Origin of the sequence: Rhodovulum strictum, from assembly GCF_009649175.1 — a bacterium.
Taxonomy (GTDB): Bacteria; Pseudomonadota; Alphaproteobacteria; order Rhodobacterales; family Rhodobacteraceae; genus Rhodovulum; species Rhodovulum strictum.
Map to the genome: position 1 here is coordinate 57,672 of NZ_WJPO01000008.1, position 54,584 is coordinate 112,255.

Sequence of the window (54,584 nt, forward strand, 5' to 3'; positions counted from 1 at the left end):
GCGCGCAGAAGGTGACCAGTTCGGCAAGGATCGTGATCCTGGGCGCGGGCGCGGCGGGCACCGCCATCGCCAGCCGCCTTGTCCAGCGCCTTGACGGCGCGACGATCACCATCGTCGACGCGCGCAAGCGCCACCTTTACCAGCCCGGCTTCACGCTGATCGCGGCGGGGCTGAAACCGGCGGCATACTCGGTGTCCTCCACCGCCGAATGGCTGCCGCGCGGCGTCGAGTGGGTCGATGAAGCGGCGGCCGAGATCGACCCCGAGGCGAACCGGATCGTCACCACCGGCGGCAAGAGCATCGGCTATGACTTCCTGATCCTGGCCACGGGGCTGAAACTCGACTGGGACGCGGTCGAGGGCTTTGACATGAACCTGGTCGGCACCAATGGCATCGGCGCGGTCTATGCCGGCCCCGAACAGGCCGAAGCGACCTGGGGCGCGCTGAACCGCTTTACCGACGAGGGCGGCAAGGCGGTGCTGTTCCGCCCGGCCACCGAAATGAAATGCGCCGGGGCGCCGCTGAAATACGCCTTTCTCACCGACGATTACGCACGGCGCAAGGGCAGCCGCGGCCGGGTCGAGGTTCACTATCACGCCCATGGCGGTGCGCTGTTCTCGGTGCCCATCGTGAACGAGAAGGTGCGGATGCTGTTCGACGACCGGGGCATCCGGGTGCAGTACAACCATGTGATGAAGGCCATCGACCCGGGCAAGAGGATCCTTACCTTCGCCACGCCCGATGGCGATATCGAGACCGATTACGACTTTACCAACGTGATCCCGCCGATGATCGCGCCCGACGTGATCCGCAATTCGCCCCTGCCCTGGCAGGAGGGTGCCTGGGGGGCGCAGGGCTGGGCCGAGGTCGACAAGGCGACCATGCGCCATGTGCGCTATCGCAACGTGTTCGCCATCGGCGACATCGCCGGGGTGCCCAAGGGCAAGACCGCGGCCTCGGTCAAGTGGCAGGTGCCGGTGGTCGAGGATCACCTGCTGGCCGATATCGAGGGCAGGCTGAGCCCGGCGGCCTTCAACGGCTATACCTCCTGCCCGATGATCACCCGGGTCGGCCGCGCGATGCTGATCGAATTCGACTACAAGGACAATCTGGTGCCCTCGTTCCCCGGCGTGATCGCGCCGCTGGAAGAGCTGTGGATTTCCTGGCTGATGAAGGAGGTGGCGCTGAAGGCCACCTATAACGCGATGCTGCGCGGCAAGGCCTGAGGAGGACGGACCATGAAGGAACTGACGCTTGAAACCCTGATCGCCGTGTTCGAGGAGATGTATGGCCCCTGGCTGTTCTGGGCCATGGTCGTGGTCGCGGCGCTGATCACGGTGGCCTTTCTGTATGTGCTGATCCGCGACCGCACGATCGAGGGCCGCTACCTGGCCCGCGCCGAACTGACCGCGCCGATCGGGGCGATCGCGGCGATCCTGTTCGTGCAATACATCACCAGTTCGGGCTTTTCCGATATCGGCGGGCCGATCGATGTGATCGTCGTTCTGATGATCGGGGTTGCGGGGGCGGGTGGCCTGACATTTCTGGTCTATGTGGCCCAGGCGTTCATGCGCCAGCCCGGCAAGAACCGAAACTGATCACAGGGGATCGCGACCGCGATGAACGCATCCGTCGAAACCGGGGCGGGCCAGCCCGAAAGCCGACTGGCCCATTACCCGATCACCTTCTTTGCCACGGTCATGGGGATGCTGGGGCTGACGCTGGCGCTGCATGCCGGGGAACGGGCCTTCGGGCTGAGCGGGGCGCTGTCGGGCGCTGCGCTGATCGCCTCGGTGCTGCTGCTGGTGGCGGTGGCCACGGGCTATGGGCTGAAACTTGCGCTTCATTTCCGGAGCGCGGTGGCGGAATGGCACCATCCGGTCAGGCTGGCCTTCTTTCCGACGGTCTCGATCTCGCTGATCCTGCTGGCGACCGCGCTGCTGGCCGAACACCCGGCGCTGGCCGAACCGATCTGGATCGTCGGCACCGCGCTTCAGGGCGGGCTGGCGCTGCTGGTGATCGCGGACTGGATCGGGCATCGCGATTTCAAGCCGGGGCAGATGAACGCGGCCTGGTTCATTCCCGCGGTCGGCAACATCCTGGTGCCGATTGCGGGCGCGCCGCTGGGATACCTGGAAATCTCGTGGCTGTTCTTTTCGGGCGGGCTGCTGTTCTGGGTGGTGCTGCTGACGCTGGTGATGAACCGGCTGACCTTTCACGAACCGCTGCCGAGCCGCCTGCAACCGACGCTGGTGATCCTGATCGCGCCGCCTGCGGTCGGCTTCATCGCCTGGATGCGGCTGAATGGCGAACTTGACCAGCTGGCGATGTTCCTGATCCACGCGGCCTATGTCTTTGGGCTGATCGTGACGACGCAACTGCCCCGGATCCTGCGGCTGCCCTTTGCGCTGTCCTTCTGGGCGCTGTCCTTTCCGCTGGCGGCGCTGACCGTGGCGACCTTCGTCTATGCCGAGGCGATGGGTTCGGCATTCCACAAGGGGCTGGGCGGCGGGTTGCTGGTGCTGCTGGTGGCGGTGATCGCGGCTCTGGTCGGGCGCACCGGGCTGGCGATTGCGCGCGGCGAGATCTGCCGGCCGGAATAGGGGATGGCGGTTCGGGGCCTCTCCCGCCCCCGGCCTGCGCGGGGCTGACGCCCCGCTTGTCCGGCGTTGGGCGTGGCCGCGCGCTGACGCGCGCGGCGCCTCCGGCGGGGGTATTTGAGGCCAGAAGAAGGGCCCGGGTCAGGCGCGGCGGGGGGCGAGGCGGCTGAGCGCGAACAGCGCGGTCGCGGCGACCACGATGCTGGGGCCCGCGGGCGTGTCGAAGCGGAGCGAGCCCCAGAGCCCGCCCAGCGCGGCGAGCCCCGCGAAGAGCGTGGCGAGAATGGCCATCGTTTCGGGCGAGCGGGAGAGCGGGCGGGCGGCCGCGGCGGGGATGATCAGCATCGCCACGATCAGCAGCGCGCCGACGACCTGGAGCGCGACAGCGACGACAAGCGCAAGGGCAACGGTCAGCGCCAGCCGTTCGCGGCCGGGATCGAGCCCGGCGGCCTTGGCCAGTTCCTCGCTGACGGTGACGGTCAGCAGCGCGTTCCAGCGCCAGAGCAGAAGCGCCAGAACGCCGAGCGCGCCCGCCCAGATCACCGCAAGCTGGCTGCGTCCCACGGCGAGGATGTCACCGAAGAGATAGGCCGAGAGATCGACCCGCACCGCGGGCAGGAAGGAAACCGCCACAAGCCCGATGGCAAGCGCGCCATGGGCCAGCACGCCAAGCGCCGTGTCGATCGCAAGGCCGCGGCCCGCCAGCGCGGTCACGGTCAGCGCCATTGCCAGCGCCGTGGCCAGCGTGCCCGCGAAAAGCGAAATCTGGAAGGCCAGCGCCAGCGCCACGCCCAGGATCGCGGCATGGGCCGTCGCCTCGCCGAAATAGGCCATCCGGCGCCAGACCACGAAGCTGCCCAGGGGGCCGGCGGCGATGGCCACCGCCAGACCCGCAAGCCCGGCGCGGACCAGGAAATCATCCAGCATGGGCGGGCTCCTTTTCCGCGGCATGCGCGTGGGCGTCGCCATGGGTATGGTCGCAGGCGTCGTGGTCGTGATCATGCGCGTGCTGGTAAAGCGCCATGGTCCCCAGCGTGCCCAGCCCGAACAGCGCGCGGTATTCCGGCGCGGCGGTGACCACATGGGGCTGGCCCTGGCAGCAGATATGGCCGTTCAGGCATATCACCCGGTCAGAGGCCGCCATCACCACATGCAGGTCATGGCTGACCATCAGGATGCCCGCGCCGGTCTGGTGCCGGACATCCTCGACCAGTTGATAGAAGGATGCGGTGCCGGGCTGGTCGAGGCCCTGCGTCGCCTCGTCCAGGATCAGCAGTTCCGGCTCGGCCAGCAAGGCGCGCGCCAGCAGCACCCGCTGGAACTGCCCGCCCGAAAGCGCTGTCATCTGGCGGCCCTCGAGCCCCGGCACCCCGACATGGGCCAGCATCGCCGCGATCTCGGCCCGGCCGCGGCGGTCAGGCAGCGACAGGAAGCGCGCCACGCTCAGCGGCATGCGGTCGTCCACCGCCAGCCGCTGCGGCACATAGCCGATGCGCAGCCCGGCGCGGCGCGTCACCTGCCCCTCGGACGGACGGACCACGCCGAGCAGCGCGCGCACCAGCGAGGATTTGCCCGATCCGTTCGGGCCGACCAATGTCACGATCTCTCCGGGCTCGATCGCGAAGGCGACATCGCGCAGGGCCGTCACCCCGCCATAGCGCACCGCGAGCCCGCGCGCGGCGATCAGCGTCATTCGCTGGCCCCCTGGCAGGCGGGGCAGAGGCCGACCGCCTCGATGCTCATCCGCTCGACCCGGAAGCCGAGTGGGCCGGCGGCCTGCCGAAGGGACGCGGCCACCGCGGCCCCCGGCGCCTCGGCCAGACCGTTGCAGGCCGAGCAGATCAGAAAGACCGGCACATGCGCCTCGCCCGGGTGCATGCAGGCGGCAAAGGCGTTCAGCCGCCGGATGCGATGGGCGAAGCCATGCTCGACCAGGAATTCCAGCGCGCGATAGGCCACGGGCGGCTGGCGGCCGAACCCCTCTTCGGCCAGCCGGTCGAGCACATCATAGGCGCCCAGCGCCTGATGCGACTCGAGCAGGATTTCCAGCGCACGGCGGCGCACGGGGGTCAGGCGCAGGCCCTTTGCCTCGGCCACGGCTTCGGCATGGGCCATCGCCCCGTCGCGGCAGGCGGCGTGGTCATGGCTGGCAAAGGCCAGCGTGCCGTCGGGGTCCATCCGATTCCCTCTTGACTAGTTATCTTATAACATATTCCTTGCCAACCAAGCCGCACAACCCGGAAATGACGGAGCCCCCATGCGTTCGCTGACCGCCCTCGCCCTTGTCCTGACCGCCGCCCCGGCACTGGCCGCGCCGCCCAAGGTAATGACAGACATCCCCGCCGTCCATGCACTGACCGCCGCGGTCATGGGGGAGCTTGGCACGCCCGACATCCTGCTCGACAAGGGGGCCGACCCGCATCACTTCCAGCTGCGCCCGTCCCAGGCCAGGGCCTTGTCCGAGGCCGATCTGGTGCTGTGGATCGGGCCGCGCATGACGCCCTGGCTGGAACGCGCCATCGCGGGCGTCGGGCTTTCGGGCGAAAGCGTTGCGCTCCTGGACCTGCCGGGCACGTTCCGGCGCGATTTCGGCGACACGGGCGGGCATGATCACGACCATGATCACGCTCACGATCACGGCCATGGCCATGACCACGCGCATGAGGCGGCCGACACACATGACCATACCGGGCTCGACCCCCATGCCTGGCTCGACCCCGAGAACGGGCGGGTCTGGACCCGGGCCATCGCCGCGCGTCTGGCCGCGCTCGACCCCGACAACGCTGCCGCCTATGCCGCCAATGCCGAGGCGACACTGGCGATGATCGACGCGGCCGAGGCCGAGACGCGCAGCCTGCTGGCGCCGGTGGGCGATGCCCCGATCATGGTGTTTCACGATGCCTATGGCTATTTCGCTGATCATTTCGGCATCACGGTCGCCGGTTCCATCGCGCTGGGCGATGCCGCCTCTCCGGGTGCCGGGCGGCTGGCGGACCTGCGCGGCCAGCTGCGTGAGGGCGGGATCGCCTGCATCTTCCCCGAGGCCCAGCACGATCCGGCCCATGTCACCGCCATCGTCGAGGGCACGGACACCCGCATCGGCGGGCTGCTGGACCCGTCGGGCAGCACGATGGAATTCGGCCCCGACCTTTACCCCGCACTCCTGACCGGACTTGCCCGGACCATCGCCGATTGCGTCGCGGGCGCGGGGGGCTGAGCCCCCCGCCACCCGGCCCGATCAGAAGTCGATCTCGACTGCGACGCCGCGCGCCCGCGCGATCTCGACCGCCCGGGCCGCGACCGCCAGATCCTGCAAGCCCACGCCGGTCCCGTCGAACAGCGTGATCTCGTCGGCCGATTGCCGCCCCGGCGCCAGCCCCGCGATCACCGCGCCGATCTGGGTGATGTCGCCCGCGCCGATCAGCCCCGCCGCCACCGCATGCTGCGCCTCGCCGATGCTGACCGATTGCGCGACCTCGTCGGTGAACACCCGCGCGCGCGCCAGAATCGCCGGATCGACCTCCTGCTTGCCCTTTGTGTCGGTCCCCATGCAGGCCAGATGCGTGCCGGGCCGGATATGGGCCTCCTTCAGTTGCGCCTCGAAACTCGACGTGATGGTGACGATCACATCCGCCTGCGCGCCCAGTTCCTCCAGCGACACCGCCTCGAAGGGCAGGCCCAGTTCCTCGGCGGTCTCGGCCAGCCGGGGCAGCATCTCGGGGTGATAGTTCCAGCCCACCACCTTCTCGAACTCCCGCTCGCGCACCGCCGCCCGCAACTGAAAGGCCGACTGATGCCCCGCGCCGACCATGCCCAGGACCCTCGCATCCTTGCGCGCCAGATGCCGGATCGACACCGCACTCGCCGCCGCCGTCCTGAGCGCCGTCAACAGGTTGCCGCCCACCAGCGCCCTGGCCTGCCCGGTATCGGGATCGAACAGCACCACGGTCGATTGATGGTTGGTCAGCCCCCTTGCCATGTTGCCCGGCCAGTAGCCCCCCGATTTCAACCCCAGCACCAGCCCCGCCCGGTCAAAGCCCGACTTGAAACCATATAGCGCATCCGCATGGCCGATCGCCTCGCGCACCACGGGAAAGTTCCACGCCTCCCCCCGCGCCATCGCGGCAAACACCGCCTCGACCGCCTCGAAACACTCCTCGGCCGAGATCAGCCCGGCGATCTCCTTCTCGGGAACGATGATCATCCCTGCCCCTCCTTGTGACACCGAAACAGGCGCCGGGACCGCGTCCCCGCGCCCTGTCTTCTTCTGGCCATAAATATCCCCGCCGGAGGCGCGCGGCCGTCAGGCCGCGCCACGCCCAACCCCGGACAAGCGGGGCGCATGCGTCCCGTGCCGGCCGGGGGCGGGAGCGCCCCGTCAGTATGCCTTGCCGCGCGCCGAAACCGGCCAGACCACCTCGACCTTGTCGCCGCGCACGCCCACATACCAGTCATGGACATTGCAGGTCGGGTCGCAATGGCCGGGCACCAGTTTCAGCTTCTCGCCGACCTTCAGCACGCCCTTCGGATCCGAAATCACGCCATGCTCGTCCGAGCATTTGATGTATTCCACATCGTCGCGGCCAAAGATGAAGGGCAGCCCGCTATCGACCGATTGCGCCTTGAGCCCGGCATCGCAGATCGCGCGATCCGCCTTCACATGGCTCATCACGCTGGTCAGGATGAACAGCGCATTCTCCCATTCGCCCTGGTCGATCCGCTTGCCGTCCTTGTCGAGGATCCGCCCGTAATCGGCATCCATGAAGGCGTAGGAGCCGCATTGCAGCTCGTTATAGACCCCCGAATTGCCCTCGAAATAATAGCTGCCCGTCCCGCCGCCGCCGACGATGTCGCAGTCCAGCCCCGTGGCCTTCAGCCCCTCGACCGCATCGCGCACCATCGCCACCGCGATGTCGATCTTGGCCTTGCGGTCCTCGTAAAGGTCCATGTGCTGCATCGCGCCCTGATAGGCCTGGATACCGGCGAATTTCAGCCCCGGTGCCGCGTCGATCGCCCTGGCGATCTCGACCACGGCTTGCGTACTCGTCACCCCGCAGCGCCCGGCGCCGCAGTCGATTTCCACAAGGCATTCGATCTGGGTGCCGTGCTTGACCGCGGCCGCCGACAGGTCGGCCACGTTGGCCAGGTCATCGACACAGACGATGGTGCGCGCGCCAAGCTTCGGGATACGCGCCAGGCGGTCGATCTTGGCCTTGTCGCGCACCTGGTTCGAGACCAGCACATCCTTGATGCCGCCGCGGGCAAAGACCTCGGCCTCGCTGACCTTCTGGCAGCAGACGCCGCAGGATCCGCCAAGGCGTTCCTGCAACAGTGCCACATCCACCGACTTGTGCATCTTGCCATGCACCCGGTGGCGCATGCCATGCGCTTTGGCCCAGTCGCCCATCTTCCTGATGTTGCGCTCCAGCGCGTCGAGATCCAGCACCAGGCACGGGGTCTGGATGTCCGCCGCGTCCATCCCCGGCAGGGCGGGGATGTCATAGCCCACTTCGAGCCCTTGAAAATCCGTCACGTCCTTCATGGCGTTTCTCCCTGTTCAGCCCTTGATCCAGGGCAGCTTGTCCAGATCGACATTGCCGCCCGTGATGATGACGCCCACGCGTCTGCCCGCAAAGACGTCGCGGTTCTTCAGGATGGTGGCCAGCGGCACGGCGCAGCTTGCCTCCATCACGATCTTCATCCGCTGCCAGGTCAGCTTCATCGCGTCGATGATCTCCTGCTCGGATGCGGTCAGGATGTCGGTCACGTGGTTCGACACGAAATGCCAGGTGAGTTCCTTCAGCGGCACTTTCAACCCGTCGGCCACCGTCTCGGGGGCGTCGTCGGCAATGATGTGACCGGCCTTGAAGCTGCGACAGGCATCGTCGGCCTGTTCCGGCTCGGCGGCATAGATCCTGATCCCCGGCGCGATGGTGGACAGCGTCAGGCAGGTGCCCGACACCATGCCGCCGCCGCCGATCGGCGCGATCACCGCGTCCAGCCCCGGCACCTGTTCGTTCAACTCGCGCGCGCATGTCCCCTGCCCCGCGATCACCCGCCAGTCATTATAGGGATGCACGAATTCGGCGCCCGTGCGGGCCTGCACCTCGGCGAACACCGCCTCGCGGCTGGAGGTGGACGGTTCGCATTCGGTGATCGAGCCGCCATAGCCCCGCACGGCGTCCTTCTTGGCCTGCGGCGCGGTGCGCGGCATCACCACATGACAGGGAATGCCACGGCGCCCGGCCGCGTAGGACAGCGACAGCGCATGGTTGCCCGAACTGTGCGTCGCCACGCCCTTCTGCGCCGTCTCGTCGTCCAGACCGAAGACCGCGTTGCAGGCGCCGCGCACCTTGAAGGCGCCAGCCTTCTGGAAATTCTCGCATTTGAAGAACAGCTCGGCGCCGGTCAGCTCGTTGAAATAGCTCGAGGTCAGGACCGGCGTGCGGTGGATATGGGGCGCGATCCGCGCATGCGCCGCCACCACGTCGTCATAGGTCGGGATATACATCTGGCTCTGATCCTTCATCGCACCCTCACGCTGCCGCCCGCACCGGGGCTGCCCTGGTTGCCCGGTAATGCGCCTGTGCCGCCGCCACGCCGCTGCCCAGCGTGACCGGAACGCCCATATCCGCCATCGCCATCTCGGCCGTCGCGATCCCCGACAGCGCCAGAACATCGGTCAGCATCCCCAGATGGCCGATGCGGAACACCTTGCCCGCGACCTCGCCCAGTCCGGCGCCATAGGCCACGCCATAGGCATCGGCCGCGTGCCGACAGAGCGCGTTGCCGTCGATCCCCTCGGGCAGGACGATGGCCGTCACCGAATTGGAATAGAGCGCAGGCGCCACCGCGCAAGGCCGCAGCCCCCAGGCCGCAACCGCCTTGCGCACGCCCTCGGCGATGCGGTGATGACGGGCAAAGACGTTTTCAAGCCCCTCTTCCAGCAGCATGTCGCAGGCCACGCCCAGCCCGTTCAACAGCCCCACCGCAGGGGTATAGGGCGTGCCGAGTTTCAGCATGTCGCGGAAATCGAAGAAGCAGCGCGACAGCCTGGCCCCCTCCATCGCCGCCAGCGCCCTGGGGCTGACGCCGACAATGGCCAGGCCCACCGGCAGCATGAAGCCCTTTTGCGAGCCCGCGACCGCCAGATCGACGCCCCATTCCGTCATCCGGAAATCCATCGACCCGATGGAACTGACGCCATCGACCATCAGAAGCGCAGGGTGCTGCGCCGCATCCAGCGCCCGGCGCACCCCCGCCACATCCGAGACGACACCCGTCGCCGTTTCGTTATGGGTGACCAGAACCGCCTTGATCTCGTGCGCGGTATCGGCGGCCAGGATCTGGGCGAAGCGCTCGACCGGGGCACCCTCGCCCCAGGGGCAGGTCACGATCTCGACATCCAGGCGATGGCGCTGGCACAGGTCGATCCATTTCATCGAGAACATGCCATGCCGCGCGGCCAGAACCTTGTCGCCGGGGCTCAGCGTGTTGGTGACGGCGGCCTCCCAGCCGCCGGTGCCCGAGGCCGGGAACAGGATCACCTCGCCCTCGTCCATCCTGAGCACCCGCTTCACGCCCGCCTTGGCGCGGTCGAACAGCGGCGGAAAGGCGGCCGAGCGGTGGTCCATCGTGGGAATGTCGCAGGCCCGGCGCAGTGCCTCGGGGATGTTGGTCGGGCCGGGGATGAAGACGGGGTTCTGGCTGGACATGCGGTCGATCCTCCCTGTGTCGCGGCTTGTGGATAGCGCGGGCGGGGTGGGGCGGGCAATTTTTTTGAAAAATTCATCCGCCTGACGAAAAAACACCCAACCCGCTATAATTCATGCGATTTTTACCTTCCCGAAAATGAAAAAACATTTCATTTTGCAGCGCAGCACGCGAAAGGACCGATTCGCATGACCCAGCCCCGGCCCCGCGGCCGCCCCCGCGCCTTTCATGACAAGACCGACCAGAACACCATCCAGTCGCTAGACCGGGCGATGTCGCTGTTGCGTGCGCTGGCCAAGACCAACGGCCTGACGCTGAGCGAACTGGCCGACCGCACCGGGCAAAGCGCGGCCACGGTCTACCGCGTTCTGGTCACGCTTCAGGGCCATGAGATCGTCGAGTTCGAGGAGGGCGCCCAGCGCTGGCATGTGGGCGCAGGCGCGTTCCGCATCGGCTCGGGCTTCCTGCGCCGGGCCAATGTCGCGGAACGCTCGCGCGGGGCGATGCAGGCGCTGATGCGCGCGACCGGCGAGACGGCAAATCTGGGCATCGAGAACCGCGACGAGGTGCTGTTTTTGACCCAGGTCGAGACGCATGAGGCGATCCGCGCCTTCTTTCCGCCCGGCACCCGCAGCCCGATGCATGTCTCGGGGATCGGCAAGGCGCTGCTGGCCTATTACCCCGAGGCGCGGGTGGCGGCCATCGTTGCGGAAAAGGGGCTGACGGGCTTCACCTCGCTGTCGATCACCTCCGAGGCAAGCCTTGGGCGCGACCTTGCCCGCACGCGGGAACGCGGCTTCGCCATCGACGACCAGGAACGCGCCGAGGGCATGCGCTGCGTCGCCGCGCCGGTCTTCAACGCTTATGGCGAGCCGGTCGCGGGGCTTTCCGTCTCGGGACCGGCCTTTCGCATGACCCTGTCCGAGGCCACCCGGATCGGCCAGGAGGTGCGCCGCGCCGCAGATAGCGTGACGGCGGCCATCGGGGGCACGCCGCCGGGCTGATTCCGGCCCGCCCGTGGCCTAGGGCGTGCCCCAGCCACCGCCGCCGGGGGTGTTGATCTCGAACAGCGCCCCGGCCGGAAGGTCGATCCGGTCATTGCCCCTCAACTCGACCCGCTGGCCGCCGGGCAGTTCGGCGCGGTTCTCGCCCACCGCACCCGGATCGCCGCCGCCCACCCCGAAGGGCGGGATCTCCCGGTGCGAACACAGCGTCGTCACCGTCACGGGTTCAAGGAATCTGAGCCGCCGGATCACCCCGTCCCCGCCGCGCCAGCGCCCGCCCCCGCCCGAGCCGCGCCGGATCGCGAACGCCTCCAGCCGCACGGGAAAGCGCCGTTCCAGCACTTCCGGGTCGGTCATCCGGGTGTTGGTCATGTGGCTTTGCACCGCGTCGCAGCCCGGAAAGCCCGGCCCGGCCCCGGTGCCGCCCGCGATGGTTTCGTAGTTCTGGAACCGCGCATTGCCCCAGGCGAAATTGTTCATCGTGCCCTGGCTGCACGCGATCACGCCCAGCGCGCCGTATAGCGCGTTGCAGGCGGCCTGGCTGACCTCGGTATTGCCGGCGATAACGGCCGCCGGGTAGCGCGGGTTCAGCATCGAGCCTTCGGGCACGATGATCTTCAGCGGTTTCAGGCAGCCCTCGTTCAGCGGGATCTCGGCGCCGACCATGGTGCGGAAGACATAGAGCACCACCGCCCGGCAGATCGCCAGGGGCGCGTTGTAATTGCCCGCATCCTGCGGCGAGGTGCCGGTGAAGTCGATCACCGCCTCGCGGCGGTCGCGATCCACGCGCAACGCCACCTTGATGACCGCGCCGTGATCCATCGGGTAGGAAAAGCTGCCATCGCGCAGCGTGCCGATCACCCGGCGCACGCTTTCCTCGGCATTGTCCTGCACATGGCCCATATAGGCCATCACCACGTCGCGGCCGTATTGCTCGACCACCTTCAGCAATTCCCGCCGCCCGGTCTCGTTCGCGGCGACCTGCGCCTTGAGATCGGCCATGTTCTGCGCGACGTTGCGGCAGGGCCAGCGCCCCGAGGCCAGCAGCGCAGCGGTTTCCTGCTCCATCAATCGGCCCTGATCCACCAGCCGGACATTGTCGATCAGCACGCCCTCGTCCTCGATCACGGTCGAGTCGGGCGGCGCCGATCCCGGCGTGCGCCCGCCGATATCGGCATGATGCCCGCGCGAGCCCAGCCAGAACAGGATCTCGTCGCCGACAAAGACCGGCGTCACCACCGTCACGTCGGGCAGATGCGTGCCGCCATTATAGGGCGAGTTCAGCATGAAGGCGTCGCCCGGCCGGATCGCGCCTGCATTCTCGCGCATCACCGCCTTGATCGAGTCCGACATGGAACCAAGATGCACCGGCACATGCGGGGCGTTGGCCACCAGATCGCCCCTGGCGTCGAAGATCGCGCAGGAAAAATCCAGTCGCTCCTTGATGTTGACCGACCAGGACGTGTTCGCCAGCGTAGCACCCATCTGCTCGGCCACCGACATGAACAGGTTCGACATCACCTCCAGCAGCACCGGGTCGGCCTCGGTGCCCAGCGCGCGGGGGCGGGACTTGGCCTGAACGCGGGTCAGGATCAGGTTGCCAAGGGCATCCAGTTCGGCGGCCCAGCCCGGTTCGACCACATTGGTCCCCGTGGGCTCGGCGATGATGGCGGGGCCGTCGATCCGCACCCCGGCGCCAAGGCTTGTGCGGTCGTAAAGCGGCACCTCGGCCCATGCGCCGTCCAGATGCACCGGAACGCGCGCCATGACCTGCGCCGAAGCCCCGGGCACCATCGCGGCGGGCGCCTCGCCGGTGGCGCCGATCGCCTCGACATCCAGCATGTCGAAGCAGAGCGCCCGTTCGGGCGAGGTGAAGCCGAAGCGCGCCAGATGCGCGGCCTCGAACGCCGCCTGCATTCCGGGCGGGGGGGCAAAGGGCACCTCCAGCGTCTGGTGCGAACCCTCATAGCGCAGATGCGCCCGGGCCACGGTGCGGATCGCGTCCTCGGGCACACCCTGCGCGGCGACCTGCGCCATCGCCCGGGTCCGCAGCGCGGCAACGGCGGCCTCGGCCCCGGCGATATCGGCAAGCGAGGCGTCGAACTGGGTTTCCTCGATGGCCCGGATCTCGGCCAGGCCCATGCCATAGGCCGACAGCACCCCCGCAAAGGGATGCAGGAACACCCGCTTCATGCCCAGCGCATCGGCCACCAGACAGGCATGCTGCCCGCCCGCGCCGCCGAAACATTGCAGCGTGTAGCCGGTGACGTCATGGCCGCGCTGGACGGATATCTTCTTGATCGCGTTCGCCATGTTGTCGACGGCGATCCGCAGGAAGCCTTCGGCCACCGCTTCGGGGCTGCGCGCGGTCTCGCCCGTGGCGGCCGCGATGTCATGGGCCAGTGCGGCGAATTTCTCGCGCACGATATCCACATCCAGCGGCTGATCGCCCCCCGGCCCGAACAGGGCGGGGAAATGCGCGGGGTTCAGCTTGCCCAGCATCACGTTGCAATCGGTCACCGTCAGCGGCCCGCCCCGGCGATAGCAGGCAGGCCCCGGATCGGCGCCCGCGCTTTCGGGACCGACCTGGAACCGGCCATCGGCGAAGCGGCAGATCGACCCGCCGCCCGCGGCAACGGTGTGAATGTCCATCATCGGCGCGCGCATCCGGACGCCCGCCACCTCGGTTTCGAAGCTGCGCTCATAGGTTCCGGCATAATGGCTGACATCGGTGGACGTGCCGCCCATGTCGAAGCCGATCAGCCGGTCGAAACCCGCGGCCTCCGCCGTTCGGACCATGCCGACGATGCCACCCGCGGGCCCCGAGAGGATCGCGTCCTTGCCCTGGAACAGTGCGGCATCGGTCAGCCCGCCATTCGACTGCATGAACAACAGCCGCTCGCAGCCCCCCGCGCCGACATCCAGCGCGCCCGCCACCTGATCGACATAGCGGCGCAGGATCGGCGAGAGATAGGCATCGACCACCGTGGTATCGCCCCGCCCCACCAGCTTGATGAGGCGCGAGACGCGATGGCTGACCGAGACCTGGGTGAATCCCTCCTCGGCAGCGATTTCGGCCAGCCGGTCCTCATGCGCGCCGTTCAGGTAGCCATGCATCAGCGCGATGGCGACCGCCCGGATGCCGCGGCCATGCGCCGCCCGCAGCGCCGCCCGCGCCGCGTCTTCGTCCAGCGGCAGCAGGATATTGCCGTCGGCATCCAGCCGCTCGGCCACCTCGGCCACGTCCTCGTAGAGCAGGTCCGGGCGGCGGATATGCAGGTCGAACAGCCGCGGCCGGGTCTGGTAGCCGATGCGCAGCAGATCCGCGAAGCCCTGCGTGATCAGCAGCAGCACCCGCTCGCCCTTGCGCTCCAGAAGCGCGTTGGTGGCAACCGTCGTGCCCATCTTGACCGCCCGGATCGCGCCCTCGGGCAAGGACGTATCCGGCGCCAGCCCCAGCAGATCGCGGATGCCCTGCACGGCGGCATCGCGGTAGCGTTCGGGGTTCTCGGACAGAAGCTTGTGGGTCATGAGCCGCCCATCGGGCGCGCGCGCCACGATGTCGGTAAAGGTACCGCCCCGGTCGATCCAGAATTCCCAGCCGCCCATGTCCCTGCCCCGCTGCCCCGCGCCACCATGTCCGCCGCGCGCGCGAAAGGTCAAGGCCAGCCCGGCGCCGGGCGGAACGCTGTCCCGACAGGCTGCGGATTTCCCTTGCATCCGGGGAACGGCGTTCCGATTGTAGGCCGACCCCGCAAGGAGAGGACCATGGCCCGCACCGATGACAGACCCGAGCTTGACGCGCTGGACCGGCGCATCCTGGGCGAGTTGCAGGCCGATGCCGCCCAGTCGCTGGACGATATCGCGAAAAAGGTCGGCTCGTCCAAGACGCCGGTCTGGAACCGCATCCGCAAGATGCGCGAGGCAGGCGTGATCCGCCAGCAGACGGTGATCGTCGACCCGCGGGCGCTGGATCGCGGCACCTGTTTCTTCGTGCTGATCCGCACCTCGGAACACGAGGCGGACTGGCAGCGCCGTTTCCTTGCCGCGCTGCTGAAACGCCCGGAGGTTCTGGAAGCGCACAGGCTGGCAGGCGAGATCGACTATATCCTGAAGGTGCGCGTGTCGGATGCCGCGGCCTATGACACCTTTTATCAGGCGCTGATCGCGGATGTGCGCATCTTCAACGTCACGGCCCTGTTGTCGATGGAGGAGATCAAGGCGACCACCGTCCTGCCGGTCGGATGAACCGGCACGCCGCCCGACCATGACGCTTGACTTGTCGGCGCCGATGGCCCATTGACAGGGATCGCTGCGCTGCCGCGTGAGCAGGCCACGCCCCGGTGCGGGGCGTATCAGCGCAAAAGACATCTCCGTTCCCCATCACGCAGGGTTCACGACGCGACGGCCGGATGGCGCGGGCGATTCCCGTCTGTCCCGAGGCCGCGCCAACCCACTTGCGCCGCGCGATCCGCGCGGTGTTCCGGTTTTCCCGCGCGGGGCCGCATGCCCTTGCGCGACCAGAAAAGGACGTCCCTTGAGCGATTTCACCACCCTCGGCCTCGTGTCGACCCTGACCGATGCGCTGCACCAGGCAGGTTTTGCGACCCCCACCCCGATCCAGACCCAGGCGATCCCGCTGGCGCTGGAAGGCCACGACATCCTGGGCCTTGCCCAGACCGGCACCGGCAAGACGCTGGCCTTCGGCCTGCCGCTGATCCAGAACCTGATGGCAAGCCCCGGCAAGCCCGCGCCGAAATCCGCCAAGGCGCTGATCCTGGCACCGACGCGCGAACTGGTCACCCAGATCGCCGACGCGCTGCGCGCCCTGACCGCGGGCACGAAACTGCGCGTTGCGACCGTGGTGGGCGGGCAGTCGATCAACCGGCAGGTCAGCCTGCTGGAACGCGGCACCGATATCCTGGTCGCAACACCGGGTCGGCTGATCGACCTGATGGACCGCCGCGCGGTCGATCTGGGCACGGCCCGCCATCTGGTGCTGGACGAGGCTGACCAAATGCTGGATCTGGGCTTCATCCATGCCCTGCGCCGGATCGCCCCGAAACTGGGCACGCCGCGCCAGACCATGCTGTTCTCGGCCACGATGCCGAAACAGATGGAGGAACTGAGCCGCGCCTATCTGACCGATCCGCGCCGGGTGCAGGTTTCGCCCCCGGGCAAGGCCGCCGACAAGGTCACCCAGTCGGTGCATTTCCTTGACAAGGCCGAGAAACCCGCCCGCCTGCGCGACATCTTGGCCCGCGATCCCGGCGCGCTGACGCTGGTCTTCGCGCGCACCAAGCACGGCGCCGAAAAGCTGATGAAGGGGCTGGTCGCCGACGGGCACAACGCCGCCTCGATCCATGGCAACAAGAGCCAGGGCCAGCGCGACCGCGCGATCAAGGCGTTCCGCGAGGGCACGATCACCACGCTGGTCGCCACCGATGTCGCCGCGCGCGGCATCGACATTCCCGGCGTGGCCTATGTGGTGAATTTCGACCTGCCCGAAGTGCCGGACAACTATGTTCACCGCATCGGCCGCACCGCCCGCGCCGGGCGCGAGGGCGAGGCGATCGCGCTGTGCGCCCCCGACGAGGTGGGGCTGCTGCAACAGATCGAACGCCTGATGAAGATCGAGATCCCCGTGGCCAGCGGCGACCGCCCGTCCGGCAGCGGTGCCCCCCGAACGGCAGGCAAGCCGCAGCCGCGCGGTGGCAAACCCGCCGCACGCCCGCGCGCCGAGAACCCGGCCCCGGGCAAGGCACGGCGCCCGCGCCGCCGCCGCGCGGCCTGAGCCGCGGACAGGCGCGGGGTCAGCGGGGGACGAAATCCGCCGCGCTGATGGCCCCGTCGCCGTTGCGGTCAAGCAGCGCCAGCCAGTCCGCCCCGGCCAGCCGCAGCTCGGCCGGGCTGATCCGGCCATTGCCGTCAAGGTCGTTGCGCTTCAGCCGCAGCCCGCTGGCCAGCCGCGCGATCTCGGCCCCGCTGCGCCCGCCCACGGCACGCAGATCGGACTGCCGCGCCGCATCGAAGCGGGCGGCCTCGTGCGGGTCGAGGATGCCGTTGCCGTCGCTGTCGAACCGGGCGAACACCCCGGGCGGGATCTGCATGATCTCGGCCAGGGTGGCGATGCCATCGCCGTTGCGGTCCCATTCCGCAACAAAGCGCCCCTCCAACCCGCCGGGACTGCCCGCCGCGGCGGCGCTGGCAAACAGACCTAGGATCAGGGCGGCCGGGACAGGACGGGGCATGGGCGCGGCTCCTTGCAGGGATCTGACCCCAAAGCTGTAGGCCAGTCCTGCCGGTCAGGCAACCGCGGCGCCGCAGACGCCTATTCGACCGCCTGCGCCTTTTCCTCGGTCAGCTGATCGTAACATTCCATCGCGGCAGCCGCATACATCATCGCCGGGCCGCCCCCCATCTGGATCGCCATGGCCAGCACATCGCCCACCTCGTCGCGGGTGGCGCCCACACGCACCAGCGCCTCCATATGCAGCACGATGCAGGCTTCGCAGCGGGTCGCGACCGCAATGCCCAGCGCGACGAATTCCTTGGTCTTGAAATCGAGCGTGCCGCCCTCCTTGACCGCCTTGCCCAGCGCCCCGAACGCCTTGGTCGCCTCGGGGATCGCCTTGTTCAGCCGCTTGAGCTGATCCTTGGTCGTGTCGCGTTTTGCCGTCCAGTCCATGCCTGTCTCCCTGCGGCTCAAACTCGCATCCCTCACACCAGTTTTCCTGCCCCCTTTCCTTGACCCGGGTCAAGGCAGACGGGTTTCCCGGCGATCAGCGTCAGGTTGTTCGCGGGCATTTCGGCCGGGGGCTCGGCCACCAGCCCCGCTGCCTGCATCCAGCCCAGCACCTCGGCGACGGATTTGTAGCCGATACCGGGATCCTGCGCGACAAGGCTCGCGTGAAAGGCCGCATCGCCTTCGCTGGCGAATCCCTCGTCGCGGCGGAACGGGCCGTAGATCATCAGCACGCCCCCCGGCGCCAGCGCGGCGGCGGCCTCGCGCACCAGCGTCCCGGCCTCGGTCTGGCTGACAAGATGCAGGATGTTGCTGGCAAAGATCAGATCCTGGCCCCGATACGCCGCCCCCCAGCCCGGCGCACAGGCATCCAGCGCAATGGCGGGCCGGATGTTCGCCAGTCCCGCATGGGCGGCCCAGGCGTCGATGCTGGCCCGTCGCGCGGGGTCGATCTCGGTGGGTTGCCAGTCGAGCCCGGGCAGGTCCGCCGCGATCCGCACCGCATGTTCGCCCGTCCCGCTGGCGATCTCCAGCGCCCGGCCCGTTTGCGGCGCCCGCGTGGCGATCACCGCGCAGATGGCGTCGGCATTGCGCGCGGCAGACGGCGCGTGCATCCGCCCATCCGCGCCGGGCTGCGCCACCGAGGCGCTGTCGGGAAGGCTCAACCGCCGGCTCATGGCGCGAACCGCCCGGGGCTGAAGACCGCGGCCAGTTCGGCCCCGATGGCAGGCGCGCGCCCCGCGACCAGATCGGCCGCCAGATTGCTGGCCGCGGGGGCTGTCTGAAACCCCACGCCACCCTGCCCCGCCTGCCAGAAAAAGGCGGGCTCGGCCGGATCGAAACCGATCACCAGCAGCCGGTCCGGCGCAAAGGTCCGCAAGCCCGCCCAGTTCGTCTCGACCCGGGTGACGGGCTCGGTCACCATTTCCTCGTAACGCGCCAGCCCCTCGGCCAGAACCATGTCATCGGCAAAGGCGTCATGCGGCGCCACCGGATCCTCCTCGGCGGGCGAAACCAGCAGCTTTCCGGCATCGGGCTTGCAATACCACCGCTCGCCCGCGCCCACCACCATGGGCCAGCCGCGCAGATCCTGCCCCCCCGGTGCAGGCAGCCGCGCCATCGACCGGCGCATCGGGACAAAGCCCAGCGGCGCCACCCCCGCCATCCGCGCCACCTCGTCCACCCAGGCGCCCGCGGCATTGACCAGAACGCGCCCCTCGACGGGGCCCTTGCCGGTCTCGACCCGCCAGCCAGCGGCAATCCGGGTGATCGCCGTGACCCGCGCGCCGGTCGTCACGCTGCCGCCCCCGGCCCGGATCTCGCGGACATGGGCCTGGATCATCCGGTCGGTGTCCAGATCCCAGGCCTCGGGGTTGAACCCGGCAAAGGCCAGGCTTGCGGGGTTCAGCACCGGCATGCGCGCCCGCGCCTCCTCCGGCGACAGGCGCACAAGCCCCATATGCGCGACATCGCGCGCAAACGCCGCCGCGTCCTCGGCACGGCCGACCACCATCAACCCGCGCTCGGACAGGCCCCCCATTGCCGCATGCGCGTCATGGCTGGCCCGGTTCAGCGCCACGATGGGCGGGGCGCCCAGGCACATGTCGAACAGCGCCGCCGACCGCCCCGAGGCGTGATAGCCCAGCCCCGCCTCGGCCTCGACCAACGCGACGCGCCCCAGATCGGACAGCCGCGCGCCGACCGACACCCCGGCGATCCCGCCGCCGATCACGATGAAATCGTTGTCCATGCCCCCGACATAACGCAAGCGCGCGGCAAAGCCAAAGCCCCGCCGCGCGCCCTTCTTCTGGCCGGAAATATCCCGGGGGAGCCGCCGCGCCCGCGGCGGCGGGGGCAGCGCCCCCCTGCCTTATTTCGGAACTTCGGCGGTCAGCCCCTCGACATAGAAGTTCATGCCCAGAAGCGTCGCGTCATCCGCCACCTCGCCCTCGGCCAGCCAGGGCGTGCCGTCCTGCCGGTTCAGCGGCCCGGTAAAGGCGTGATACTCGCCGCTTGCCAGCGCGGCGATCAGCGCCTCGGCCTCGGCCTTGACCTCGGCGGGCACTGCCTCCGAGATCTCGCCGATCTCGACCATGCCCGGACCGATCCCGTCCCAGGTGTCCGTGCTTTCCCAGGTGCCGTCGATCACCGCCTGAACGCGGTCGATGTAATAGGGCGACCAGTTGTCGATGATCGAGGAGATCCGCGGTTTCGGCGCATATTCGGCCATGTCCGAGGCCTGCCCGAAAGTATAGACATTGCCCGCCCGCTCGGCCGCGGCCTGCGGCGCGGTCGAGTCGGTGTGCTGAAGGATCACATCGGCCCCTTGTTCGATAAGTGCAGTTGCCGCATCGGCCTCCTTGGCCGGATCGAACCAGGTATAGGCCCAGACGATCTTGAACTGGACGTCGGGATTGACTTGTTTTGCATGGATGTAGGCGGCGTTGATCCCCTGGATCACCTCGGGGATCGGATAGGCGCCGATATAGCCGATGATGTTCGATTCCGTCATGCGCCCGGCGATCAGACCCTGCACCGCGCGGCCTTCGTAGAAGCGGGCGGAATAGGTGCTGACATTGTCGGCGCGCTTGTAGCCGGTGGCGTGCTCGAATTTCACATTGGGGAATTTCTGCGCGACATTGATGACCGGATCCATGTAGCCGAACGAGGTCGCAAAGATCAGATCCGCCCCCGACAGCGCCATCTGGGTCATCACCCGCTCGGCATCCGCGCCTTCGGGCACGCTTTCCTGATAGACGGTTTCCACCGCATCGCCGAACTGCGCCTCGATCGCCAGCCGGCCCTTGTCATGTTCATAGGTCCAACCGCCATCGCCGATCGGGCCGACATAGACGAAGCCGACCTTGATCTTGTCCTGGGCAGCCGCGGCCCCGGCAAGGCCCAACGCGAAGGCAGCCGAGGCAAGGAGTGTTCTGCGGTTCATGGATCGTGATCTCCCGTGTTGGCGGCGGCTGACGGGCCGCCGGTTGGCAAGGCCTCAATTCGAGGCGTGGAACACCCGGCCCAGCGAGGCGGGCGCGTTCAGTGCCGCGCGGCCCCGGTCGGCCGACATGATGACGAGCACAAGGATCGTTACCAGATAGGGCGAGGCGGACAAGAGTTCGACCGGAACGGCAACGCCTGCGGCTTGCAGGTTCAGTTGCAGCACCGCCACCCCGCCGAACAGATAGGCACCCAGCAGTACCCGCCCCGCCCGCCAGCTGGCAAAGACCACTATGGCCAGCGCGATCCAGCCTGCGCCCGCGGTCATGCCTTCGGTCCATTGCGGCACGCGGATCAGGCTGAGATAGGCCCCCCCCAGCCCCGCGCAGGCACCGCCAAAGGCGATGGCGGCCAGCCGGATGCGCACCACGTGATAGCCCAGCGCATGGGCCGCGTCGTGGTTTTCGCCCACCGCGCGCAGGATCAGCCCGGGCCGCGTGAAGCGCAGGAAGACCCAGACCGCGACTACCAGCCCAAGGCTGAGATAGACGATCAGATCGTGGGAAAACAGGATGCGGCCCAGAACCGGGATATCGGCCAGCGGACCCAGATCGGGTTTCGCCATCGCGGGGGGCTTGATGCCGACATAGCCCTGCCCGATCAGCGCCGAAAAACCCAGCCCGAACAGCGTCAGCGCCAGCCCCGTCGCCACCTGGTTCGACATAAGCACCTGGGTCAGGAAGCCGAAGACCAGCGACAGCGCCGCCCCCCCGAGCATCGCCGCCAGAAAGCCCAGGACAGGGCTTCCGGTCTCGACCGCGATGGCAAAGCCGCAGATCGCGCCGGTGATCATCATGCCCTCGACGCCTAGGTTCAGGACGCCCGATTTCTCGACCACCAGTTCGCCGATCGCGGCCAGCAGGATCGGCGTCGCCGCCACCATCAGCGAGGCCGCCAGCACCGCCGGATTGATCGCGGACAGATCCATCAGGCAACCCTCCGCCGCCCAAGGCGAATGTGGTAATTGGACAAGACATCGACCCCCAGCAGGAAGAAAAGCAACATTCCCTGAAAGGCCTGGATTGCAGCAGCCGGGATGCCAAGCATGAATTGTGCAAGCTCGCCGCCGATATAGGTCAGCGCCATCAAGAGCCCCGCCAGCAGGATTCCGACCGGATGCAGCCGCCCCAGGAAGGCGACGATGATCGCGGTGAAGCCATAGCCCTGGTTGAAGCCGATATTGACCCGCCCGGCCGGCCCCGACACCTCGAACATGCCCGCAAGCCCCGCCAGCGCCCCCGACAGCCCCAGGCAGATCAGCACCAGCGCGTTCGGATTGACACCCGCAAAGCGCGCGGCGCGGGGGCTCTGGCCCGCCAGCCGGATCTGAAAGCCCAGCATGTGCCGGGTCAACATCACATAGGCCGCGATGACCGCGATGAAGGCGGCGGCGACGCCCCAATGCATGCCGGTGCCCGCGATCAGTTCGGTATTGGCCGCCGCCGGATAATGCTGAAGGTTGCGGCTGCCCGGAAAGCCGCCGCCCTCGGGGTTCTTCATAAGCCCCAGCGCCATCGCGGCCAGCACCTGCTCGGCCACATAGACCAGCAGCAGCGAGACGAGGATTTCGTTGGTGCGGAACCGCGTCTTGAGGATCGCCGGGATCATCGCCCAGGCCCAGCCGCCCAGCGCCCCGGCCAGCACCATCAGCGGGAACAGGAACCACGCATCCAGCGGGTAAAGCGCCAGTGCCACGCCCGCCCCCGCAAGCGCGCCCATGATGTATTGCCCCTCGGCGCCGATGTTCCAGATGCCCGCGCGAAAGCCCAGCGACAGCCCCGTGGCGATCAGGATCAACGGCCCCGCCTTTACCAGCAATTGCGGGCGCGAATAGCTGGCGAACTGTTCGTTGAACAGCGGATCCCAGAAGATCGTGCGGATCGCCACGACCGGATCCTTGCCCAGTGCGGCGAACATCAGCCCGCCCGCCACCATGGTCAGCGCCACGGCAAGAACCGGGGTGGCCACCGTCCAGATGCGCGAGGGCTGGGGGCGTTTTTCAAGGCGGATCATGGCTGCCCCCTAGTCGGCCACATGGGCCACCTCCATGTCATGCGCGCCGCCCAGCATCAGGCCGATTTCCTCCAGCGTCAGGCCCTGCGCGGGGCGCGGGGGGGACAGCCGACCTTCGTTCAGCGCGGCGAAGCGGTCCGAGATCTCCATCAGCTCGTCCAGATCCTGGCTGATGACGATGACCGCCGCGCCCGCTTGCGCGAGATCAAGCAGCGCCTGCCGGATCGCGGCGGCCGCCGCCGCATCGACGCCCCAGGTCGGCTGGTTCACGACCAGAACCTCGGGGCGCTGCAAGACCTCGCGGCCGATGACGAATTTCTGAAGGTTGCCCCCCGAAAGCGAGCGCGCGGCATTGCCCGGCCCCGGCGTGCGCACGTCGAAATCCGCGATCACCCTTTCGGCAAAGGCGCGCGTCGCGGGCCAGTTCAGGAAACCGCGCGCGGCCAGCCCTTCGCGGATCGCGGCGGTCAGCAGCGCGTTTTCGGTCAGGCTCATGTCTGGCGCGGCGGCATGGCCCAGCCGTTCCTCGGGCGCGGCCAGCACCGCGATGCGCCGCCGCGGGCTTGGCCCCAGCGCCCCGATCGGCCGCCCCTTGAGCCGCACCGCCCCCGGCGTGACCGGCGTCTCGCCCGAAAGCGCGGCCAGCAATTCGTCCTGCCCATTGCCCGCGACCCCACCGACGCCCAGGATCTCGCCCGCGCGGACGCTGAACGAGATGTCGCGCAGCGATGTGCCGAACGGCGTGGCCGAGGGCAGCGACAGCCCCGTGACCTCTAGCACCACCTCGCCGGGGCTGCCGCCCGCCCGAGCAGGCGTGTCAAGCCGCGCGCCCACCATCATCTCGGCCAGATCCGCGGCGCTTTTCTCGCGCGGGATGCAGCTTTCGACAACGCGACCGCGGCGCAGGATCGTCGCCCGGTCGCAGAGCGTGCGGATTTCCTCGAGCTTGTGCGAGATGTAAAGGATCGCGGTCCCCTCGGCGGCCAGTTTCCTGAGCGTTGCGAACAGGATCGACACCTCTTGCGGGGTCAGCACGCTGGTCGGTTCGTCCATGATCAGCAGCTTGGGATCCTGAAGCAGGCAGCGGATGATCTCGACCCGCTGGCGTTCGCCGGCGGACAGATCGCCGACCAGCCGCGCGGGGTTCAGCGGCAGGCCATAGGTTTCGCTGACCGCGCGGATCCGGGCGGCAAGCTGGCGCATCGGCGGCGGCGTCTCCATGCCCAGCGCGATGTTCTCGGCCACGCTGAGCGCGTCGAACAGGCTGAAATGCTGGAACACCATCGCCACGCCCGCCTTGCGTGCCGCACTGGGTTCGGCGGGCGCATAGGCCCGGCCGCGCAGCGTCATGCCACCCGCATCCGGCTGCACAAGGCCGTAGATCATCTTGACGAGGGTGGATTTCCCCGCGCCGTTCTCGCCCAGAAGCGCGTGGATTTCGCCTTCGGCGATATCGAAGCTGACGCGATCATTGGCGACCACCCCGGGATAGGCCCTGGTCAGGCCCTCGACTTTCAGTAGTGCTGTCACCCGGCGGCGTCCCCAGCGGTCCTTGCTTCCTTTCGTCTACTAGACCGACCGTGCGCCCCCCTGCAACGGTCTCGGGCCGCATCCGGCCCGCAACCCGCCCGGATCGTCGGCATCTGCCCACAAAACGATCACCCGCCATGGGCGCAAGCAGGCCAGCCAGTTCCGCGCGGCATGAGGGCCCCCAGGACGCGGCGCATCGTTTCCTTGAGGTTTTCCTGCGGTCGGCGGGGTAGACGGTGCGCGACGGGAAGGGGGGCGGTGGGTTGGCACCCACCCTACGCCTTCTCGGGCCGCGTCCTTTGCAGCACCCGTCTATGCGTCTTGTTATAGCCTATTTCCGGATCGTTCGAACGCAGGGCAATGATGAACTCGGATTCCTTGCGCGAGATCTCTGCCTTGTCGTCGCTTTCAAACAGTATTTCCTTTCGCAACGAGAAGTCGCGCAACTCCTCAACAGAGAAGTCGGCCTCGACATCCAGCACATTCCAGGAGCCGAAATACCGCAGGGAATGGCCGGGCTCGCCTATGTCCTTGCCAACATAGATTTTCCCGTTGGGGAAGGAGATTTTATAGACCACATATCGGAGCTTCCGCGGCATGTCAGCAAATGGATCGGGCGTAGCTTGCTCGTGTCAATCCTACTGATCCAGGAAACTCCGCAACTTCCGCGACCGGCTCGGGTGCTTCAACTTCCTGAGCGCCTTGGCCTCGATCTGGCGGATGCGTTCGCGGGTGACGCTGAATTGCTGGCCGACTTCCTCAAGCGTGTGGTCGGTGTTCATGCCGATGCCGAAACGCATGCGCAGCACCCGTTCCTCGCGCGGGGTCAGCGAGGCGAGGACGCGGGTCGTGGTTTCCTTGAGGTTTTCCTGAATGGCGCTGTCCAGCGGCAGGACGGCGTTCTTGTCCTCGATGAAATCGCCAAGCTGGCTGTCCTCCTCGTCGCCGATGGGGGTTTCGAGGCTGATCGGTTCCTTGGCGATCTTCATCACCTTGCGAACCTTTTCCAGCGGCATCTGGAGCTTTTCGGCCAGTTCCTCGGGCGTGGGTTCGCGACCGATCTCGTGCAGCATCTGGCGGCCCGTGCGCACCAGCTTGTTGATCGTCTCGATCATGTGGACGGGGATGCGGATGGTGCGGGCCTGATCGGCGATCGAGCGGGTGATCGCCTGGCGGATCCACCAGGTCGCATAGGTGCTGAACTTGTAGCCGCGGCGGTATTCGAACTTGTCCACCGCCTTCATCAGCCCGATATTGCCTTCCTGGATGAGATCGAGGAATTGCAGGCCCCGGTTGGTGTATTTCTTGGCAATCGAGATCACCAGCCGCAGGTTCGCCTCGACCATTTCCTTCTTGGCCTGACGGGCCTCTTTCTCGCCCTTCTGGACCTGATTGACGATGCGGCGGAATTCCTGGATGTCGACGCCGACATACTGGCCGACCTGCGCCATGTCGGCGCGCAATTCGGCCACCTTGTAGCCCGAGCGTTCCACGAAAGCCTGCCAGCCGCGCCCGGCCTTGCCCGCCATCCGCTCCATCCAGTGCGGATCAAGCTCGTGGCCGCGATATTCGTCGATGAACTCGCGCCGGTTGATGCGCGCCTCGTCGGCGAGCTTCACCATGGCGCTGTCGATCTGCATGATCTTGCGGTTGATGCCGTAAAGCTGGTCGATCAGCGCCTCGATCCGGTTGTTGTGCAGGTGCAGCTCGTTCACCAGCTCGACGATCTCGGCGCGCAGCTTCTGGTATTCGGTCTCGTCGCGCTGGGAGAATTGCAGCGCCTTGTTCAGCGTCGCCTGGATGCGCTTGTCCTGGATCTGGGACAGCTTGACATAATCGCGCGCGATCCGGTCCAGCGTTTCCAGCACGCGCGGTTTCAGCGCGGCCTCCATCGCGGCAAGGCTCATGTTGGCCTGCTCGTCGTCCTCGTCCTCGTCGTCGCGGCGGATCGGGTTGCCGTCGGCATCAAGCTCGGGCTCGGCATCGCGGCGGGTATTGGTGTTGGCCGCCGCCTCGACATCCAGCCCGTCGACCACCGGCACGTCGTCGTCGCCCTCGACCGAGCGGCCGAAGGTGGCATCAAGGTCGATGACATCGCGCAGCAGGATGTCCTCGTTCAGAAGCTCGTCGCGCCAGATGGTGATCGCCTGAAAGGTCAGCGGGCTTTCGCAAAGCCCCGCGATCATCGTGTTGCGCCCGGCCTCGATCCGCTTGGCGATGGCGATCTCGCCCTCGCGCGACAGCAACTCGACCGAGCCCATCTCGCGCAGGTACATCCGCACCGGGTCGTCGGTGCGATCCAGCGTCTCGGACTGGCTGGTGGCGACCGCGACCTCGCGCGAGGAGGAGGTTTCGACCACTTCGGTCGAGCCCTCGTCGGGTTCCTCGGCGTCGTCGTCGGAATCGATGACATTGATGCCCATTTCGGAGAGCATCGACATCACGTCCTCGATCTGCTCCGACGACACCTGTTCGGGGGGCAGGACCTGGTTGAGCTGGTCATAGGTGATGTAGCCGCGCTCCTTGGCGTCGGCGATCATCCTCTTGACCTGGGCCTGGCTCATGTCGAGCGAGATCTCGGGATCCTGCTCGTCGGTCTTGCGGTCGTCGGCGTCTTTCGCTGCCATGGAGTGCTCCTTGCGGGGGAGGCTGATTCGTTCAGGCTACTGGACCCGACTCATTAGCGCGAATCATCGGGAAGGCCACCCGATTCCCCTGGTTGTCACGACGTTTCCCGACCTCCTGCGCCCGGAATGCGTCGCTTTCCGCGGCTGTAGTCGATTCGTTCCAGCAATTCGTCAAAGGCGTCCTTCTCGTCGCGGCTGATCCGGGCGCCGTTCGGCCCGATCTGGAAGTCGGTTCGATCCTCGGTCTGCTTGCGGCCCGCGCGGTTGCGCGCCTCGGCCGCCTGGCCCAGACGCCAGGTCAGCCCCTCGTCCGCCAGACCCTGAAGATCGTGCATCGCTTCCTCGATCTCCCGTTCCGCACCCCGCTCTGCCGACAGTTTGGCCAGTTCCTCGGCCAGACACAGCGCAGCCTTGGTGGCATCACCGGGGTCGCGGATCGGCGGTGCTATGCGGACATGGCCGAGCGCATGCAGCTTTTCAAGGGGCGCGGCGCCGACACGGGCCGTCAGCGCGGCGCGGAATGCCGCAGGCGCGTCATGCGGCGTGGCATGGGCCTCGGCCAGAAGCGCGGCCAGCAGGCGCGCGTGTTCGGCAGAGGCGCAGTCCAGCCGTTCCAGTTCGCTTTCGAATTCGGGGATCAGCGCGGGATGGGCGATCAGCGTGGCCAGGATCACCGCCTCGCGCAGTTCTTCCTCGAACCGCGCGGGGGCGGCGACCAGCGCCGAGCCGCGCGTGCTGGGGCGCGGGGCGGCGGGGGCCGGGCGCCCCTTCCATTCGCCCTTGCGGGCTGGGCTGCGGGCGGGGCGGAACAGGGCCCAGCGCAGGCGGTTGATCTCGTCGCCGTAATGGCGCCGCAGCGAGGGATCCTTGATCCGGACCAGCGCCTGACGCAGGTCGCGGTCCAGCGCGGCGCGGCGTTCGGGGCTGTCAAAGGATTTGCCCTCGGTCTCGCGCTCCCACAACAGTTGCACCATCGGGCGCGCGGCCTCGATCAGCTTGCCCATGGCCCCCGCCCCGCCGCTGCGGATCACGTCATCGGGATCCTGCCCGGGCGGCATCAGGGCAAAGCGCAGCGCATGGCCCGCCTCTAGCAGCGGCAGCGCCAGGTCGATCAGGCGGCGCGCGGCATTGATCCCCGCCTTGTCGCCGTCAAGCGCGATCACCGGCTCGGGATGGATGCGCCAGAGCAGGTGCAACTGCGCCTCGGTGATCGCGGTGCCCAGGGGGGCCACCGCCGCCGGGAACCCCGCCTCGACCAGCGCGATCACGTCCATGTAGCCCTCGGCCACGATCAGCGGCTGGCCCTTGCCCGCCGCCTCGCGCGCGGGGCCGTGGTTGTAAAGGTTCAGCCCCTTGTCGAACAGCTCGGTCTGCGGCGAGTTCAGGTATTTCGCGCCATCCGCCGGGTCCATCGCCCGGCCGCCAAAGGCGATGGCACGCCCGCGCGCGTCGCGGATCGGGAACAGGATGCGGTTGCGGAAGATGTCATAGGGTGTGCCCCCGCGGTCGGAGGGCCGCGCCAGCCCCGCCCCCAGGATCAGATCCTCGGCGACGCCGCGGCTGCGCAGATGTTCCCACAGCCCCTGCCAGCCCGGCGGGGCAAAGCCGATTTCCCAACGGTCGCGCGCCGCCTCGTCCAGCCCGCGCCGGTCGAGATAGGCCCGCGCCTCGGCCGCCGCAGCGCTGCGCAACTGCATGCGGTAATGGCGCAGCGCCTGTTCCATCACCTCGGCCAGTTGCGCGCGGCGGTCGGCCTTTTGCTGCGCCTGCGGATCGCGCGCGGGCATCTGCATGCCGGCCTCGCGCGCGAGGATCTCGACCGCTTCCATGAATCCGATATTCTCGGTCTCGCGCAGGAACGAGATCGCGTCGCCCTTCGCGTGGCAGCCGAAGCAGTAGTAATAGCCCTTGCGGTCATCGACATGGAAACTGGCGGTCCGTTCCTCGTGGAACGGACAGGGCGCCCACAGATCGCCCTTGCCCTGATTCGACTTGCGCAGATCCCAGGTGACCTTGCGGCCGACCACACCCGCCAGCGACACGCGGCTGCGCAATTCTTCGAGGAATCCGGGGGGCAGGCTCATGGCGCATTATATCGGGCGCGGGCGGGGTTCTGTCCAGTCGCCCTGCGGCCCTGTGCAACGCCTGTCCCGTCCCCGGCGGGCGATTGTCCCGGGGCGAACCACAATGCCGGAGAACGGCCGCAAAAACGCACGGATTCGGCCGAAGATTCACCTGAACGCAAGGTTTTCCGCCTCAATTTCGCCCCGGATTGCCCATCATACTGCGCCCGCGCGGTGTGTGCCAAACCGGCCCGCATGGCTCAGAGACCGAGGATATTGATGATGTCGATCGTTCCGAAAACTTGCGGCGCCCCGGCAGGCCGGGGCTGGCGTGGCGCCCTGAACCGGCGGCTTGCCCGGTTCCGGCGGGACGAGGACGGGGGGCTGATCGCCTTCTCGCTGTTCATCCTCGTGGCGATGCTGCTGACCGCCGGGCTGGCAATCGACTTCATGCGCTACGAATCAACGCGATCGCGGCTTCAGAACACGATGGACCGCGCGGTGCTGGCCGCCGCCAGCCTCAGCCAGACACAGGACGCCGAGGCGGTGGTGCGGGACTATTTCGAGAAGGCCGGGCTTGCCGACTATCTCGGCCCGATCTCGGTCGACGAGGAAAAGGCCGCCGGGATAACCTCGTACCGCAAGGTGCGCGTCACCGCCGGGGCGACCTTGCGGCCGATCTTCCTGTCCTTCATCGGCATGGAGGAAATGCCGGTCATCACCAGCAGTTCAGCCGAAGAAGGCATCAGCGATCTCGAGATCTCGATGGTGCTGGACGTCTCGGGCTCGATGGCCTGGGCTGCCGCCTCGGGCAACACGCGGATCCATGACCTGAAGGAGGCGGCCAAGGATTTCGTCTATCACATGCAGTGCAACCCCAACGCCAGCCGCGCCTCGGCCAAGTCGTGCGAGGTCGAGCACGGGAAGGTCTCGATCTCGATCGTGCCCTATTCCGAACAGGTGAACGCCGGTCCGCTCCTGCTGTCCCAGTTCAACGTCACCAACGAGCACAGCAGTTCCTACTGCGTCGACTTCTCGGAAGACGATTATTCCGAAGTGAGCATGGGCAATTACGTTACCGACCCCTTGTCGGCCCTGATCCCGGCACCTCAGGACATCCTGCGCCGCACCGGCCATTTCGATCCCTGGAAATCCTACTCATCCACGCCCTCGTCCTGGACCTGCGATGTCAAAAGCGGGCGCTGGATCGCGCCACTGATCGATTCCCACCTTGCCGCCTATACGGTGATCGACGGGCTTGTTGCCGAGGGCAACACCTCGATTGATGTCGGCATGAAATGGGGGACGGCCCTGCTTGACCCCGGGCTCAGGCTTCCGGTGACGACCCTGACCGCAACACCCGTGGCCGCCGGCTCGCCCAAGACGGTGATCGACCCGAAGCTGGCCGGGCGGCCCTACAATTACGGCCAGAGCTACAACATGAAGGCCGTGGTGCTGATGACGGATGGTGTGAACACCGATCAGCATTACCTCAAGGACCAGTACCGCTCCGGCCCGTCAGAGGTCTGGCACTACAGGAATCCGGACGGCACGCCCGGGGATCCCGTCTATTCGGTCTACAATCCCGGCACAAAAAAGTACCGCTGGGTCAACAAGAACGGCAGCACGTTCAAGACCGGCGATTTCGACAATGTCTATGTCGGCGATGCGGAAACCTGCAGCTACCAGACCGTTACCTATTACGACCCCTGGTGGCGGTTGCGGACGCGTCAGGAACTTGTCTGCACGCCCCTTCCCGTCGGGACACCCTATCAGCTGACCTTCCCCGAGGTCTGGGCGACCTTTACGACCAGATGGTACAGCCGGTTCGCCTGGCTCAGCAATCCCTTGCTCGCCCATGGCAACGCCACCAAGAACGCGCGCCTGCAAGAGATCTGCAACGCCGCGAAGAAGCAGAACATCCTCGTCTACACGATCGGCTTCGAGGTCGGCAAGGACAGCGAGGAAGAGCGCGTCCTGCGCAGCTGCGCAACCACGGTGAACCACTTCTTCCTTGCCGACGGGCTGAACCTGTCCGACACGTTCGGCGCCATCGCCTCGTCGCTCAATCAGTTGAGGCTGACCGAATGAGGACGCGGCCCCGCCTGCTGCCCCGGATCGCCCCTGCGCTGCGCCGGGAGGACGGGACCGCCACGGTCGAGGTGGTCCTTGCCCTGCCGATCGTGATGCTGGTGTTCCTGATGGGGCTGGAGGCGTCGATCCTGATGACCCGCCAGATGCTGCTTGAACATGCGCTGGACGTGTCGATGCGGGACATCAGGCTGGGCAAGCATCCCGGCCTGGACCATGACAAGTTCAAGGATATCGTTTGCAGTCAGGCCAACCTGTTCCCCGATTGCAGGAACGTCGTCAGGATCGAACTGTCGCCGATCTCCAAGACCACCTGGACCCTGCCCGGCCAGGCTGCGACCTGCGTGGACCGGCGGGCCGAAATGCAGCCGGTGACCAATTTCACCCAAGGCCCCCAGAACAGCCTGATGATGGTGCGTGCCTGCGTCGTGGTCGACCCGTTCTTTCCCGGGATCGGCCTTGGCCTGCGGCTGCACACCACCTCTGGCGACGGCTATGCGCTGGTGGCCACGTCTGCCTTCGTCAATGAACCGGGCGCCGGAACCTGAGCCATGCTGCGCGCCATTCTCGCCCCGTTCCGCCGTTTCGCCCGCGATACACAGGGCAACATGGTGATCGAACTGCTGCTGATGCTGCCCTTCTTCCTGTGGGCGATCCTTGGCATCATCACCTATTTCTACGGCTTTCACATGAAGACGATCAACCTCAAGGGCGCCTACACGGTCTCCGACCTGCTGAGCCGGGAAATGGAAGGCCCGGTGACCCCCGCCTATATCGAGGGGCTGGACAATGTCTTCAACTACATCACCAACACGGCCGACGATCTGGGCCGGCTGCGCGTCACGCTGGTCACATGCACCCAGAATTGCGGGGTGAACGATACCGGCCGCGTCCTGGAAATCGACTGGTCCTACGGCACGGGCGGTCTGAACCCGATGACCACGGACGACCTGAACACGACCTTCGAGCCCAACATTCCGATCATGCCGTCAAACGAACGCGCGATTCTGGTCGAAACCCAACTGCTCTACCGGCCGCCGGTCACGTCGATCTGGTTCGGGGTCGAGACCATGCAGATGGACAGCTTCGTCGTCACCCGGCCCCGCTTCGTTCCCAAGCTGGAATGGTCCGGAGGCTGACCCGCGCCGCGCCGGGTTTGACCACGGCCAGGAGTTTCGCCGAAGCAGGGCAGGATGCGATCGTCCCGCGGTGCCGATCGGCGGCAGGACGGGCGCAGCGCGCAGGGATGCGGCGTGCCGGTCTCAGCGCCCGGCGCCGCTATCCTGCGCACCGTCGCGCTCGCGTTTCTGCAAGTGCAGGGCGAGGATGTCGGCCATGGCCCGCGCCTCGACCGCCGAGGTCACGCCGCCCACGCCGATCCGGCGGCCGATCCGCCACCAGACGCCCGGCACCCAGACCGGCGGCCTGATTGCCACCAGCAGAACGGTGAACCCGTTCGAGGGTTTCAGCGCGAATGCCCCGCGTTCGACGCGCGCGATCTCGTCGATCCGGGCCAGTTCGCGGCCGGTGCTGTCGAACAGGCCGTCGCGGGTCAGCCGCAGCCGGCAGGTCGTGGCGCGGCGCATTGCCTCACCCAGCGCCAGGATCGCGACCCCCAGCGCCGCAAGGAACCCGCGCCACAGCGCGTCCTCGGGCGGGCGGACCAGCGCCACCGACAGAAGCAGACCGGCCAGAATCACCAGAATGCCCAGCGCGAAGATGCGGCGCGGCGCTGACACGTTCAGAACGGCGAGTTCGTCGCTCATCGGCCCTTGCCCCTCCTCTGCCGGGATCACCCGGGACCGTCTAGCGGCGGGCGCGGACCGCGCCAAGGCCAAACAGCGACTCGAAATCCGGCGGACAATCGCCTAGATTACAAGCGCAGCGGGCGAAAGGGGGGTCGTCAAGCCAAAGAACCCCAGACGCGGCGAAAAGGCACCTTGCCCGCAGCGCATAACGCGGCATCTTGGGACGGAAGCCAATTCGTTTTGGTGGACAGGATCAACGTAGGTGGACCATGACTGACAAACTTGAAATGCCCTCGCAGCTTTCCAACGAAGCGACCCCGCTCTCGTCCAAGATGAACTGGCCCCTGCTGAGCGGCCGGAAAACCAATGTCGAACTGAAGACCGACGATCCGACCCCGTTCTCGTCCAAGATGAACTGGCCGCTGATCGGCGGGCGTGGCGAAGGCAATGTCGAGCTGATGACCGGCAACCCCACCATCTTCTCGAGCAAGATGGGCTGGCCGCTGCTCAGCGACAAGCCGACCATGTTCGACACCCAGCTGAACACCACCCAGGGCGGCGGCAGCAGCAGCACCGGCGATGGCGGCTTCAGCAAGTTCCTGCGCGGCATCATGACCGGCGAAGTGCAGAAGTAAGCACGCGCCTCTGACCGTTTCCAGCACCCGGCGATTCGCTTCGCCGGGTGTTGTCTTTTCGGCGGGCTGCGCCCCCGGGGGTCTCAGGCGCCGACCGCCTTGCGCACCATGTCCCAGTAAAGCCCGGCCACCCTCTCGCGGCTGAGCCGCCCGGCATCGCGATACCAGGTGGTCACGCCGGTCAGCATCGCGATCACCGCAAGCGTCGCCAGCTTGGTATCGGGCAGGTCGAACACCCCCGCCGCCTGACCCGCGCGCAGGATATCCTCCAGCTCGGTTTCGTAGCGTTTGCGCAGCGCCTCGATCCCGGCAAAGTTCTCGGGCGCGAGGTTGCGCAATTCCATATAGGCGATGAAGACCGCATCGGGCCGTTCCAGGTGAAAGCGGATATGGAACCGCGTGAACGCCTCAAGCGCGCCCAGCGGCCCCTCGCCCCGGGGTTCGTCCGCCCAGGCGGCCAGCAAGTCTTCGAGATGGGCGCGCATCAGGTCGGCCAGAAGCCCCTGCTTGTCGGGGATGTAATTGTAAAGCGCCCCCGCCTGCACCCCCACCTCGGCCGCGATCTGGCGCATCGTGACGGCGGCATAGCCATGGCGCGCAAACAGCCGCTGCGCGGCCTCGCGCAGCCGCGGGCCGGTGATCTCGGAATGGGAACCGGAGGTGCGGGCCATGGGGTCAGTGTTATCTGAACAGCCGTTCATTTCAATCCCTGCGCGAGTGCGCGGGCAGCGCGGCTTGCCGCGGGGCGGAATGCGGGGATATGGTCGGCCCGCAACAAGAGGGCGGCGGGATGACGGCAGGCATCGCGGGAAGAATGGCGGGGGCGGCGCTGGTCGTGGCGCTGGCAGGCTGCGCAGCGCCCGGCCCCACACCCGCAACCGGCGCCTATCCCCGGCTCGTGCCGGTCGAGCCGATCCTTGACCGCGCCGCCGAACCCGGTGCCACCGCGGCGGAGACGGAGGCGCTCGAGTCCCGCGCCGCCGCCCTGCGCGCCCGGGCCGCTGCCCTGCGCGCCCGCGACATCTGAGCCCCGGCCGCGTTGCAAGCCCCGCGCCTTCGCGCTAACACCCCCGCGAAGCCTTGGCCCGAGACCAACCCGGAGCACGCCCCATGACCACCCCCCTGCGCCTCGGCATCGCCGGGCTTGGCACCGTCGGCGCCGGTGTCGTCAAGATCGTCCAGACCCGCGCGAATCTGATCGCCCAGCGCGCCGGGCGGCCGGTGACGGTCACGGCCGTTTCGGCCCGCAGCCGCGATCGCGACCGGGGCGTGGACCTGTCCGCCTATGCCTGGGAGGACGACCCCGTGGCGCTGGCCCGGCGCGAGGATGTCGATATCTTCGTCGAGCTGATGGGCGGATCGGACGGCCCCGCCAAGGCCGCGACCGAGGCCGCGATTGCCGCGGGCAAGGACGTGGTGACCGCCAACAAGGCGATGCTGGCGATCCATGGCCAGGCGCTGGCCGAGGCCGCCGAGGGCGCAGGCCGGGTGATCCGGTTCGAGGCGGCGGTGGCGGGGGGCATCCCGGTCATCAAGGCGCTGACCGAGGGGCTGGCGGGCAACCGGGTCACCCGGGTCATGGGCGTGATGAACGGCACCTGCAACTACATCCTGACGCGCATGGAATCCGAGGGGCTGCCCTACGAAACCGTCTTCGAGGAGGCGCGCGCGCTGGGCTATCTCGAGGCCGATCCCACGCTGGACGTGGGCGGGATCGACGCGGGCCACAAGCTGTCGCTTCTGGCTGCCATCGCCTTTGGCACCAAGGTCGATTTCGCCGCGATGGAGCTTGAGGGGATCGAGCGGATCTCGATCGGCGATATCCGCCACGCCGCCGACATGGGCTTTCGGATCAAGCTGCTGGGCGTCGCGCAGATGACCGGGCGGGGGCTGGAACAGCGCATGTCGCCCTGTCTGGTGCCCGCGACATCGCCGCTGGGCCAGCTTGAGGGGGCGACCAACATGGTGGTTCTCGAAGGCGATGCGGTGGGGCAGATCGTGCTGCGCGGCCCCGGTGCGGGTCAGGGGCCGACCGCCAGCGCGGTGATGGCGGATGTGATCGACATCGCCCGCGGTTTCCGGGTGGCGACCTTCGGCCAGCCTGCCGCCGGGCTGGAACAGGCGCGCGGGGCGCGGGCCTCGGCCGCGGCGCCCTACTACCTGCGCATGGAGCTTGAGGACAAGCCCGGCGCGCTGGCCAAGGTGGCCGCGGTGCTGGGCGAGGCGGGCGTCTCGATCGACCGGATGCGGCAATATGGCCATGCCACCCCGACCGCGCCGGTGCTGTTCGTGACCCACAAGACCACGCGCGACGCGCTGGATCATGCGCGCAAGGGCTTTGCCGCAACCGGCGTCGTGGTGGGCGAGCCGGTGGCGATCCGGATCGAGGAGGTCTGAGCCACGCCTGCGCGGGGCGCATCCCGCGCAAGGCAGCCCTTTACGGCTCATTAACCTTAACCGGCCATTAAGTCTGGGTCTTGTGCGAGAGGCCCTTTCATGCCGCCGGTCATTTCCCTTGCAACAGTCCGGCAATCCTCTGCCGCGCCCGCCGAATTCATCCCGCAGCCGAACCACAGCGCCCTGCGCCTGGGCGAGCATCTGCTTGCCGCCGGTGCGGTCGCCCCCGAGGCGCTTGACCGCGCGCTGGCCGACCATGCGCGGATGGAGGTTCAGCTTGGCGAGCTTCTGGTCGCCGAGGGCGACACCACAGCCGAGGACGTGGCCGAGGCGCTGTGCCGCCAGTTCGGCACCGGCCGCGCCGATTTCGCCGCCTACCCGCCCGATCCGCGGCTGATCGACGTTCTGGGCGCGCGGACCTGTCTGAAACAGGGGCTGCTGCCCTGGCGCCGATTCGCGGGGGCGACGCTGATCGCCACATCGCGCCCCGACCGGTTCGAGCAGCTTGCCCCGACACTCCCCCCCGACCTGGCCCCCGCGATCATGGTCATCTGCCGCGAGGACGAGTTGCAGGCGGCGCTGGCCGGGTGCCGGGCCGATGTCCTGGCCCGCGCCGCCGAGACCCGCGTGCCCGAACATGAAAGCTGCCGCGCCTGGCTGCGCGCCGGTCCGCGCGCGGCGCTTATGGCCATGCTGGCCGTGATCGGGCTGGCGGCGGTGCTGGCACCGCTGACGGTGCTAACGGTGCTGACGCTTTGGGCGCTGGGCTGGATGCTGGCCGGAAGCCTGCTGAGGGCGGTCGCCGCGCTGACCCAGGCGCGCGCGCTGATGCGGGCGCGGCACATGCCCCCGCCCGTCGCCCCCACCATAGCGCGGCTGCCGCGGATCTCGATCCTGGTGCCGTTGTTTCGCGAATCGGAAATCGCCCCGCGCCTGATCGCGCGGCTGTCGCGGCTCGACTATCCGCGCGCGCTTCTGGATATCTGCCTGGTGACCGAAGCGGGCGACGAGGAAACCCGCGCGATGCTTGACGCAACACCGCTGCCGCCCTGGATGCGGCGGCTCAGCGTCCCCGCGGGTGCGCTGAAGACCAAGCCGCGCGCGCTGAACTATGCGCTCGATTTCTGCCGCGGCTCGATCATCGGGATCTACGACGCCGAGGACGCCCCCGCCCCCGACCAGTTGCGCAAGGTGGTCGCGCATTTCCACAGCTGCGGGCCGGATGTGGCGGTCGTGCAGGGGGTTCTGGACTTCTACAACCCCCGCGCCAACTGGCTGGCACGTTGCTTTACCATCGAATACGCCGCCTGGTTCCGTGTCGTGCTGCCGGGGCTCGCGCGGCTGGGCGTGCCGGTGCCGCTGGGCGGCACGACGCTGTTCTTTCGCCGCCGGGTGCTTGAGGATCTGGGCGGCTGGGACGCGCATAACGTGACCGAGGACGCCGATCTGGGCCTGCGCCTTGCCCGGCACGGCTATCGCACCGAATTCCTGGACAGCGTGACCGAGGAGGAGGCCAATTGCCGGACCTGGCCCTGGGTGCGGCAACGCTCGCGCTGGCTCAAGGGCTATGCGATGACCTGGGCCACCCATATGCGCCACCCCGTCCTGCTGCTGCGTCAGTTCGGGCCGCTGGGCTTTGTCGGCATGCAGGTGCTGTTCCTGGGCACGCTGACGCAATTCGCGCTGATGCCGCTGATCTGGTCGTTCTGGCTGCTGCCGATGGGGGTGACACATCCCTTGACGCAGGTGATCCCGGCGGGCGGGTTCGTCGCCTTGTTCGCGCTGTTCATCGCGGCGGAACTGGTCACGCTGGGCGTGGGGGCGATGGGGCTGGAACGGGCGGGCAAGCGCGGGCTGATCCCGTGGCTGCCGACGCTGCATCTGTATTGCCCGCTGGCAGCCATCGCGTCCTACAAGGCGTTGTGGGAAATGGCGGTGCGGCCGTTCTACTGGGACAAGACGCGCCATGGGCTTGACGAACCCGAGGGCGGCGAGACCGCAGCCGCCGCGGCCACAAGGGCGCGCGTGCGTGCCGCGCTTGCGCGGGGGGGCGCCGTCGATGTCGGACGGCACGCGGGCAAGGAACAGGCCGGGCCTCAGCCCTCGCCCATCAGAGCCTCGGCGTCATGGCGCAGGCGGGCCTCGAAGGCCAGCGAGATGTGAGCCTTGAGCGCCGCATAGGCGGCATCCCCGTCGCCTGCCTCGATGGCGGCAACGATGGCGTCATGCTCGGCCAGCGCATCCCGGTCCCGCCCCTCGATCGCCAGCGAGGTGGTCGCCATCAGCGCCATGGTCCGATGCACAAGGTCAAGTTGCTGCACCAGATAGCGGTTGTGCGAGGCCAGATGGATCTGCTTGTGGAACCGCCGGTTCGCGCGGGCCATTGCCGACAGATCGCGCAACAGGCGGCGGTCATCCTCGACCATCGCGCGCAGAACCCGCACTTCCTCGGCGGTGGCATGGCGCGCGGCAAGGCGGGCGGCCAGCCCCTCCAGCTCGGCGCGGACGACGTAAAGCTCGGCCATCTGGTCATGGCTCAGCGCGGCGACGATCAGGCTGCGCCCGTCGCGGGTCAGCAGCGACTGGGTTTCCAGCCGTTGCAGCGCCTCGCGGATCGGGGTACGAGACACGCCGAAGCGTTCGGCCAGTTCGCTTTCCACCAGACGGTCGCCGGGACAATACACGCCCAGGTCGATCGCCTCGAGGATAAGTTCATACGCGTCCTTCTGCGCGGGGCGGGCGTCCTTCATCTCGGGGTGGCTCCTGCATACGATGGTCCACAATAATGTGTGACCCCGTGCAAGTTCAAGGCTTCGTGATTGTTTCCGTTGCCGCAGTCGGTTAGGCAGGATCCATGGTGGTCGATGATTTCTCGCATGTCCGGGGCTGGGTGTTCGATCTGGACAACACGCTCTATGCGCCCGAGGTGCGTCTGTTCGACCAGATCGAACAGCGGATGACCGGATTCGTGATGGATCTGCTGGGCGTCGACCGGACCGAGGCCGACCGACTGCGCAGGCTGTACTGGGCGGAATACGGCACCACGCTGGCGGGCCTGATGGAACGGCATGGCATCGAGCCTGGCCCCTATCTGGCCGCGGTGCATGACATCTCGTTCGACGCGCTGACGCCTGATCCGGACCTGCGCGCCCGTATCGCCGCCCTGCCCGGCCGCCGGATCGTGCATACCAATGCCAGCGCCCCCTATGCCGAACGGGTGCTTGCGGCGCGCGGGCTGTCGGGGGTGTTCGATGCGGTCTTCGGGGTGGAACATGCGGGTTTCCAGCCCAAACCGCGCCGCGCGGCCTTCGAGACGGTCCTTGCCCAGGGCGGCATCGTGCCCGTCGAGGCGGCGATGTTCGAGGATGACCCGCGCAACCTGGCGGAACCCCACGCCATGGGCATGCGCACCGTCCATGTCGCCCCCGCGCCCGAACCCGCCCCCCATGTGCAGCATCATACCGACGATCTGGCCGCCTTCCTTGCCCGGCTGGACCGGGGCTGAGGCACCCTATCCCAAGGTCTGTCTGGTCCGCGGGTTTTCGGCATGCATAGGTATGCAATATGTTGCAATGCACCGTCCGGGGCCATAAGCTTCGGGCGGCAGAGGTTCCAAGGGGACGAATATGGCTGACGGTCACGAGGAAAAGACAAGCATCTGGACAGAGGCCGGGATCTGGCTGGTCGTTCTGGCGGCGATGGGGCTCTGGGCGCTTTCGATCGTGAAATGGGGCGTGCTGGGGCTTTACATGCCCGCCGTGATCTCGGTTCCGATCATCCTGCTGATCCTTGTCTGGATCAGCCGCGGCTGACCCCGGATCGCCTCTTGGACCGGGCGGCCCGGCGGGCTATGTCCGGGGCAGGAGGCATCCCATGACGCGCATTTCCACCGACATTCTGGTTTCCGGCGGCGGGGTCGCCGGGCTGAGCGCTGCGGCCCTGTTCGGTTCGGCCGGGTTCCGGGTGATCTGCGTCGATCCCGCGCCGCCCGTCACCGAAGAGACCGCGGACGGCGCCGATCTGCGCACAACGGCCTTTCTGCAACCCTCTCTGAAGGTGCTGCGCGAGGCGGGGCTGTGGGATCGGCTGGCACCGCATGCAACCGAATTGCAGGTGATGCGGATCGTCGATGCAGGCGGCAAGACGCCCGCCCCCCGCATCACCCGCGATTTCAACGCCGCCGATGTGTCGGACCTGCCCTTCGGCTGGAACCTGCCCAACTGGCTTCTGCGCCGCGAAATGGTGGCGCGCGTCGCCGAACTGTCGAATGTCGAGTTCCGCCCCGGCATCGGCACGACATCGGTGCTGACCCGCGATGCCGAGGCGCTGGTCACGCTGAGCGACGGCACCCGCGTCTCGGCCCGGCTACTGGTTGCCGCGGACGGGCGCAATTCCCCCGTGCGCGAGGCGGTGGGGATCGGCGCGCGCACCATTCGCTATGGCCAGAAGGCGCTGGCCTTCGCCGTCAGCCACCCCCAGCCGCATGGCAATGTCTCGACCGAGATCCACCGCTCGGGCGGGCCGTTCACGCTGGTCCCGCTGCCCGACCGTGACGGGCGGCCCTGTTCGGCCATCGTCTGGATGGAACGCGGCCCCGAGGCGCTGCGCCTTTTCGCGATGCCTGAGGCCGAGTTCAACGCCGAGATGACGGCGCGTTCCGGCGCGATCTACGGCCCGCTGACGCTTATCACCCGGCGCACGATCTGGCCGATCATCAGCCAGATCGCGCATCGCCTGTCCGCCCGGCGCACCGCGCTGGTGGCCGAGACGGCGCATGTAGTCCCGCCCATCGGCGCGCAGGGGCTGAACATGAGCCTTGCCGATCTGCGCGTGCTGCTGGAACTGTGCCGCGGCGCCCCCGCCCATATCGGCGAAGCGGCCATGCTGGAAATGTATCACCGCCGCCGCTATCCCGAGATCGCCGCCCGCGTCACGGGCATCGACATGCTCAACCGCGTCTCGATGCAGGGTGCGCCCGCGATCCGCGACCTGCGCGCCGCCGGCATCGCAGCACTTTACGGCCTGCCCCCGGTGCGCAAGACCCTGATGCGGGCGGGGCTGGGCGTGCGGCTCGCCTGAACCCGGGGCCGGTTGGCGTTGCAACTCGCGCAGATTCCGGTATTCAGCCCGGAATCCATCCGGCGCGCCGCGCCGCCTACCGCTGCAACGAGGGACAAGACATGCGCGTCTATTACGACCGTGACTGCGACATCAACCTGATCAAGGACAAGAAGGTGGCGATCCTGGGCTATGGCAGCCAGGGCCATGCCCATGCGCTGAACCTGCGCGACTCGGGTGCCAGGAACGTCGCCGTCGCGCTGCGCGAAGGCTCGCCCTCGGCGAAGAAGGCCGAGGCCGAAGGGCTTCAGGTGATGGGCATTGCCGAGGCCGCCGCCTGGTGCGACCTGATCATGTTCACCATGCCCGACGAGCTTCAGGCCGAGACCTACAAGAAATACGTCCATGACAACCTGCGCGAAGGCTCGGCCATCGCCTTTGCCCATGGTCTGAACGTGCATTTCGGCCTGATCGAGCCCAAGCACGGCGTCGATGTCATCATGATGGCGCCCAAGGGCCCCGGCCACACCGTGCGCGGCGAATATGTCAAGGGCGGCGGCGTGCCCTGTCTGGTCGCGGTTCATAACGATGCCACCGGCAAGGCGCTGGAAATCGGCCTGTCCTATTGCTCGGCCATCGGCGGCGGGCGTTCGGGCATCATCGAGACCAATTTCCGTCAGGAATGCGAAACCGACCTGTTCGGCGAACAGGCGGTGCTGTGCGGCGGTCTGGTCGAACTGATCCGCATGGGCTTCGAAACGCTGGTGGAAGCCGGCTACGAGCCCGAGATGGCCTATTTCGAGTGCCTGCACGAGGTGAAGCTGATCGTGGACCTGATCTACGAAGGCGGTATCGCCAACATGAACTACTCGATCTCGAACACCGCCGAATACGGCGAATATGTCTCTGGCCCGCGCATCCTGCCCTACGAGGAAACCAAGGCCCGCATGAAGGCCGTGCTGACCGACATCCAGACCGGCAAGTTCGTGCGCGACTTCATGCAGGAAAACGCCGTCGGCCAGCCCTTCTTCAAGGCCACCCGCCGCATCAATGACGAGCACCAGATCGAACAGGTCGGCGAGAAGCTGCGCGCGATGATGCCCTGGATCTCCGCGGGCAAGATGGTCGACAAGGCCAAGAACTGAGCCGGTCCCCCGGCCAGCGAAAGGGCGCCCCCTGCGGGGCGCCCTTTTTCGTGGCCTCAGCCCGCCGCGCGACTGACGGCCTCCACCACACCGCCCACTACCTCGGCCAGCAGCGCCTCGTCCTCGCATTCGGCCATGACGCGGATCAGGGGCTCGGTGCCCGAGCGGCGGATCAACAGCCGCCCGCAGCCGGTCAGCCGGTCTTCGGCGGCGGCGATGGCGGCCTTGACGGGCGCCGCGCCCATCGGATCCGCCCCTGCGCCATAGCGGACGTTTTGCAGCATCTGCGGCACGGGCGCGAACCGGCGGGCAAGCTCTGATGCCTTGCGTCCGGTCTCGACCATCGCCGCAAGGAACTGCAACCCGGCCAGCAGCCCGTCGCCGGTGGTGCCGTAATCGGTCATCACGATATGGCCCGACTGCTCGCCGCCCAGGTTCCAGCCGCCCCGCCGCATCGCCTCGACCACATAGCGGTCGCCGACAGCGGTACGTTCCAGCCGCAGCCCGCGGGCGCCCAGATGCCGTTCCAGCCCGAGGTTCGACATCACCGTGGCGACCAGCGTGCCATCCTTCAGCCGCCCCTCCTCGGCCCAGCGTTCCGCGAACAGCGCCATGATCTGGTCGCCATCCGCCACCGCGCCGGTTTCGTCGAGGATCATCACCCGGTCGGCATCGCCATCAAGGCAGATGCCGATGTCCGCGCCATGCGCCACCACGGCCGCGGCCGCCGCATCCGTGTGGGTCGAGCCGCATTTGTCGTTGATGTTCAGACCGTTGGGCGACACGCCCAGCGGGATCACCTCGGCCCCCAGTTCCCACAGCACCTCGGGCGCGACGCGATAGGCCGCGCCGTTGGCGCAGTCGATCACCACCTTCAGCCCGTCGAGCCGCCGCCCCGCGGGGAAGGTCGTCTTGGCATATTCGGCATAGCGCCACAGCCCGTCGTCGATCCGCTTGGCGCGGCCGATATTCTCGGGCTTGGCCAACTGGATCTCGCCGTTCAGGATCGCCTCGATCTCGGCCTCGGCCTCGTCCGACAGCTTGAAGCCTTCGGGGCCGAAGAACTTGATGCCGTTGTCATGGTGCGGGTTGTGGCTGGCCGAGATCATGATGCCCAGATCCGCCCGCATCGACCGCGTCAGGAACCCCACCGCGGGCGTCGGCACCGGCCCCAGCAGCAGCACGTTCATCCCCGTCGAGGTCAGCCCCGCAGTAAGCGCGTTTTCCAGCATGTAGCCGGACCGGCGGGTGTCCTTGCCGATCACGACGCGGTGCTTGTCGGATCGGTCCTTGCGGAAATACCGCCCCGCCGCCGCGCCCAGACGCAGCGCCATCTCGGCGGTCATGGGATAGCTGTTGGCGCGCCCGCGCACGCCATCGGTGCCGAAAATCGTTCTGGTCATATGACTTCTCCATATCCTTTCAGCGCGCCATCAAGCCGGATCGCCTGTCGCGTCTCGGCGACGTCATGCACGCGCACAATCTGCGCCCCCTGCGCGATTCCGGCCAGCGCCACGGCAATCGAGCCCGGCCCGCGCTGATCCGCCCGCTCTGCCCCGCCCAGCGTGCCGATGAACCGCTTGCGCGAGGCGCCCAGCAGGATCGGGCAGCCAAGCCCGTGGAACAGGCTGAGGCCGCGGATCAGCGCCAGATTATGCGCCACGGTCTTGCCGAAGCCGATGCCCGGATCGACCATGATGCGCGCGCGCGGAATTCCTGCGGCCTCGGCCGCGGCGATGCGGGCGGCAAGGAAATCGTAGACATCCAGCAGCACGTCATCATAGCGCGGATCGTCCTGCATCGTCGCGGGGTCGCCCTGCGCATGCATCAGGCACACCGGCACCCCGGCCTGCACCACGGCCCCCGCCAGCGCGGGATCGAAACCCAGCGCAGCCACGTCGTTCACCATGTCGGCCCCTGCGGCCAGCGCCGCCGCGGCGACCGCGGCCTTGCGCGTGTCGATGGAAATGGGCGTTGTCACCCCCGCCGCGCGCAGTGCCGCGATCACCGGGGCGGTGCGGGCGATCTCGTCAGCCTCGGGCACCGCGGCCGAGCCGGGCCGGGTCGATTCGCCGCCGATATCCAGAATGTCGGCCCCAGCCGCCAGCGCCCGGCCATGGGCCAGCGCCGCCTGCGGATCGGCAAAGCGGCCGCCATCGGAAAAGCTGTCGGGCGTGACGTTGAGGATGCCCATGATCCGCGGCCGGTCCAGGCTCAGCCCGGCCAGCGCGGGGCGTGGGGCGGTCAGAGTGGCGCGCACCTCCTCGGGCAGGTCGGTGGCGCGCAGCAGCCGGGGGGGCGCGTCGCGGCGCAACTCCTCGGCCAGCGTGAACCAGGCCCAGCCGTCTGCCAGCGGCAAGGCATCGGCCGGCCGCGCGGCGTCGGTCTGAACAAGGGGGCGAAAGTAGCGCATGCCGGTTGAATGGGCGATGCGCCGCGCCTTGGCAAGCCCTCAGAGCGCGTCGAGCAGCGCGCCCGGCGCCACCGCCGCGACGCCCGGCCCGGCCTCCGGCGCGACCTCGCCCATGCCCACCACCAGCACCCGCGCGGCCTGTAACTGGCGGGCCAGCCACAGCGCCAGCGCCACCGCGTCGCGCGGGCTGGCAGAGGGGTGTTCGACGGAATCGAGCACGATCTTGGAGGGCGCCCAGACAGTGAACTGCCGATGCTTCATCGCCCAGTCGATCTCGGTCCGGCTGCCGCGCACGACACAGCGCGGATCGCGGCCTGCCAGCACCCAGGCATTCTGTTCGATGGCCAGCAGGTCGATCCGCCGCTGAGCCGGCGCGATGGCCGAGCGCGGCGCAGGCGTATCGGCCGCGCCAACGCACAGCACCACCGGATGCGCCCCCGCCCCCATACGGTCAAGCCAGTGCGGCAGCGCCGGATCGGCGATGGCCGCGTTCGACAGGAACACCACCAGCGGGTGATGCAGCGCCTCCTGTTCGGGATCGGCGGACTGCACCAGCCGCGGCGCATCGGGGCGGCGGTCGCGCACGATCTCGACCCCCAGCGCGCCGGGACCGCGGTCCAGCTTCTCGACCCGGACATAGGCGCGCATCGCCTGCGGCTCGGTCAGGATGCGCTCGGCGATGCGTTCGGCCAGCGTTTCCAGCAGGTTCAGCCGCTCGCAGGACAGTTCCGCCGCGATGGCCTCGGCGATGGTGTCATAGGACAGCACCCGGTCCACGTCGTCGTCCAGCGGCGCGGGATGGGGGCGCACCTCGACCACCACGTTGAAGCGCACCCGCTGGGTGGTGCCGCGCTCGGGCTGAAAGGCACCGATCTCGACCTCGACCACATGATCGCGCAGCGAGATGCGGTCGCGCATGGGCCGCGCGGGGTCCAGCGCCGCCGCCCGCTCGGACGGGTGGGCAAAGGCAAGGCGGATGTCGTCACTCATGGGGCCTCCGGGCCGGATGCTGGGCCGGTCTTGCCCCCTGATACGCCGGATCGTCCGCCGGGGACAGCCCCGGCGCGGCAGGGCATGGGCCGCAAGCGACCGAACCGCGCGCCGCGGGCAGGGGACGGCCGGTTCAGACGCCGTCCTTCTTGCTGGCCTCGATCCCGTATTTCTCGAACAGCTTGCCCTGCGTCATGAAGAACAGAAAGATCGCGATGGTCAGGCCGAAAGTCTTGAAATTGACCCACATATCGGTGGACATCGTGCGCCAGATCACTTCGTTCAGCACCGCAAGCCCGGCAAAGAACCCCGTCAGCCGCCGGGTCAGGATCATCCAGCCCGCCCGCTGCATCGGCACCATCTCTTCCATCACGAATTGCAGGTAGGACTGGCCGCGCAACAGACCTACGCCCAGCACGCCCGCGAACAGCGCATAGATGATCGTGGGCTTCATCTTGAAGAAGCGTTCGTCGTTCAGCCAGACCGTCAGCCCGCCGAACACCACGACCAGCACGGCCGTTGCCACCTGCATCTTGGAGACATGGCCGGTCAGCCGCCACAGAAGCCCCGTGGTCAGCAGGATCAGCGGGATGAAGCCCGCGGTCGCCAGCACGAAGCCGTCGTAATCCCTGCCCGCGATGGTGAAGACATGCTCGCGCAGCATCAGATAGGCGATGAAGAAGGCCGCGATGGGGCCAAGTTCCAGCGCAAGTTTCAGGCCGGGTTTGATCGGTTTCCTGTCATCCATCGGGCTTCAGCCTCCCATCTCGACGATCACGGCGCCTGCCGCGATCAATGCCATCAGCGCCAGCCGCCGCGGCCCGACCGTCTCGCGCAGGACCAGCCAGCCGATCAGCGCCGCAAACACGGTCGAGGTCTCGCGCAGTACCGCCGCCTGCCCCACCTTGTCCAGCCGCGTCGCCAGCATGACCGCGCCAAAACTGAAGAACGCCACCACGCCCCCCGCCAGCCCGCGCAGCATCAACGGCCCCAGTTCAGGCCGATGCGCCATCCTTGCCCAGCGCGCGGCGGCAAGCCAGGGCATCACCGTCAGCCCGTCGATGAAGAAGAACCACGCCAGAAAGGTGAACGGATCCGCCGTGGCCCTTATGCCATAGGCGTCATAGGTGGTGTAAAGGGCGACGAACCCGCCGGTCAGCACGGCCAGCATCAGCGCGGGTTTCAACGTCTCGCGGTCAAGCTGCCAGTGGATCAGGTTATAGGCCGCCAGTCCGAAGATCCCCGCCAGCAGCACCGCCACCCCCAGCCATTGCACCGGCGTGAACACCTCGCCGAACAGCAGATAGGCCCCGATCACCGTGAACAGCGGCCCGGTCCCGCGCACCACCGGGTAGACCACCGTGTAGGCGCCGCGCGCATAGGCATGGCCCTGCGCGATCTTGTAGCCCAGATGGATCACGAAGACCCAGGCAAAGATCGGCCACATATGCGGCTCGGGCCATGGAACCACGAACAGCGCCAGCGGCGCGGCCATCGCACCATAGGAAAAGTCGATGGCCCCGCGCGACAGCCAGGGATCGTGCCGCCCCTTCTGCAACGCACCAAAGACCGCATGCAGGACCGCCGCCATCAGCGCCAGCATCACCGCGACCCGATGCCCGGTCGCGGTTCCCTCGATCGAGATCAGCCAGTCGGTCATCGCTGGCCCTGACGGCCCCTAGGCATCCAGCCCCGCCAGCGCACGCGCGAAATCCTCGGGCTCGAAGGGGGCCAGATCGTCGATCTGCTCGCCCACCCCGATGGCATGGATCGGCAGGCCGAACTTGTCGGCCAGCGCCACCAGAACGCCGCCCTTGGCGGTGCCGTCGAGCTTGGTCATCACCAGCCCCGAGACATCCGCCAGCTTGCGGAAGATCTCGACCTGGGTGACCGCGTTCTGCCCGGTGGTCGCATCCAGCACCAGCAGCGTGTTATGCGGCGCGGTCTCGTCGCGCTTGCGGATCACGCGCACGATCTTTTCCAGCTCGGCCATCAGGTCCTGCCGGTTCTGCAACCGCCCCGCCGTGTCGATCAGCAGCAGATCCGCGCCCTCGGCCTCGGCCCGCGCCATGGCGTCGAAGGCCAGCGAGGCCGGGTCCGTGCCCTGCGCCGCGGTCATCACCGGCACCCCCGCGCGCTGGCCCCAGACCTGCAACTGCTCGACCGCGGCTGCGCGGAACGTGTCGCCCGCGGCGATGATCACCGACTTGCCGGCCGCGCGGAACTGGCTGGCCAGCTTGCCGATCGTCGTGGTCTTGCCCGAGCCGTTGACGCCGACGACCAGCACCACCTGCGGCTTCTTCGGATAAAGCGGCATCGGGCGGGCGACGGGTTCCATGATCCGGGTGATCTCGTGCGCCAGAAGCTCCTTGATCTCCTCGACCGACAGCCGCTTGCCGAACCGGCCTTCGGCCATGTTCGCCGTCACCCGCATCGCGGTGTCCACCCCCAGATCCGAGGTGATGAGCAATTCCTCCAGGCTTTCCAGCATGTCGTCATCCAGCTCGCGCCGGATCACGGTCTTCTTGCGGATCGTGCGGCCAAGGACGCGGCCGAAGAAACCGCGGCGCGGCGCCTCCTCCTCTTCCTCGACCTCCTCGACGACCCCGCCCCGTTCCAGCGCCTCCAGCGCCGAGACGCCGCGCTCATAGGGCATCTCGACCGGGGCTTCGGGCGGCGGCATTTCCTGCGGCGTCCAGTCGGGCTGTTCGGCGGGCAGGTCGGGCAACTCGACAGGCGGGGGCGCAGGCGCCTCGGGCTCTGCGGGCGGCAGCTCGACCGGCGCGGGTTCGGGTTCCGGCTCGGGTTCCGGCGGCAAGTCGGGTTCCGGTTCCGGTTGAGGCTCTGGTTCGGGCTCTGGCGCAGGTTGAGGCTCTGGCTCCGGCTCGGGTTCCGGAATGGCCTGCGTCACAGGCTCTGGTTCTGGCTCGGGCTCAGGCTCGACGACCGGTTCGCAGATCTCGGGCTCGCCCGGTTCAGCCAAGACTGGAGCTTCGGGCGACAGGTCCACAAGCTCGGGTTCAGGCTCTGGCTCTGGCTCCGGAACGGCCTGCGCCAACGGCTCTGCCTCTGGTTCCGGCTCGGGCCCCGCCGCCGGTTCCTGGGCCTCGGGCTCTGTCGGTTCTGTTGCGGCCGCGATGTCAAGCGGCTCCGGTTCAGGCTCAGCCTCCGGCTCAGGTTCAGGTTCAGGTTCGACCGACAAAACGGCCTGCGTCAGAGGCTCCGCTTCTGCTTCGGGCTCGGGCTCAGGTTCGGGCTGCGCAACGATCTCTGGTTCGGCCTCGACCTCCGCTTCGGCAATCTCGTCGGCGGCCGTCCCGGGTTCGGGTTCGGACGGACCCGATTCGGCCGCAGGTTCCACGGCTTGCGCCGGAGGTTCGGCCGGGGCGGGCGCTGCGGGCCAGGCGGGGGCGGGCGCCCAGCCCGTGGCTGGTTGTTCGGGGGCGGGCGGCCAGGCGGGCGCGGGTTCCCAGCCAGTCGCGGGTTCGGGCGCTGCGGGCAAGGCAGGCGCCGGTTCCCAACCGGTGGCTGGCGGGGGCGGAACCGAGGACTCGGGTTCGACCACGGGTTCCGGCGCGACAACGGGTTCGGGCGCAACCTCTGGCTCAGGTTCCGCCTCGGCAACGATTTCCTGCTCGCCTGAATCGGGCTCCGCGGCCTCCGGTTCCGGCAATTCCGCGCTGGGCTCGGGTTCGGCGGGAACCTCGAACGGCGCAGGCGGTTCGGCTGGTGATGGCCCGTCCTGATCGGAAACGGCAATCGGCGCTTCTGCGGCATGCGCCTGCGCCTCGGGCTCTTGCGGCGCGGCAACCGGCTCCACCGGCACCGGCCCCGGAGCAACCGCGAACTCTGCGCCCAGCACCAGGGGCGCGGGGGCGGGCTCTGCCGGGCGATCCGGTTCGGGGGGCGGCTCGGCCTCGGCCGGGCTTTCGGGCAGATCGGGGCCGGGCTCCTCGACCTCGATCACCTCTTCCTTGCCGCCGTCGCGCACGATGGCCTCAAGCCCTTCCTCGATCTTCGAGGACGAGCCCCGGAGCTTGTCCCTGAGCTTCTTGAAGAACGCCATCTTGCCTCCTGCGGGTCTTGCCGCCGAACTCGCATGACCTAAGCGCAAACGGCGCCCATGGGAAGAGGGCCACCCCCGGCCGCTGCGCGCCCCATCCTGCCCCGGACACCGCTGGGCCGCGATGCCGCCTGCCGCCGCACCCCGGGGCTACTGGCCATTCCCCCCCCGCTCTGGCAAACTGCGGCCTGATGTTCGAAAAGGAAACGGAATGCGCCCCCTTTTGACTGCCCTGCCCCTGATCGCTGCCCTGGCAGCCCCCGTCCAGGCGGCAGAGCCCCAGTTGATGAGCGGCGACGAGTTCGAGCGCTATGCGACGGGCAAGACATTGTTCTATGCGTCCCGCGGGATTGCCTATGGGGCTGAACAATATCTCAGCGGGCGGCGGGTGATCTGGACCTTCCTTGACGGGGAATGCACCGAAGGGGTGTGGTACGAGTCGAACGGCCAGATCTGCTTTGCCTATGAACACCGCCCCGACGACCCGCAATGCTGGAGCTTCTACCGCTCGGCGACGGGCCTGATGGCGCGGTTCGAGAATGACCCCACCCAGACAGAACTGATCGAGGTGGAGCAAAGCCGCGAGCCGCTGATGTGCACCGGCCCCGAGGTCGGCGTCTGAGGCAACGGGCCTAGAACAGCGAGCCCTGATCCGGCGGATCGCCTGCCTTGCGGGGGCGTCTGGCGGGTTTCTCGGCGGCGGCGCCCATGGCAAGTGTGCCGTCCTGAAACTCGATCTCCAGCGCCCCGGCGGCTTCGGCGGCGGCTTTGGTGGTCACGACCCGGCCATCGCCGCGCACGACCGCAAAGCCCCGGCGCAGCGTTTCCTGATAGCCCAGCCCCTGGCGCATGCGGTCCAGCGCCTCCAGCCGGGTGCGGCGGCGTTCGAGTCCCGCGACAAGGGCTGCGGCCAGCCGCCGGTCGAGCGCGGCAAGCGCCGTCTGCCGCGCCGCGATCTGGCGCCCCACGGCCTCGGGCCGCAGCCGCGCGCTGCGGGCGTCGAGTTGCTGGCGGCGCAGGGCGATCAGCCGTTCGAGCGCGGGCGCCACCCGTCCCGCGCGATCCGTGAGCCGCCAGGCCTCCTGCGCGATGCGCCGCCGCAGCGACGCGGGGCGCAGGGCCGCGGCAGCCTCGGACAGGCGCAGCCGCTCGCGGCTGACGCGGGCGCGGATCGCCATGGGCAGCCGGTCCGACGCGCGGTCCAGCCGCTGCGCCGCCGCCTGCACCAGCGTTTCGGGCCGGGGCAGCGCGCGGGCCAGATCGGTCAGCCGCTGGCGGCGCTGGCCCAGCGCCCGGGCAATCGCCATCGAGCGGCGCGCCTCCAGCCCGTCCAGCCCGGCCAGCAGGTCCAGCCGCACCGGCACCGCCATTTCGGCGGCGGCCGTGGGCGTGGGCGCGCGGCGGTCGGCGGCAAGGTCGATCAACGTTGTATCGGTTTCGTGCCCCACCGCCGAGATCAGCGGAATCGCCGACGTGGCCGCGGCGCGCACCACGATTTCCTCGTTGAAACCCCACAGATCCTCCAGGCTGCCGCCACCGCGCGCCACGATCAGCAGATCGGGCCGCGGGATCGGCCCGCCCGGGGCCAAGGCATTGAAGCCGCGGATCGCGCGCGCCACTTCGGGCGCACAGGCCGCCCCCTGCACCGCCACCGGCCAGATCAGCACGGGGCGGGGAAAGCGGTCGCGCAAACGGTGCAGGATGTCGCGGATCACCGCCCCCGAGGGCGAGGTCACCACCCCGATCACCTGCGGCAGATAGGGCAGCGGACGCTTGCGGTCGGCGGCGAACAGACCTTCGGCGGCCAGCGCGGCCTTGCGCTTTTCCAGCATCGCCATCAGCGCGCCCAGCCCGGCGGGCTGGATGTCGTCGATCACCATCTGATAGCGCGACTGCCCGCCAAAGGTGGTCAGCCGCCCCGTCGCGATCACCTCCATCCCCTCTTCGGGCTGGGTCGCCAGACGGGCGGCCGCGCCCTTCCAGATCACCGAAGCCAGCACGTTCCGGTCATCCTTGAGGTCGAGATAGACATGGCCCGAGCGCGGGCGGCTGACGCGCCCGACCTCGCCGCGCACGCGGATATGGGAAAACGCGCCCTCGACGGTGCGTTTCACCGCGCCCGAGATTTCGGAAACGGTGAATTCCGGGGCATTGCCGCCCGGCCCCTCGTCCTCGATCAGATCGGACATCACCCGCGCACCCCCAGATCCTTGCGTGCCGCCGCGATCACCTCGACCAGCGCATCATTGGTGACCGTCGCGCGCTCGATCAGCCGTTCCATGCCGCTTTCCTTGCCGCGCGCAAGATCCATTCCGCGGAAATAGCGCCGGATCGCGTCCTGGCTGTCGGGCGACATCAGCAACAGCCCCTCATTGGCAAGCCGACGCAGGTGCTGGCGCGCTTCCTCGTGGTCCCAGGCGGCGCGGTCCGCCGCATCCCCGTCCTGCGCCCGGCCGTCGGTCTCGTCCTGCAAGGCGGCATCCTCGAACTGCTTGAGCTGGCCCAGCACCGCGACAACCTCCTGGTAGAAGGCCGCCTTCTTCTCCCACCAGTGCCGGCTGCGCAAGCGGCGCAGCGCCACAAGGCCGGGCAGCCAGATGCCCAGCCCGATCGCCGCCAGCGCCACGACCAGATCGCGCAGCATGGCCGGTGCGAAAAGCTCTGCCCATGTCATCCGTCGCTGCGCCTCCGCCCGGGAATCCGAGTTGCCTCTGCCTCGGCGCGAGCCTAGAACGCCCGGGGTCGAAGGCCAAGCGGAGAGCCCCATGAACATCCTGATCCTCGGCGGCGGCGGGCGCGAACATGCGCTGGCCTGGGCGATCCTGCAAAACCCGAAATGCGACCGGCTGATCGTGGCGCCAGGCAATGCCGGGATCGCCGAACTGGCGGAATGCGCGGCGCTCGACATCGAGGATGGCGGCGCGGTCGCGGTCTTCGCCGAGGAAAACGCCGTCGATTTCGTGGTGATCGGCCCCGAGGCGCCGCTGGCCGCAGGGGTGGCCGACCGGTTGGCGGCGGCGGGCATCCTGTGCTTCGGCCCCTCACAGGCCGCCGCAGCGCTGGAAAGTTCCAAGGCGTTCACCAAGGCCATCTGCGACGCCTGCGGCGCCCCCACGGCGGCCTATGGCCATTTCACCGATGCCGATGCGGCCAGGACCTATGTGCGGGCGCAGGGCGCCCCCATCGTGGTCAAGGCCGACGGGCTGGCGGCGGGCAAGGGCGTGATCGTGGCCGGAACCGTCGAGGAGGCGCTTGCCGCCATCGACGAGATGTTCGGCGGCAGCTTCGGCGGTGCGGGCGCCGAGGTGGTGATCGAGGAATTCATGGAGGGCGAGGAAGCCTCGTTCTTCGTGCTCTGCGATGGCGAGACCGTGCTGCCGATCGGCACCGCGCAGGACCACAAGCGCGTGGGCGACGGCGATACCGGCCCCAACACGGGCGGGATGGGCGCCTATTCCCCCGCCCCGGTGATGACAGATGCCGTCTGCACCCGCGCGCTGGACGAGATCGTGAAACCCACGATTGCCGAAATGGCGCGGCGCGGAACGCCCTATCGCGGCGTGCTGTATGCCGGGCTGATGATCAAGGACGGGGTGCCGCGGCTGGTGGAATACAATGTCCGCTTCGGCGATCCGGAATGTCAGGTGCTGATGATGCGGCTGGGTGGGCAGGTGCTGGATCTGCTGCTGGCCTGTGCCGAGGGGCGGCTGGCCGAGGCGCGGGTGAACTGGGCCGACGATCACGCGATGACGGTGGTTATGGCCGCCCGGGGCTATCCGGGGGCGTATGAAAAGGGCTCGGCCATTCGCGGGCTCGATGGCCTGCCCGAAGACAGCGCGCATATGGTGTTCCATGCAGGGACCGCGCGGCGCGACGGGCAGGTGGTGGCCACGGGCGGGCGGGTGCTGAACGTCACCGCGCGGGGGGCAAGCCTGGCCGAGGCACGGCAGCGCGCCTATGGCATGGTCGACCGGATCGACTGGCCCGAGGGGTTCTTTCGCCGCGATATCGGCTGGCGGGCGCTATAGTCCGGCTTGCATCCGGGCTGTCCGAACCGGGGATTGCGGTGACGCCGGACAAGAGCGCGTCTTGACCGGCGTGCAGGTCCACCCGCAAACGGCTATGATCAACGCGACCAGTCAGCCGGGATGCCCATGATCCATGTCACCACCACCTGCCCCGATCTCGACACCGCCCGCGCCATCGCGCAGGCGGCGCTGGCCGAACGGCTGGCGGCCTGTGCGAACATCACCCCGGGCGTTCTGAGCCTGTTTCACTGGCAGGGCGAAATGTCCGAGGAGGAGGAGGTGCAGATCACCTTCAAGACGACCGAGGCCGCCCGCGCCGATCTGGTCACGCTGATCGAGGTCGAACACCCCTACGAGCTGCCCGTCATCACCTGGGAAACCGTCGCCAGCACGCAGGAAGCCGAGGATTGGCTGGCCTGGGAAACGCGCCGGGGCTGACAGCTTGTCGCACCCCGACGGAACCGAAAGGGCGGTCCGTATGACGCCTCGATACTCCCACACGGATCGAGGTTTCCGCAATGTCCGCCCAGTCTACCCTTCGCAAATTCGCCACGCCGCTGACCATCGGGGCCTCGCTGCTCCTTGGCGTGACAGGTATCCTTTTGTTCTTTCACGCCAATACGGGGCTGAACAAGCTGGCCCACGAATGGGTGGGGCTGGCTTTCGTGGCCATCGTGGCGCTGCATGTGGCGGTGAACTGGCGGCCCTTTCTCGGCCA

At 68.1% G+C, this 54,584-nt stretch carries 52 protein-coding genes (2 of these 52 cut by a window edge); 22 read left to right on the forward strand and 30 right to left on the reverse strand.

Annotation, left to right across the window (positions count from 1 at the left end; genetic code table 11):
* The 3 genes in view from GH815_RS07240 to GH815_RS07250 are tightly spaced (at most 21 nt apart) and all read left to right on the forward strand, a layout consistent with a single transcriptional unit that may run on beyond the window.
* On the forward strand, positions 1 to 1,226 hold the 3' portion of the coding sequence (locus tag GH815_RS07240) for an NAD(P)/FAD-dependent oxidoreductase (RefSeq protein WP_153748095.1). 94 nt of this gene lie to the left of the window's left edge; 1,226 of the gene's 1,320 nt are visible here — the last part of the coding sequence; the start codon falls outside the window, past its left edge; the stop codon is at positions 1,224 to 1,226.
* Between the two features lie 12 nt (positions 1,227 to 1,238).
* A complete protein-coding gene (locus GH815_RS07245) occupies positions 1,239 to 1,598 on the forward strand; it encodes a DUF5368 domain-containing protein (RefSeq protein ID WP_153748096.1) in 360 nt (119 codons plus the stop codon).
* 21 nt (positions 1,599 to 1,619) lie between these two features.
* Positions 1,620 to 2,603, forward strand: a complete 984-nt coding sequence (locus tag GH815_RS07250; protein ID WP_153748097.1) for an SLAC1 anion channel family protein — start codon at positions 1,620 to 1,622, stop codon at positions 2,601 to 2,603.
* 138 nt (positions 2,604 to 2,741) lie between these two features.
* Here the strand turns inward: GH815_RS07250 and GH815_RS07255 are convergent, their stop codons facing one another.
* The 3 genes from GH815_RS07255 to GH815_RS07265 are packed head-to-tail and all read right to left on the reverse strand — an operon-like array spanning position 2,742 to position 4,778.
* Entirely contained in the window at positions 2,742 to 3,527 is a 786-nt protein-coding gene (locus GH815_RS07255) for an iron chelate uptake ABC transporter family permease subunit (protein ID WP_153748098.1), read from the reverse strand.
* Positions 3,517 to 4,293: a metal ABC transporter ATP-binding protein gene (locus GH815_RS07260; protein ID WP_153748099.1), complete on the reverse strand. Its 777-nt coding sequence runs from the start codon at positions 4,291 to 4,293 to the stop codon at positions 3,517 to 3,519. Before GH815_RS07260 ends, GH815_RS07255 begins: the two co-directional genes overlap by 11 nt.
* A complete protein-coding gene (locus tag GH815_RS07265) occupies positions 4,290 to 4,778 on the reverse strand; it encodes a Fur family transcriptional regulator (protein WP_153748100.1) in 489 nt (162 codons plus the stop codon). Before GH815_RS07265 ends, GH815_RS07260 begins: the two co-directional genes overlap by 4 nt.
* A 79-nt stretch (positions 4,779 to 4,857) precedes the next feature.
* Between GH815_RS07265 and GH815_RS07270 the strand changes: the two genes are divergently transcribed.
* A complete protein-coding gene (locus tag GH815_RS07270) occupies positions 4,858 to 5,817 on the forward strand; it encodes a zinc ABC transporter substrate-binding protein (RefSeq protein WP_153748101.1) in 960 nt (319 codons plus the stop codon).
* Between the two features lie 21 nt (positions 5,818 to 5,838).
* On the opposite strand, the gene bhcD is transcribed toward GH815_RS07270, so the two are convergent.
* From bhcD to bhcA, 4 genes are all read right to left on the reverse strand, one after another.
* Positions 5,839 to 6,804: an iminosuccinate reductase BhcD gene (bhcD, locus tag GH815_RS07275; protein WP_153748102.1), complete on the reverse strand. Its 966-nt coding sequence runs from the start codon at positions 6,802 to 6,804 to the stop codon at positions 5,839 to 5,841.
* Between the two features lie 174 nt (positions 6,805 to 6,978).
* The gene (gene bhcC, locus GH815_RS07280) at positions 6,979 to 8,142 is read right to left on the reverse strand and encodes a 3-hydroxy-D-aspartate aldolase BhcC (RefSeq protein ID WP_153748103.1); all 1,164 of its coding nucleotides are present in this window, start codon (positions 8,140 to 8,142) and stop codon (positions 6,979 to 6,981) included.
* A 15-nt stretch (positions 8,143 to 8,157) separates the two neighbouring features.
* Positions 8,158 to 9,129: a beta-hydroxyaspartate dehydratase BhcB gene (gene bhcB, locus GH815_RS07285; RefSeq protein ID WP_153748104.1), complete on the reverse strand. Its 972-nt coding sequence runs from the start codon at positions 9,127 to 9,129 to the stop codon at positions 8,158 to 8,160.
* A 7-nt stretch (positions 9,130 to 9,136) separates the two neighbouring features.
* Positions 9,137 to 10,315, reverse strand: a complete 1,179-nt coding sequence (gene bhcA, locus GH815_RS07290; RefSeq protein ID WP_153748105.1) for an L-aspartate--glyoxylate aminotransferase BhcA — start codon at positions 10,313 to 10,315, stop codon at positions 9,137 to 9,139.
* A 186-nt stretch (positions 10,316 to 10,501) separates the two neighbouring features.
* Between bhcA and bhcR the strand changes: the two genes are divergently transcribed.
* A complete protein-coding gene (bhcR, locus tag GH815_RS07295; protein ID WP_153748106.1) occupies positions 10,502 to 11,317 on the forward strand; it encodes an HTH-type transcriptional regulator BhcR in 816 nt (271 codons plus the stop codon).
* Between the two features lie 18 nt (positions 11,318 to 11,335).
* Here the strand turns inward: bhcR and GH815_RS07300 are convergent, their stop codons facing one another.
* Complete coding sequence (locus GH815_RS07300) at positions 11,336 to 14,926, reverse strand: hydantoinase B/oxoprolinase family protein (protein ID WP_153748107.1); 3,591 nt, start codon at positions 14,924 to 14,926, stop codon at positions 11,336 to 11,338.
* Between the two features lie 159 nt (positions 14,927 to 15,085).
* On the opposite strand from GH815_RS07300, the gene GH815_RS07305 reads away from it, so the two are divergent.
* Both GH815_RS07305 and GH815_RS07310 read left to right on the forward strand, forming a co-directional pair.
* Positions 15,086 to 15,565, forward strand: coding sequence for an Lrp/AsnC family transcriptional regulator (locus tag GH815_RS07305; RefSeq protein ID WP_153748108.1), 480 nt, complete (start codon positions 15,086 to 15,088; stop codon positions 15,563 to 15,565).
* Between the two features lie 289 nt (positions 15,566 to 15,854).
* On the forward strand, positions 15,855 to 17,111 hold the full coding sequence (locus tag GH815_RS07310; protein WP_153748109.1) for a DEAD/DEAH box helicase: 1,257 nt from the start codon (positions 15,855 to 15,857) through the stop codon (positions 17,109 to 17,111).
* Between the two features lie 19 nt (positions 17,112 to 17,130).
* Here GH815_RS07310 and GH815_RS07315 read toward each other — a convergent pair whose 3' ends face one another.
* The 11 genes from GH815_RS07315 to dnaG all read right to left on the reverse strand — a co-directional run bounded on the left by GH815_RS07315 (position 17,131) and on the right by dnaG (position 29,319).
* Complete coding sequence (locus tag GH815_RS07315) at positions 17,131 to 17,568, reverse strand: EF-hand domain-containing protein (RefSeq protein WP_153748110.1); 438 nt, start codon at positions 17,566 to 17,568, stop codon at positions 17,131 to 17,133.
* 80 nt (positions 17,569 to 17,648) lie between these two features.
* Complete coding sequence (locus GH815_RS07320) at positions 17,649 to 18,005, reverse strand: carboxymuconolactone decarboxylase family protein (RefSeq protein ID WP_153748111.1); 357 nt, start codon at positions 18,003 to 18,005, stop codon at positions 17,649 to 17,651.
* A gap of 32 nt (positions 18,006 to 18,037) precedes the next feature.
* On the reverse strand, positions 18,038 to 18,739 hold the full coding sequence (locus tag GH815_RS07325) for a DUF938 domain-containing protein (protein WP_153748112.1): 702 nt from the start codon (positions 18,737 to 18,739) through the stop codon (positions 18,038 to 18,040).
* Positions 18,736 to 19,812, reverse strand: coding sequence for an NAD(P)/FAD-dependent oxidoreductase (locus GH815_RS07330; RefSeq protein ID WP_153748113.1), 1,077 nt, complete (start codon positions 19,810 to 19,812; stop codon positions 18,736 to 18,738). The genes GH815_RS07325 and GH815_RS07330 overlap by 4 nt, the downstream gene beginning before the upstream one ends.
* Before the next feature lie 120 nt (positions 19,813 to 19,932).
* Positions 19,933 to 21,006, reverse strand: coding sequence for a BMP family ABC transporter substrate-binding protein (locus tag GH815_RS07335; RefSeq protein WP_153748114.1), 1,074 nt, complete (start codon positions 21,004 to 21,006; stop codon positions 19,933 to 19,935).
* Between the two features lie 54 nt (positions 21,007 to 21,060).
* Positions 21,061 to 21,993 (reverse strand): ABC transporter permease, encoded by a 933-nt coding sequence (locus tag GH815_RS07340; RefSeq protein WP_153748115.1) that lies wholly within the window; start codon positions 21,991 to 21,993, stop codon positions 21,061 to 21,063.
* A complete protein-coding gene (locus GH815_RS07345; protein ID WP_153748116.1) occupies positions 21,993 to 23,078 on the reverse strand; it encodes an ABC transporter permease in 1,086 nt (361 codons plus the stop codon). The genes GH815_RS07340 and GH815_RS07345 overlap by 1 nt, the downstream gene beginning before the upstream one ends.
* 9 nt (positions 23,079 to 23,087) lie before the next feature.
* Complete coding sequence (locus GH815_RS07350; protein ID WP_343030710.1) at positions 23,088 to 24,608, reverse strand: ABC transporter ATP-binding protein; 1,521 nt, start codon at positions 24,606 to 24,608, stop codon at positions 23,088 to 23,090.
* Between the two features lie 275 nt (positions 24,609 to 24,883).
* Entirely contained in the window at positions 24,884 to 25,207 is a 324-nt protein-coding gene (locus GH815_RS07355) for a GIY-YIG nuclease family protein (protein ID WP_153748117.1), read from the reverse strand.
* Positions 25,208 to 25,246: 39 nt separating this feature from the next.
* A complete protein-coding gene (rpoD, locus tag GH815_RS07360; protein ID WP_153748118.1) occupies positions 25,247 to 27,235 on the reverse strand; it encodes an RNA polymerase sigma factor RpoD in 1,989 nt (662 codons plus the stop codon).
* A gap of 95 nt (positions 27,236 to 27,330) precedes the next feature.
* On the reverse strand, positions 27,331 to 29,319 hold the full coding sequence (gene dnaG, locus GH815_RS07365; RefSeq protein WP_153748119.1) for a DNA primase: 1,989 nt from the start codon (positions 29,317 to 29,319) through the stop codon (positions 27,331 to 27,333).
* Positions 29,320 to 29,580: 261 nt separating this feature from the next.
* Here dnaG and GH815_RS07370 point away from each other — a divergent pair, with 261 nt between their 5' ends.
* Genes GH815_RS07370 through GH815_RS07380 form a run of 3 tightly spaced genes read left to right on the forward strand, consistent with a single transcriptional unit; the run spans position 29,581 to position 32,528 of the window.
* Positions 29,581 to 31,389, forward strand: a complete 1,809-nt coding sequence (locus GH815_RS07370; protein ID WP_170290314.1) for a TadE/TadG family type IV pilus assembly protein — start codon at positions 29,581 to 29,583, stop codon at positions 31,387 to 31,389.
* Positions 31,386 to 31,937, forward strand: coding sequence for a TadE/TadG family type IV pilus assembly protein (locus GH815_RS07375; RefSeq protein ID WP_153748121.1), 552 nt, complete (start codon positions 31,386 to 31,388; stop codon positions 31,935 to 31,937). The genes GH815_RS07370 and GH815_RS07375 overlap by 4 nt, the downstream gene beginning before the upstream one ends.
* Positions 31,938 to 31,940: 3 nt before the next feature.
* Positions 31,941 to 32,528 (forward strand): TadE/TadG family type IV pilus assembly protein, encoded by a 588-nt coding sequence (locus tag GH815_RS07380; protein ID WP_153748122.1) that lies wholly within the window; start codon positions 31,941 to 31,943, stop codon positions 32,526 to 32,528.
* Positions 32,529 to 32,651: 123 nt separating this feature from the next.
* On the opposite strand, the gene GH815_RS07385 is transcribed toward GH815_RS07380, so the two are convergent.
* A complete protein-coding gene (locus tag GH815_RS07385) occupies positions 32,652 to 33,155 on the reverse strand; it encodes a hypothetical protein (RefSeq protein WP_153748123.1) in 504 nt (167 codons plus the stop codon).
* A gap of 251 nt (positions 33,156 to 33,406) precedes the next feature.
* Here GH815_RS07385 and GH815_RS07390 point away from each other — a divergent pair, with 251 nt between their 5' ends.
* Positions 33,407 to 33,772 carry a hypothetical protein gene (locus GH815_RS07390; RefSeq protein WP_153748124.1) on the forward strand — a complete coding sequence of 122 codons (366 nt, stop codon included), beginning with the start codon at positions 33,407 to 33,409 and terminating at the stop codon, positions 33,770 to 33,772.
* Positions 33,773 to 33,855: 83 nt separating this feature from the next.
* Here the strand turns inward: GH815_RS07390 and GH815_RS07395 are convergent, their stop codons facing one another.
* Positions 33,856 to 34,443: a TetR/AcrR family transcriptional regulator gene (locus tag GH815_RS07395; protein WP_153748125.1), complete on the reverse strand. Its 588-nt coding sequence runs from the start codon at positions 34,441 to 34,443 to the stop codon at positions 33,856 to 33,858.
* Between the two features lie 119 nt (positions 34,444 to 34,562).
* Between GH815_RS07395 and GH815_RS07400 the strand changes: the two genes are divergently transcribed.
* The 3 genes from GH815_RS07400 (at position 34,563) to GH815_RS07410 (ending at position 38,332) form a co-directional block, all read left to right on the forward strand.
* Positions 34,563 to 34,799 (forward strand): hypothetical protein, encoded by a 237-nt coding sequence (locus tag GH815_RS07400; protein ID WP_153748126.1) that lies wholly within the window; start codon positions 34,563 to 34,565, stop codon positions 34,797 to 34,799.
* Between the two features lie 83 nt (positions 34,800 to 34,882).
* On the forward strand, positions 34,883 to 36,169 hold the full coding sequence (locus tag GH815_RS07405) for a homoserine dehydrogenase (protein ID WP_153748127.1): 1,287 nt from the start codon (positions 34,883 to 34,885) through the stop codon (positions 36,167 to 36,169).
* A 99-nt stretch (positions 36,170 to 36,268) separates the two neighbouring features.
* A complete protein-coding gene (locus GH815_RS07410) occupies positions 36,269 to 38,332 on the forward strand; it encodes a glycosyltransferase family 2 protein (RefSeq protein WP_170290315.1) in 2,064 nt (687 codons plus the stop codon).
* Here the strand turns inward: GH815_RS07410 and GH815_RS07415 are convergent.
* Entirely contained in the window at positions 38,266 to 38,919 is a 654-nt protein-coding gene (locus GH815_RS07415; protein ID WP_153748128.1) for a GntR family transcriptional regulator, read from the reverse strand. The two genes, GH815_RS07410 and GH815_RS07415, sit on opposite strands and share 67 nt — an antisense overlap.
* Positions 38,920 to 39,023: 104 nt before the next feature.
* On the opposite strand from GH815_RS07415, the gene GH815_RS07420 reads away from it, so the two are divergent.
* From GH815_RS07420 to ilvC, 4 genes are all read left to right on the forward strand, one after another.
* Complete coding sequence (locus GH815_RS07420; protein WP_153748129.1) at positions 39,024 to 39,674, forward strand: pyrimidine 5'-nucleotidase; 651 nt, start codon at positions 39,024 to 39,026, stop codon at positions 39,672 to 39,674.
* A gap of 121 nt (positions 39,675 to 39,795) precedes the next feature.
* Entirely contained in the window at positions 39,796 to 39,981 is a 186-nt protein-coding gene (locus GH815_RS07425) for a hypothetical protein (RefSeq protein ID WP_153748130.1), read from the forward strand.
* A gap of 61 nt (positions 39,982 to 40,042) precedes the next feature.
* Positions 40,043 to 41,248 (forward strand): UbiH/UbiF family hydroxylase, encoded by a 1,206-nt coding sequence (locus tag GH815_RS07430; protein WP_153748131.1) that lies wholly within the window; start codon positions 40,043 to 40,045, stop codon positions 41,246 to 41,248.
* 101 nt (positions 41,249 to 41,349) lie between these two features.
* Positions 41,350 to 42,372, forward strand: coding sequence for a ketol-acid reductoisomerase (gene ilvC, locus GH815_RS07435; RefSeq protein WP_153748132.1), 1,023 nt, complete (start codon positions 41,350 to 41,352; stop codon positions 42,370 to 42,372).
* Positions 42,373 to 42,428: 56 nt separating this feature from the next.
* Here the strand turns inward: ilvC and glmM are convergent, their stop codons facing one another.
* The 6 genes from glmM to ftsY all read right to left on the reverse strand — a co-directional run bounded on the left by glmM (position 42,429) and on the right by ftsY (position 48,785).
* Complete coding sequence (glmM, locus tag GH815_RS07440; RefSeq protein WP_153748133.1) at positions 42,429 to 43,775, reverse strand: phosphoglucosamine mutase; 1,347 nt, start codon at positions 43,773 to 43,775, stop codon at positions 42,429 to 42,431.
* Complete coding sequence (folP, locus tag GH815_RS07445; RefSeq protein WP_153748134.1) at positions 43,772 to 44,785, reverse strand: dihydropteroate synthase; 1,014 nt, start codon at positions 44,783 to 44,785, stop codon at positions 43,772 to 43,774. The genes glmM and folP overlap by 4 nt, the downstream gene beginning before the upstream one ends.
* Before the next feature lie 39 nt (positions 44,786 to 44,824).
* Positions 44,825 to 45,775 (reverse strand): dihydroneopterin aldolase, encoded by a 951-nt coding sequence (locus GH815_RS07450; protein ID WP_153748135.1) that lies wholly within the window; start codon positions 45,773 to 45,775, stop codon positions 44,825 to 44,827.
* A 133-nt stretch (positions 45,776 to 45,908) separates the two neighbouring features.
* Positions 45,909 to 46,523 (reverse strand): inner membrane-spanning protein YciB, encoded by a 615-nt coding sequence (locus tag GH815_RS07455; protein ID WP_153748136.1) that lies wholly within the window; start codon positions 46,521 to 46,523, stop codon positions 45,909 to 45,911.
* A gap of 6 nt (positions 46,524 to 46,529) precedes the next feature.
* Positions 46,530 to 47,435, reverse strand: a complete 906-nt coding sequence (locus tag GH815_RS07460) for an EamA family transporter (protein WP_153748137.1) — start codon at positions 47,433 to 47,435, stop codon at positions 46,530 to 46,532.
* Between the two features lie 18 nt (positions 47,436 to 47,453).
* Positions 47,454 to 48,785 (reverse strand): signal recognition particle-docking protein FtsY, encoded by a 1,332-nt coding sequence (ftsY, locus tag GH815_RS07465; RefSeq protein WP_407072168.1) that lies wholly within the window; start codon positions 48,783 to 48,785, stop codon positions 47,454 to 47,456.
* A 1,264-nt stretch (positions 48,786 to 50,049) separates the two neighbouring features.
* Here ftsY and GH815_RS07470 point away from each other — a divergent pair.
* Positions 50,050 to 50,460: a hypothetical protein gene (locus GH815_RS07470; protein WP_153748138.1), complete on the forward strand. Its 411-nt coding sequence runs from the start codon at positions 50,050 to 50,052 to the stop codon at positions 50,458 to 50,460.
* 10 nt (positions 50,461 to 50,470) lie between these two features.
* Here the strand turns inward: GH815_RS07470 and xseA are convergent, their stop codons facing one another.
* Both xseA and GH815_RS07480 read right to left on the reverse strand, forming a co-directional pair.
* The gene (gene xseA, locus GH815_RS07475; protein WP_153748139.1) at positions 50,471 to 52,027 is read right to left on the reverse strand and encodes an exodeoxyribonuclease VII large subunit; all 1,557 of its coding nucleotides are present in this window, start codon (positions 52,025 to 52,027) and stop codon (positions 50,471 to 50,473) included.
* Positions 52,027 to 52,512: a hypothetical protein gene (locus GH815_RS07480; protein WP_153748140.1), complete on the reverse strand. Its 486-nt coding sequence runs from the start codon at positions 52,510 to 52,512 to the stop codon at positions 52,027 to 52,029. Before GH815_RS07480 ends, xseA begins: the two co-directional genes overlap by 1 nt.
* Before the next feature lie 91 nt (positions 52,513 to 52,603).
* Here GH815_RS07480 and purD point away from each other — a divergent pair, with 91 nt between their 5' ends.
* The 3 genes from purD to GH815_RS07495 all read left to right on the forward strand — a co-directional run.
* A complete protein-coding gene (gene purD / locus GH815_RS07485) occupies positions 52,604 to 53,866 on the forward strand; it encodes a phosphoribosylamine--glycine ligase (protein ID WP_153748141.1) in 1,263 nt (420 codons plus the stop codon).
* Between the two features lie 126 nt (positions 53,867 to 53,992).
* Positions 53,993 to 54,304 carry a divalent-cation tolerance protein CutA gene (cutA, locus tag GH815_RS07490; protein ID WP_153748142.1) on the forward strand — a complete coding sequence of 104 codons (312 nt, stop codon included), beginning with the start codon at positions 53,993 to 53,995 and terminating at the stop codon, positions 54,302 to 54,304.
* A gap of 80 nt (positions 54,305 to 54,384) precedes the next feature.
* Positions 54,385 to 54,584, forward strand: the 5' portion of a protein-coding gene (locus GH815_RS07495) for a DUF4405 domain-containing protein (protein WP_153748143.1). Its footprint extends 313 nt past the window's final position; 200 of the gene's 513 nt are visible here — the first part of the coding sequence; the start codon lies at positions 54,385 to 54,387; its stop codon lies off the right edge, out of view.

What these genes read in the sequence shown, in the direction of transcription:
- bhcC (WP_153748103.1), bottom strand. Translation starts at nt 8,142, where the DNA reads ATGAAGGACGTGACGGATTTTCAAGGGCTCGAAGTGGGCTATGACATC.
- GH815_RS07320 (WP_153748111.1), bottom strand. Translation starts at nt 18,005, where the DNA reads ATGGACTGGACGGCAAAACGCGACACGACCAAGGATCAGCTCAAGCGG.
- GH815_RS07300 (WP_153748107.1), bottom strand. Translation starts at nt 14,926, where the DNA reads ATGGGCGGCTGGGAATTCTGGATCGACCGGGGCGGTACCTTTACCGAC.
- GH815_RS07385 (WP_153748123.1), bottom strand. Translation starts at nt 33,155, where the DNA reads ATGAGCGACGAACTCGCCGTTCTGAACGTGTCAGCGCCGCGCCGCATC.
- GH815_RS07330 (WP_153748113.1), bottom strand. Translation starts at nt 19,812, where the DNA reads ATGGACAACGATTTCATCGTGATCGGCGGCGGGATCGCCGGGGTGTCG.
- GH815_RS07335 (WP_153748114.1), bottom strand. Translation starts at nt 21,006, where the DNA reads ATGAACCGCAGAACACTCCTTGCCTCGGCTGCCTTCGCGTTGGGCCTT.
- GH815_RS07355 (WP_153748117.1), bottom strand. Translation starts at nt 25,207, where the DNA reads ATGCCGCGGAAGCTCCGATATGTGGTCTATAAAATCTCCTTCCCCAAC.
- dnaG (WP_153748119.1), bottom strand. Translation starts at nt 29,319, where the DNA reads ATGAGCCTGCCCCCCGGATTCCTCGAAGAATTGCGCAGCCGCGTGTCG.
- bhcR (WP_153748106.1), top strand. Translation starts at nt 10,502, where the DNA reads ATGACCCAGCCCCGGCCCCGCGGCCGCCCCCGCGCCTTTCATGACAAG.
- GH815_RS07460 (WP_153748137.1), bottom strand. Translation starts at nt 47,435, where the DNA reads ATGACCGACTGGCTGATCTCGATCGAGGGAACCGCGACCGGGCATCGG.
- GH815_RS07400 (WP_153748126.1), top strand. Translation starts at nt 34,563, where the DNA reads ATGACGGCAGGCATCGCGGGAAGAATGGCGGGGGCGGCGCTGGTCGTG.
- bhcB (WP_153748104.1), bottom strand. Translation starts at nt 9,129, where the DNA reads ATGAAGGATCAGAGCCAGATGTATATCCCGACCTATGACGACGTGGTG.
- bhcA (WP_153748105.1), bottom strand. Translation starts at nt 10,315, where the DNA reads ATGTCCAGCCAGAACCCCGTCTTCATCCCCGGCCCGACCAACATCCCC.
- GH815_RS07455 (WP_153748136.1), bottom strand. Translation starts at nt 46,523, where the DNA reads ATGGATGACAGGAAACCGATCAAACCCGGCCTGAAACTTGCGCTGGAA.
- GH815_RS07245 (WP_153748096.1), top strand. Translation starts at nt 1,239, where the DNA reads ATGAAGGAACTGACGCTTGAAACCCTGATCGCCGTGTTCGAGGAGATG.
- GH815_RS07315 (WP_153748110.1), bottom strand. Translation starts at nt 17,568, where the DNA reads ATGCCCCGTCCTGTCCCGGCCGCCCTGATCCTAGGTCTGTTTGCCAGC.
- GH815_RS07340 (WP_153748115.1), bottom strand. Translation starts at nt 21,993, where the DNA reads ATGGATCTGTCCGCGATCAATCCGGCGGTGCTGGCGGCCTCGCTGATG.
- GH815_RS07270 (WP_153748101.1), top strand. Translation starts at nt 4,858, where the DNA reads ATGCGTTCGCTGACCGCCCTCGCCCTTGTCCTGACCGCCGCCCCGGCA.
- GH815_RS07430 (WP_153748131.1), top strand. Translation starts at nt 40,043, where the DNA reads ATGACGCGCATTTCCACCGACATTCTGGTTTCCGGCGGCGGGGTCGCC.
- xseA (WP_153748139.1), bottom strand. Translation starts at nt 52,027, where the DNA reads ATGTCCGATCTGATCGAGGACGAGGGGCCGGGCGGCAATGCCCCGGAA.
- GH815_RS07420 (WP_153748129.1), top strand. Translation starts at nt 39,024, where the DNA reads ATGGTGGTCGATGATTTCTCGCATGTCCGGGGCTGGGTGTTCGATCTG.
- GH815_RS07425 (WP_153748130.1), top strand. Translation starts at nt 39,796, where the DNA reads ATGGCTGACGGTCACGAGGAAAAGACAAGCATCTGGACAGAGGCCGGG.
- GH815_RS07325 (WP_153748112.1), bottom strand. Translation starts at nt 18,739, where the DNA reads ATGAGCCGGCGGTTGAGCCTTCCCGACAGCGCCTCGGTGGCGCAGCCC.
- GH815_RS07390 (WP_153748124.1), top strand. Translation starts at nt 33,407, where the DNA reads ATGACTGACAAACTTGAAATGCCCTCGCAGCTTTCCAACGAAGCGACC.
- GH815_RS07380 (WP_153748122.1), top strand. Translation starts at nt 31,941, where the DNA reads ATGCTGCGCGCCATTCTCGCCCCGTTCCGCCGTTTCGCCCGCGATACA.
- GH815_RS07410 (WP_170290315.1), top strand. Translation starts at nt 36,269, where the DNA reads ATGCCGCCGGTCATTTCCCTTGCAACAGTCCGGCAATCCTCTGCCGCG.
- GH815_RS07255 (WP_153748098.1), bottom strand. Translation starts at nt 3,527, where the DNA reads ATGCTGGATGATTTCCTGGTCCGCGCCGGGCTTGCGGGTCTGGCGGTG.
- cutA (WP_153748142.1), top strand. Translation starts at nt 53,993, where the DNA reads ATGATCCATGTCACCACCACCTGCCCCGATCTCGACACCGCCCGCGCC.
- GH815_RS07405 (WP_153748127.1), top strand. Translation starts at nt 34,883, where the DNA reads ATGACCACCCCCCTGCGCCTCGGCATCGCCGGGCTTGGCACCGTCGGC.
- GH815_RS07415 (WP_153748128.1), bottom strand. Translation starts at nt 38,919, where the DNA reads ATGAAGGACGCCCGCCCCGCGCAGAAGGACGCGTATGAACTTATCCTC.
- GH815_RS07470 (WP_153748138.1), top strand. Translation starts at nt 50,050, where the DNA reads ATGCGCCCCCTTTTGACTGCCCTGCCCCTGATCGCTGCCCTGGCAGCC.
- GH815_RS07345 (WP_153748116.1), bottom strand. Translation starts at nt 23,078, where the DNA reads ATGATCCGCCTTGAAAAACGCCCCCAGCCCTCGCGCATCTGGACGGTG.
- GH815_RS07480 (WP_153748140.1), bottom strand. Translation starts at nt 52,512, where the DNA reads ATGACATGGGCAGAGCTTTTCGCACCGGCCATGCTGCGCGATCTGGTC.
- bhcD (WP_153748102.1), bottom strand. Translation starts at nt 6,804, where the DNA reads ATGATCATCGTTCCCGAGAAGGAGATCGCCGGGCTGATCTCGGCCGAG.
- GH815_RS07370 (WP_170290314.1), top strand. Translation starts at nt 29,581, where the DNA reads ATGTCGATCGTTCCGAAAACTTGCGGCGCCCCGGCAGGCCGGGGCTGG.
- ilvC (WP_153748132.1), top strand. Translation starts at nt 41,350, where the DNA reads ATGCGCGTCTATTACGACCGTGACTGCGACATCAACCTGATCAAGGAC.
- GH815_RS07395 (WP_153748125.1), bottom strand. Translation starts at nt 34,443, where the DNA reads ATGGCCCGCACCTCCGGTTCCCATTCCGAGATCACCGGCCCGCGGCTG.
- glmM (WP_153748133.1), bottom strand. Translation starts at nt 43,775, where the DNA reads ATGACCAGAACGATTTTCGGCACCGATGGCGTGCGCGGGCGCGCCAAC.
- purD (WP_153748141.1), top strand. Translation starts at nt 52,604, where the DNA reads ATGAACATCCTGATCCTCGGCGGCGGCGGGCGCGAACATGCGCTGGCC.
- folP (WP_153748134.1), bottom strand. Translation starts at nt 44,785, where the DNA reads ATGCGCTACTTTCGCCCCCTTGTTCAGACCGACGCCGCGCGGCCGGCC.
- GH815_RS07265 (WP_153748100.1), bottom strand. Translation starts at nt 4,778, where the DNA reads ATGGACCCCGACGGCACGCTGGCCTTTGCCAGCCATGACCACGCCGCC.
- GH815_RS07305 (WP_153748108.1), top strand. Translation starts at nt 15,086, where the DNA reads ATGGCCCGCACCGATGACAGACCCGAGCTTGACGCGCTGGACCGGCGC.
- GH815_RS07450 (WP_153748135.1), bottom strand. Translation starts at nt 45,775, where the DNA reads ATGAGTGACGACATCCGCCTTGCCTTTGCCCACCCGTCCGAGCGGGCG.
- GH815_RS07260 (WP_153748099.1), bottom strand. Translation starts at nt 4,293, where the DNA reads ATGACGCTGATCGCCGCGCGCGGGCTCGCGGTGCGCTATGGCGGGGTG.
- GH815_RS07375 (WP_153748121.1), top strand. Translation starts at nt 31,386, where the DNA reads ATGAGGACGCGGCCCCGCCTGCTGCCCCGGATCGCCCCTGCGCTGCGC.
- rpoD (WP_153748118.1), bottom strand. Translation starts at nt 27,235, where the DNA reads ATGGCAGCGAAAGACGCCGACGACCGCAAGACCGACGAGCAGGATCCC.
- GH815_RS07250 (WP_153748097.1), top strand. Translation starts at nt 1,620, where the DNA reads ATGAACGCATCCGTCGAAACCGGGGCGGGCCAGCCCGAAAGCCGACTG.